General features: G+C 71.8%; 49 protein-coding genes (1 of these 49 running past the window's edge). 25 read left to right on the top strand and 24 right to left on the bottom strand.

Annotated elements, in window-relative coordinates:
* Positions 1-289, bottom strand: the beginning of a protein-coding gene (locus tag RT054_RS00245; RefSeq protein WP_313021459.1) for a DUF4184 family protein. Its footprint begins 533 nt before the window's first position; 289 of the gene's 822 nt are visible here — the first part of the coding sequence; the start codon lies at positions 287-289; its stop codon lies off the left edge, out of view.
* 440 nt (positions 290-729) lie between these two features.
* Between RT054_RS00245 and RT054_RS00240 the strand changes: the two genes are divergently transcribed.
* The 4 genes from RT054_RS00240 to RT054_RS00225 all read left to right on the top strand — a co-directional run bounded on the left by RT054_RS00240 (position 730) and on the right by RT054_RS00225 (position 5182).
* Positions 730-1515, top strand: a complete 786-nt coding sequence (locus RT054_RS00240; protein WP_312721128.1) for a MerR family transcriptional regulator — start codon at positions 730-732, stop codon at positions 1513-1515.
* 285 nt (positions 1516-1800) lie between these two features.
* Positions 1801-3336 (top strand): fatty acyl-CoA synthetase, encoded by a 1536-nt coding sequence (locus RT054_RS00235; protein WP_313021457.1) that lies wholly within the window; start codon positions 1801-1803, stop codon positions 3334-3336.
* A 211-nt stretch (positions 3337-3547) separates the two neighbouring features.
* On the top strand, positions 3548-4534 hold the full coding sequence (locus tag RT054_RS00230; protein ID WP_396837180.1) for a cation diffusion facilitator family transporter: 987 nt from the start codon (positions 3548-3550) through the stop codon (positions 4532-4534).
* A 108-nt stretch (positions 4535-4642) separates the two neighbouring features.
* Positions 4643-5182 (top strand): hypothetical protein, encoded by a 540-nt coding sequence (locus tag RT054_RS00225; RefSeq protein WP_313021454.1) that lies wholly within the window; start codon positions 4643-4645, stop codon positions 5180-5182.
* Positions 5183-5221: 39 nt separating this feature from the next.
* On the opposite strand, the gene RT054_RS00220 is transcribed toward RT054_RS00225, so the two are convergent.
* A complete protein-coding gene (locus tag RT054_RS00220; RefSeq protein WP_313021452.1) occupies positions 5222-6592 on the bottom strand; it encodes a D-arabinono-1,4-lactone oxidase in 1371 nt (456 codons plus the stop codon).
* Positions 6589-7824: an alanine racemase gene (locus RT054_RS00215; RefSeq protein ID WP_313021451.1), complete on the bottom strand. Its 1236-nt coding sequence runs from the start codon at positions 7822-7824 to the stop codon at positions 6589-6591. The genes RT054_RS00220 and RT054_RS00215 overlap by 4 nt, the downstream gene beginning before the upstream one ends.
* Positions 7825-8139: 315 nt before the next feature.
* On the opposite strand from RT054_RS00215, the gene RT054_RS00210 reads away from it, so the two are divergent.
* On the top strand, positions 8140-8952 hold the full coding sequence (locus RT054_RS00210) for a maleylpyruvate isomerase N-terminal domain-containing protein (protein ID WP_313021449.1): 813 nt from the start codon (positions 8140-8142) through the stop codon (positions 8950-8952).
* 128 nt (positions 8953-9080) lie between these two features.
* Here RT054_RS00210 and RT054_RS00205 read toward each other — a convergent pair whose 3' ends face one another.
* Positions 9081-10142 carry a putative sulfate exporter family transporter gene (locus RT054_RS00205; RefSeq protein ID WP_313021448.1) on the bottom strand — a complete coding sequence of 354 codons (1062 nt, stop codon included), beginning with the start codon at positions 10140-10142 and terminating at the stop codon, positions 9081-9083.
* A 70-nt stretch (positions 10143-10212) separates the two neighbouring features.
* Here RT054_RS00205 and RT054_RS00200 point away from each other — a divergent pair, with 70 nt between their 5' ends.
* Positions 10213-11109 carry a LysR family transcriptional regulator gene (locus RT054_RS00200; protein WP_313021447.1) on the top strand — a complete coding sequence of 299 codons (897 nt, stop codon included), beginning with the start codon at positions 10213-10215 and terminating at the stop codon, positions 11107-11109.
* A 236-nt stretch (positions 11110-11345) separates the two neighbouring features.
* On the opposite strand, the gene RT054_RS00195 is transcribed toward RT054_RS00200, so the two are convergent.
* From RT054_RS00195 to RT054_RS00175, 5 genes are all read right to left on the bottom strand, one after another.
* On the bottom strand, positions 11346-12257 hold the full coding sequence (locus RT054_RS00195) for a co-chaperone YbbN (RefSeq protein WP_312721144.1): 912 nt from the start codon (positions 12255-12257) through the stop codon (positions 11346-11348).
* Between the two features lie 165 nt (positions 12258-12422).
* The gene (locus tag RT054_RS00190) at positions 12423-14198 is read right to left on the bottom strand and encodes a methylmalonyl-CoA mutase family protein (protein ID WP_313021445.1); all 1776 of its coding nucleotides are present in this window, start codon (positions 14196-14198) and stop codon (positions 12423-12425) included.
* Between the two features lie 224 nt (positions 14199-14422).
* On the bottom strand, positions 14423-15217 hold the full coding sequence (locus RT054_RS00185; protein ID WP_313021442.1) for an ABC transporter permease subunit: 795 nt from the start codon (positions 15215-15217) through the stop codon (positions 14423-14425).
* A 169-nt stretch (positions 15218-15386) separates the two neighbouring features.
* A complete protein-coding gene (locus tag RT054_RS00180; RefSeq protein ID WP_313021441.1) occupies positions 15387-16418 on the bottom strand; it encodes an ABC transporter ATP-binding protein in 1032 nt (343 codons plus the stop codon).
* Positions 16415-17626, bottom strand: a complete 1212-nt coding sequence (locus tag RT054_RS00175) for a DUF2092 domain-containing protein (RefSeq protein ID WP_313021440.1) — start codon at positions 17624-17626, stop codon at positions 16415-16417. Before RT054_RS00175 ends, RT054_RS00180 begins: the two co-directional genes overlap by 4 nt.
* A gap of 115 nt (positions 17627-17741) precedes the next feature.
* On the opposite strand from RT054_RS00175, the gene RT054_RS00170 reads away from it, so the two are divergent.
* Positions 17742-18410 carry a response regulator transcription factor gene (locus RT054_RS00170; protein ID WP_312721152.1) on the top strand — a complete coding sequence of 223 codons (669 nt, stop codon included), beginning with the start codon at positions 17742-17744 and terminating at the stop codon, positions 18408-18410.
* A complete protein-coding gene (locus RT054_RS00165) occupies positions 18407-20059 on the top strand; it encodes an ATP-binding protein (protein WP_313021439.1) in 1653 nt (550 codons plus the stop codon). The genes RT054_RS00170 and RT054_RS00165 overlap by 4 nt, the downstream gene beginning before the upstream one ends.
* Before the next feature lie 44 nt (positions 20060-20103).
* On the opposite strand, the gene RT054_RS00160 is transcribed toward RT054_RS00165, so the two are convergent.
* From RT054_RS00160 to RT054_RS00145, 4 genes are all read right to left on the bottom strand, one after another.
* Positions 20104-20631: a MarR family transcriptional regulator gene (locus tag RT054_RS00160; RefSeq protein WP_312721156.1), complete on the bottom strand. Its 528-nt coding sequence runs from the start codon at positions 20629-20631 to the stop codon at positions 20104-20106.
* A gap of 78 nt (positions 20632-20709) precedes the next feature.
* Positions 20710-22041, bottom strand: a complete 1332-nt coding sequence (locus tag RT054_RS00155) for an acyltransferase (RefSeq protein WP_313021438.1) — start codon at positions 22039-22041, stop codon at positions 20710-20712.
* Between the two features lie 287 nt (positions 22042-22328).
* Positions 22329-23288: a methylmalonyl Co-A mutase-associated GTPase MeaB gene (gene meaB / locus RT054_RS00150; RefSeq protein WP_312721159.1), complete on the bottom strand. Its 960-nt coding sequence runs from the start codon at positions 23286-23288 to the stop codon at positions 22329-22331.
* Positions 23289-23420: 132 nt separating this feature from the next.
* Positions 23421-24629 (bottom strand): acetyl-CoA C-acetyltransferase, encoded by a 1209-nt coding sequence (locus RT054_RS00145; RefSeq protein WP_313021436.1) that lies wholly within the window; start codon positions 24627-24629, stop codon positions 23421-23423.
* 354 nt (positions 24630-24983) lie between these two features.
* On the opposite strand from RT054_RS00145, the gene mce reads away from it, so the two are divergent.
* Together mce and ccrA are read left to right on the top strand one after the other, a co-directional pair.
* Complete coding sequence (gene mce, locus RT054_RS00140) at positions 24984-25421, top strand: methylmalonyl-CoA epimerase (protein ID WP_312720181.1); 438 nt, start codon at positions 24984-24986, stop codon at positions 25419-25421.
* 321 nt (positions 25422-25742) lie between these two features.
* Positions 25743-27083: a crotonyl-CoA carboxylase/reductase gene (ccrA, locus tag RT054_RS00135; RefSeq protein ID WP_312720183.1), complete on the top strand. Its 1341-nt coding sequence runs from the start codon at positions 25743-25745 to the stop codon at positions 27081-27083.
* A gap of 474 nt (positions 27084-27557) precedes the next feature.
* Here ccrA and RT054_RS00130 read toward each other — a convergent pair whose 3' ends face one another.
* Positions 27558-27860 carry a hypothetical protein gene (locus RT054_RS00130; RefSeq protein WP_312720185.1) on the bottom strand — a complete coding sequence of 101 codons (303 nt, stop codon included), beginning with the start codon at positions 27858-27860 and terminating at the stop codon, positions 27558-27560.
* Between the two features lie 65 nt (positions 27861-27925).
* Between RT054_RS00130 and RT054_RS00125 the strand changes: the two genes are divergently transcribed.
* A complete protein-coding gene (locus RT054_RS00125) occupies positions 27926-30106 on the top strand; it encodes a hypothetical protein (RefSeq protein WP_313021435.1) in 2181 nt (726 codons plus the stop codon).
* A 166-nt stretch (positions 30107-30272) separates the two neighbouring features.
* On the opposite strand, the gene RT054_RS00120 is transcribed toward RT054_RS00125, so the two are convergent.
* The gene (locus tag RT054_RS00120) at positions 30273-32048 is read right to left on the bottom strand and encodes a 3-hydroxybutyryl-CoA dehydrogenase (protein WP_313021434.1); all 1776 of its coding nucleotides are present in this window, start codon (positions 32046-32048) and stop codon (positions 30273-30275) included.
* 173 nt (positions 32049-32221) lie between these two features.
* Between RT054_RS00120 and nucS the strand changes: the two genes are divergently transcribed.
* Positions 32222-32926, top strand: coding sequence for an endonuclease NucS (nucS, locus tag RT054_RS00115; RefSeq protein ID WP_313021433.1), 705 nt, complete (start codon positions 32222-32224; stop codon positions 32924-32926).
* Positions 32927-33121: 195 nt separating this feature from the next.
* Positions 33122-34675: a gamma-glutamyltransferase gene (locus tag RT054_RS00110; RefSeq protein ID WP_313021431.1), complete on the top strand. Its 1554-nt coding sequence runs from the start codon at positions 33122-33124 to the stop codon at positions 34673-34675.
* Positions 34676-34726: 51 nt separating this feature from the next.
* Here the strand turns inward: RT054_RS00110 and RT054_RS00105 are convergent, their stop codons facing one another.
* The 3 genes from RT054_RS00105 to RT054_RS00095 all read right to left on the bottom strand — a co-directional run bounded on the left by RT054_RS00105 (position 34727) and on the right by RT054_RS00095 (position 38627).
* Positions 34727-35548, bottom strand: coding sequence for a phospholipase D-like domain-containing protein (locus RT054_RS00105; RefSeq protein WP_313021429.1), 822 nt, complete (start codon positions 35546-35548; stop codon positions 34727-34729).
* Positions 35481-36320, bottom strand: a complete 840-nt coding sequence (locus tag RT054_RS00100; RefSeq protein WP_313021428.1) for a hypothetical protein — start codon at positions 36318-36320, stop codon at positions 35481-35483. The genes RT054_RS00105 and RT054_RS00100 overlap by 68 nt, the downstream gene beginning before the upstream one ends.
* Before the next feature lie 297 nt (positions 36321-36617).
* A complete protein-coding gene (locus tag RT054_RS00095) occupies positions 36618-38627 on the bottom strand; it encodes a protein meaA (protein ID WP_313021427.1) in 2010 nt (669 codons plus the stop codon).
* 164 nt (positions 38628-38791) lie between these two features.
* Here RT054_RS00095 and RT054_RS00090 point away from each other — a divergent pair, with 164 nt between their 5' ends.
* Positions 38792-39433 carry a cob(I)yrinic acid a,c-diamide adenosyltransferase gene (locus tag RT054_RS00090; RefSeq protein WP_313021425.1) on the top strand — a complete coding sequence of 214 codons (642 nt, stop codon included), beginning with the start codon at positions 38792-38794 and terminating at the stop codon, positions 39431-39433.
* A gap of 148 nt (positions 39434-39581) precedes the next feature.
* Here the strand turns inward: RT054_RS00090 and RT054_RS00085 are convergent, their stop codons facing one another.
* A complete protein-coding gene (locus RT054_RS00085; protein ID WP_313021424.1) occupies positions 39582-40043 on the bottom strand; it encodes a DUF2550 family protein in 462 nt (153 codons plus the stop codon).
* 8 nt (positions 40044-40051) lie between these two features.
* Complete coding sequence (locus RT054_RS00080; RefSeq protein ID WP_312720199.1) at positions 40052-40312, bottom strand: F0F1 ATP synthase subunit epsilon; 261 nt, start codon at positions 40310-40312, stop codon at positions 40052-40054.
* A gap of 174 nt (positions 40313-40486) precedes the next feature.
* Here RT054_RS00080 and RT054_RS00075 point away from each other — a divergent pair, with 174 nt between their 5' ends.
* On the top strand, positions 40487-41953 hold the full coding sequence (locus RT054_RS00075) for a uracil-xanthine permease family protein (RefSeq protein WP_396837162.1): 1467 nt from the start codon (positions 40487-40489) through the stop codon (positions 41951-41953).
* A 57-nt stretch (positions 41954-42010) separates the two neighbouring features.
* On the opposite strand, the gene RT054_RS00070 is transcribed toward RT054_RS00075, so the two are convergent.
* Positions 42011-42949, bottom strand: coding sequence for a glycosyltransferase (locus tag RT054_RS00070; RefSeq protein WP_313021421.1), 939 nt, complete (start codon positions 42947-42949; stop codon positions 42011-42013).
* 282 nt (positions 42950-43231) lie between these two features.
* Between RT054_RS00070 and RT054_RS00065 the strand changes: the two genes are divergently transcribed.
* The 3 genes from RT054_RS00065 to RT054_RS00055 are packed head-to-tail and all read left to right on the top strand — an operon-like array spanning position 43232 to position 46057.
* Positions 43232-44239: a polysaccharide pyruvyl transferase family protein gene (locus tag RT054_RS00065; protein WP_313021420.1), complete on the top strand. Its 1008-nt coding sequence runs from the start codon at positions 43232-43234 to the stop codon at positions 44237-44239.
* Positions 44236-45225, top strand: coding sequence for a beta-1,6-N-acetylglucosaminyltransferase (locus RT054_RS00060; protein WP_313021419.1), 990 nt, complete (start codon positions 44236-44238; stop codon positions 45223-45225). Before RT054_RS00065 ends, RT054_RS00060 begins: the two co-directional genes overlap by 4 nt.
* A 10-nt stretch (positions 45226-45235) precedes the next feature.
* A complete protein-coding gene (locus RT054_RS00055; RefSeq protein WP_313021418.1) occupies positions 45236-46057 on the top strand; it encodes an alpha/beta hydrolase-fold protein in 822 nt (273 codons plus the stop codon).
* A gap of 38 nt (positions 46058-46095) precedes the next feature.
* Here RT054_RS00055 and RT054_RS00050 read toward each other — a convergent pair whose 3' ends face one another.
* Positions 46096-47325, bottom strand: a complete 1230-nt coding sequence (locus RT054_RS00050) for a glycosyltransferase family 4 protein (protein ID WP_313021417.1) — start codon at positions 47323-47325, stop codon at positions 46096-46098.
* Between the two features lie 208 nt (positions 47326-47533).
* On the opposite strand from RT054_RS00050, the gene RT054_RS00045 reads away from it, so the two are divergent.
* Genes RT054_RS00045 through RT054_RS00035 form a run of 3 tightly spaced genes read left to right on the top strand, consistent with a single transcriptional unit; the run spans position 47534 to position 50438 of the window.
* Entirely contained in the window at positions 47534-48526 is a 993-nt protein-coding gene (locus RT054_RS00045) for a hypothetical protein (protein ID WP_313021416.1), read from the top strand.
* Complete coding sequence (locus RT054_RS00040; protein WP_313021415.1) at positions 48523-49902, top strand: O-antigen ligase family protein; 1380 nt, start codon at positions 48523-48525, stop codon at positions 49900-49902. Before RT054_RS00045 ends, RT054_RS00040 begins: the two co-directional genes overlap by 4 nt.
* Positions 49893-50438: an acyltransferase gene (locus RT054_RS00035; protein WP_313021414.1), complete on the top strand. Its 546-nt coding sequence runs from the start codon at positions 49893-49895 to the stop codon at positions 50436-50438. Before RT054_RS00040 ends, RT054_RS00035 begins: the two co-directional genes overlap by 10 nt.
* 53 nt (positions 50439-50491) lie before the next feature.
* Here the strand turns inward: RT054_RS00035 and RT054_RS00030 are convergent, their stop codons facing one another.
* Together RT054_RS00030 and RT054_RS00025 are read right to left on the bottom strand one after the other, a co-directional pair.
* Positions 50492-51541, bottom strand: coding sequence for a hypothetical protein (locus RT054_RS00030; RefSeq protein ID WP_313021412.1), 1050 nt, complete (start codon positions 51539-51541; stop codon positions 50492-50494).
* Positions 51538-53094 carry a hypothetical protein gene (locus RT054_RS00025; protein ID WP_313021410.1) on the bottom strand — a complete coding sequence of 519 codons (1557 nt, stop codon included), beginning with the start codon at positions 53092-53094 and terminating at the stop codon, positions 51538-51540. Before RT054_RS00025 ends, RT054_RS00030 begins: the two co-directional genes overlap by 4 nt.
* Before the next feature lie 121 nt (positions 53095-53215).
* Between RT054_RS00025 and RT054_RS00020 the strand changes: the two genes are divergently transcribed.
* From RT054_RS00020 to RT054_RS00005, 4 genes are all read left to right on the top strand, one after another.
* Complete coding sequence (locus RT054_RS00020) at positions 53216-54205, top strand: glycosyltransferase (RefSeq protein WP_313021408.1); 990 nt, start codon at positions 53216-53218, stop codon at positions 54203-54205.
* Positions 54202-55116 (top strand): glycosyltransferase family 2 protein, encoded by a 915-nt coding sequence (locus RT054_RS00015; RefSeq protein ID WP_313021406.1) that lies wholly within the window; start codon positions 54202-54204, stop codon positions 55114-55116. Before RT054_RS00020 ends, RT054_RS00015 begins: the two co-directional genes overlap by 4 nt.
* Before the next feature lie 46 nt (positions 55117-55162).
* Positions 55163-56443, top strand: a complete 1281-nt coding sequence (locus tag RT054_RS00010; protein ID WP_313021403.1) for a glycosyltransferase family 4 protein — start codon at positions 55163-55165, stop codon at positions 56441-56443.
* Between the two features lie 151 nt (positions 56444-56594).
* The gene (locus RT054_RS00005) at positions 56595-57617 is read left to right on the top strand and encodes a hypothetical protein (RefSeq protein ID WP_313021400.1); all 1023 of its coding nucleotides are present in this window, start codon (positions 56595-56597) and stop codon (positions 57615-57617) included.
* Positions 57618-57671 lie beyond the last annotated feature (54 nt).

Genomic DNA, 57671 nt, shown 5'->3' with positions numbered 1-57671 from the left:
CGTCGACCGGTCGCGGCAGACGGCGACGCATCGCCGTGGGCGTGGCGTCGATGAGGGGCGCGGCGACGACGTACCGCCACAGCGACCACAGCGCGACCCCGAGGGCGACGTCGATGGTGAGGACGCCGAGCAGGGTGTGGGTCCGCGCGTACCCGAGACCGACCGCCTCCACCGCCGGAACGAACAGCGGCAGATCCGGCGCCATCGACCCGGCCGCGAGCGCGGCGAAGGGCAGCCGCGTCCTCGCGAGCGGCAGCACCGCGGCCGGATGGGCGAACGTCACCGGCATGGATTCCCCTCTCGACACCTCGACCGTACTGGGAGGGTCTGGGCGTGACATGAGTGAGCGGCCTGCCGCGGGTCACAGCGTAGGACGCGACCGGGGAGACTCGGCGGTGATGACGACGGCCCACGAGGCGGCACGCCGGCCACCACCACGACGGTTCACTCGGCACCCTTGCGACCCCATGCCCCCTGCCTCCGCCGCCACAACGGTTCACTCGGCACCCTTGCGACCCCATGCCCCCTGCCTCCACCGCCACAACGGTTCACTCGGCACCGTTGCGACCCCATGCCCCCTGCCTCCACCGCCACAACGGTTCACTCGGCACCCTCCGGACTCCAGGTCCTCTAGGGCGGCGGAGGTCGGAGGGACGCGACGGGCCGCGCACCCGCGGATCCTTACGCCGGACTTGACCCTCACGCGACGTGACGCCTCACGCTCGTGTCATGACCGGAACGACGGAGGACGAGTTCGACGAACCGATGACCGTGGGCCAGGTGGCGCGGCGGGTGGGGATCACCCGGCGCACGCTGCACCACTACGACGAGATCCACCTCGTCGTCCCGAGCGTGCGCACGCACGCCGGCTACCGCCTCTACACCGACGAGGACCTCACGCGCCTGCAGCACGTCGTGGTGTATCGCCGGCTCGGGTTCGGACTCGAGGAGATCGCCGATCTCCTCGAGACCCCCGACGGGCTCGTCGGTCACCTCCGCCGTCAACGCGCAACGGTCATGACCCGCCTGGAGGAGCTTCGCGGGCTCGTCGAGGCACTCGACCACGCATTGGAGAACGCCATGAACGACACACCCATCACCGACGCGGACAAGCGCGAACTCTTCGGCGACGGCTTCGGCGAGGAGTACGTCGCCGAGGCGGAGCAGCGCTGGGGTGACACGCCCGCCTGGGCCCAGAGCCGGGAGCGCACGGCCGGCTACACGCGCGCCGACTGGGAGCGCATCAAGGCCGAGGGCGACGCCGTCAACGCCGAGTTCGCGCGTCTGCTCGACGCGGGCGTCCCCGCGGACTCGGAGGAGGCGGCGCGGGCCGCCGAGGCGCATCGCCGCAGCATCGAGTCCCACTTCGACTGCCCGCACGACCTCCACGTGAGGATCGCCTCGATGTACCCGAGCGACCCCCGGTTCACGCGGTACTACGACGAGATCCGCCCGGGGCTCGCGCAGTACGTCGACGACGCCGTCCGCGCCAACGCCGCCCGCCACGGCGTCTGAGGCGGGCCGACCTCGGCGGCCACGCGCCGGGGGGTAAGCGCCCCACGGCGGCAGGACGCCGGGAGGCACGGACGCCGGGATCCTCCCGCGCTCCGGGCGTCCGACCCGCCGGGGTCGGACGCCCGGGGGCGCGGGTGCGCTGCTCTGCGCGCCGGTCGCGAGAAGGCCGGCCGGTCGGGTGGTCTCATCAGCGTGGACGGGTGCTTCCCCGCCTCCCGTGCCCGCCGTTACTCTCCCGGGACCGGTGGCCTCGCCCCGCCACCCCCGCCTCGCCAAGGAGAGCCCATGACCGACGTCGTCCGTCGCAGCACCGTCGCCGACGTGCTCCACCGCAGCGCCCGCCGCGTCCCGACGCGCACCGCGCTCGTCTTCGCGGACCGCACGTGGACGTACGCCGAGCTCGACGACGCCGTCTCCCGGGCCGCGGCCCATCTCCTCGGCCTCGGGCTCGGCAAGGGCGAGCGGGTCGCGGCGTTCGGCAAGAACTCCGACGCCTACCTCGTCGGGTTCCTCGCGTGCTGCCGGGCGGGGCTCGTGCACGTACCGATGAACAACCAGTTCACCTCGCGCGAGGCGGGATACGTGCTGCGCCAGTCGGGCGCGAGCGCCGCGCTCGTCGACCCGGGGATGCGGGCGACGCTCGAGGGCGCCGAAGGGTGCCCCGACCTCGTCCTCTCCCTCCGCGACGAGGAGGGCAGCCTGCTCGACCTCGCGCGCGGCGCTGACGTGAACGCAGGCGAGGAGGCAGGCGTCCCCGAGGTCCACGTCGACCTCGACGACACCGACCTCGCCCAGCTCCTCTACACCTCCGGGACGACCTCCGCCCCCAAGGGCGCGATGATGTCGCACCGCGCGCTCGTCCACGAGTACGTCTCGTGCGTCGTCGCGCTCGACATGACCGAGCACGACGGGCCGTTGCACGTCATGCCGCTGTACCACTCCGCGCAGATGCATGTCTTCCTGCTGCCGTGGCTCGCGGTCGGCGCGACGAACACCCTGCTCGAGACCCCCGACCCCACCGAGATCCTCCGGCGCCTCGAGGCCGACCGGCACGGCGCGTTCTTCGCAGCGCCGACACTGTGGGTCGCCCTCGCCAACCACGCCGACTTCGAGACCCGCGACCTCTCCGCGCTGCGCAAGGCGTACTACGGCGCGGCGATCATGCCTGGACCCGTCCTCACCCGTCTGCAGGAGAAGCTGCCTGAGCTGGGGTTCTACAACTGTTTCGGACAGTCGGAGATCGCCCCCCTCGCCACCGTCCTGCGCCCCGAGGAGCACGCCGACCGACCGTCCTCGATCGGGCGTCCGGTGCTGTTCGTCGACCTGCGCGTCGTCGACGCCGAGGAGGCGGACATCGCCCCCGGCGAGCGGGGCGAGATCGTCTACCGGAGCCCGCAACTGTGCGACGGGTACTGGGACAAGCCCGAGGAGACCGAGACCGCGTTCCGCGGCGGCTGGTTCCACTCCGGTGACCTCGCGACGGTCGACGAGGAGGGCTACCTCACGATCGTCGACCGGGTGCGCGACGTCATCAACACCGGCGGCGTGCTCGTCGCGCCGCGGGAGATCGAGGACGTCCTCTACGCCCACCCGACCGTCGCCGAGGTCGCCGTCGTCGGCGTGCCCGACGAGAAGTGGGGCGAGGCGGTGCAGGCGTTCGTCGTCCCCCGGGCCGGCGCCGAGATCGACGTCAAGGCCCTGCGCGCCCACGCCCGTGCCGACCTCGCGAGCTTCAAGATCCCGAAGGACATCCGCGTCGTCGACGCCCTCCCCCGCAACGCCTCGGGCAAGATCCTCAAGCGCGAACTCCGGAACGCCTGAGGGACCCTCGGGCGGCGGGGCGTCCGCGACGTCGCACGGTCCCGGTCGGGGGAGGCGGAACGGCCCGGTCCGGGTGTCGTCGGAGCGCCGGAGACCCGGCACGCGAGTACCGTCGTGGTTCGTGACGAACGCAGACGAGCCCGTGCTCGGGGAGCGTCCCGAGGCGGCGGCAGGATCACCAGGGTCATCGAGCGCCGGCGGTGCCACGTCGGTGACGAGTGGCGACGGTCCACCCGGAGCGGACGAACCGGGCGCATCCACGGGCGGGGAGAGCATCCTCACCGTCGTCATCGCCCTCGTCGCCAACGCGCTCATCGCGACGGCGAAGACGGTGGCGGCGATGGTGTCGGGCTCGGCCTCGATGGTCGCGGAGGCGACCCACAGCTGGGCCGACACGGGCAACGAGGTGTTCCTCCTCGTCGCCGAACGGCGCTCGACGAAGGCGGCCGACGACACCCATCCGCTCGGCTACGGCCGCGCCGCGTACGTGTGGTCGATGATCGCGGCGTTCGGTCTGTTCGTCGCGGGTTCGATCCTGTCGATCACCCACGGCATCTCCGAACTCGGCGCGGAGGGCGAAGGCAGCGACTACCTCCTCAGCTACATCGTGCTCGCGATCGCGTTCGTGCTCGAGGGGGCGTCGTTCGTCCAGGCCCTGCGCCAGACGCGGGCCTCGGCGGCCAAGCTGCAGCTCCGGCCGATGCGCTACATCCTCGACACCTCGCAGACGACGCTGCGGGCGGTGTTCTTCGAGGACGCCGCCGCCCTCCTCGGCATCCTCCTCGCCGCGAGCGGCCTCGCGCTGCACGAGATCACCGGCAACGCCGTCTACGACGCGATCGGATCGATCCTCGTCGGCGTGTTGCTCGGCGTCGTCGCGCTCCTTCTCATCCAACGCAACATCGAGTTCCTCGTCGGGCAACAGGTGAGCGCCGACGTCCGCGGCCAGGTGCTCGCCGCGCTGTACGACAACCCCGAGATCGACAGCGTGACGTTCCTCCACCTTGAGTACGTCGGACCGTCGAAGCTGCTGCTCATCGCCGCTGTCGACCTCGCCTTCGACGATGTCGAGTCCGCCCTGCAGCCGCGCATCCAGGCGATCGAGGACCGCCTCGAGCAACGTCCGTTCATCGCCCGCGCGTTCCTCACGCTCTCGGCCCCGGGCGTGGCGCCCCTCTCCGATCCCGACCCACGCTGACGGACGCAGACCGCGCGGTGCCGGCCGGCGCACCTCAGCCCCGACACCCGGGCCCCACATGGCGCGAGAGCGCGAGAACGGCCCCGAGACGACACGACAGGACACGTGATGAGCGAGACCACCCCCACCGACCAGACGACGATGGACGCCGAGGGCCGCCTGTTCGTCCTCACCGGTCCGGGAGCCGACGACGTCGCCCGTGCCCTCACGGCCGCCCTCCCCCGCGCGGCGTCGGTCGACGGGGCGGTCGTCGAGGCGATGTTCACCGGCGAGGGCGGGGTCTCCCCTTCCGACGCCCGCACCGCCCTCGAGACCCGCTACCTGCGCTACACCGCGGGCATCGCCCTCGCCGACAGCTTCCGTCTCGCCGGATTCGACGCCGTCGTCGCCGAGGACGTCCCGGACGACCATCTCGAGGCCTACCTCGACTTCGCCGCGCCCACGCCTGTGCATCTCGTGCAGCTCTCGGTCGGTGAGGGCGGCGCGGGTGCCAGGGACGGCGAGGACGGTACGGCCGGCGACGTCGCCCCCGCGGCGACGCCGGTTCCCGGTCTCGTGCTCACCGGGCACGACCCGGTCACCCTCGCCGCCGAGATCGCCGCCCGCGCCGAGGAGGCCCGGGTCGACCCACCGGTCGAGGGAGAGTGACCGCTCCCCTCGGCCGGCGGGACACCGACCCGAGGGGGGTCAGCCCACCGGCCCGAGGACGCGATCGAGGTCGTCGTTGCGCAGGAGCCCCTCGGGGTCGACCTGCGCGCGGACGCGTCGCACGTCCTCGAAACGCGGGTACAGCTCGGCCAGCCGTTCGGCGCGCAGGCGGTGCATCTTGCCCCAGTGCGGACGCCCCTCGTGGGCGGCGAACACGTCCTCGACGAGCGCGAACAGCGCGCGGTGGTCGACGCGATGGTACTGGTGGACGGCGACGTAGACGGTGCGTCGTCGGTGGGCGGTGGAGAGCCAGACGTCGTCGGCGGCGGCGAAGCGGACCTCGACGGGGAAGGTCGCCGTGACCCGGCGACGGTCGAGCTCGCCGCGCAGCTCGCGCAACACGTCGCCCGCGGCCTCGACGGGCATCGCGTACTCCGTCTCCCGGAACCGCACCCGTCGCGGTGAGATGAACACGTCGGCCGAGGACGCCGTGTAGGTGCGCGTCGACAGTCCGCGCGCACTCGCCGTGTTGAGGATGGGCACGAGCCTCGGCACCCGGGCGCCGAGACGGTTGAGGCCCTCGAACACGCCGTTCGAGACGACTTCGTCCTCGAGGAGATGCCGCCACTGCGGCAGTGGCGCGCCGCTGCGGTCCTCGGGCGCGACGCGGGTGTTGAACTTCGCCGACACACGATCGGTGCCGGGGAACCAGAAGAACTCCACGTGGTCGGCCTCGTCGGGCAGCGTGTCGATGCGCCCGAGCACCGCGTCGAGAGGTTCGGGCCGCTCACAGGCGCGGAGCCGGAACGCGGGGACGCAGTCCAGGCGCAGCGCGACGACGACACCGAAGGCGCCCAGGCCGACGGTGGCGGCGGCGAACAGCTCCGGCTGCTGCTCACGTGAGCATTCGACGAGCTCACCACCGGGCAGGACGATCCGCAGCGCGGAGACGAACCCCGCCAGACCGGTGAGATGCGCCCCCGTGCCGTGGGTGCCGGTGGACACCGCGCCCGCGATCGTCTGGGCGTCGATGTCGCCGAGGTTGGGGACGGCGAGCCCGAGGTGGGCCAGCGTGGCGTTGAGCGCACGCAGCGTCGTCCCGGCCCGCACCCACACCCGCGCCACCGTGCCGGAGGACGGGTCTCCCCGCTCGGGTGTGTCGAGGCGCTCGACCCCGTCGAGGCCGCTCATCGCCCGGAGATCGACCATGACGTCGTCGGTGACGGCGATGGCGGTGAAGGAGTGACCCGAGCCGACGGGACGCACGGTGCGCCCCTCCTCCCGCGCCCGGGCCAGCACGTCGGCGACCTCGACAGCCGTCGTCGGGAACGCGATCCGCGCCGGTGCGCAGGTGTGGTTGCCGGCCCAGTTGGTCCATGATCCGCCGGTCCGGTCGGGCTGGGGACTCATCCGAAACACCGCTCTTCTCCTCGATAGGTGGGCACCACGTCGGCGACCGCGCCGCCGGTCACGAGGTGCAGACGATCGACGCGCTCACAGAGCTCACCGGCCTTGGCATGCCGGAACCACACGCGGTCACCGACCTCGAGGTGGACGCCGGCGGGGACACGCAGCGGCGTCTGGACCTCACCGGCTCCCTCGGTGCCCACGAGCCGCAACCCCCGCGGCCACCAGGGCCGTGGGAGACGCGAGGCTCCGGCCGCGCCGGAGGCGACGAGGCCCGCCCCGAACACCGTGACGTACCCCGGCGCCGGGCGTCGCACCACGGTCGTGACGAAGAACGCGGCGGGCTCGAGGTCGAAGGCGCGGTAGTCGTCGAAGAGGTGCGGCGCGAACAGGCCCGATCCGGCGGCGACCTCGGTCACCGACGGGTCGGGACCCATGAGGTGCAGGCTCCCCGTGCCGCCCGCATTGACGAGCAGGCCGATGCCCGCGATCTCGATGGCCGCCTCGACGATCCGGCGGCGGCGTCCGGCCAACTCGGCCGCCGATCGGCGCTGCACCTGCCGCACGAGGCGGGAGGAGTCGGCCACCCCGGCGATCTGCGCGTCGTAGAACATGAGGCCCGCCGGTTCGAGCACGTCACTGGCGACGAGGCGGTGCACCAGCGGCGCGACGTCCGCCTCGGTCCGCAGGGGGGAACGGCGGGCCCCCAGGTGGATCCGCCCGATCCGATAGGAGGCGTCGACGTCGAGGCACACCCGCAGCCGGTGCCCGTCGGGGACCGACCCTGCCCGCATGACGCTCTCCGCGAGGTCGAGGTGGGCGTCGCCGTCGGCCATGACGACGATGCGGCGACGGGCCTCGGCGTTCCCGGCGAGCCGTTCGAACGCGGCCCGATCGACGCTGGGATAGGCGACGAGGACGTCGTGGTCGGCGGGGAGGGTGTCGGTGCCCGTCACGAGCCAGAGGGCCTCCTCGAGGGAGAACGCGAGCACACCGGAGAACCCGGGCCGTCGCAGAACCCGGGCCGTGAGGAACCGGCACCGCACCGACTTGCTCGCGACCCGGATCGGGGACCCACCGGCGCGCTCGACGAGGGCGTCGGCGTTGCGGTCGAACGCGTCGAGATCGACGACCGCGAACGGGGGCTCCAGGTGCTGCGTCGTCGCGACGAGGGCGGAGGGGGCGTCCTCGTGCGCGGTCCCTCCAGTCGGACGCACCCGTCGGCCTGCGGACATCCACGGCTCCTCAGGTCGTCGGCGACATCTGCGGATCACACCCTCAGCGTGGCCCTCCGCCCTGTCAAGACCCACCGCATGTCGGAGCCGCGCAGCCTCCCGAGCCGGTCCGGGTCCCTCCCCCTCTGCTCGCTCGGAGCCGTCGGCAGCAGGTGGGGGCGTCGGGGGTTGGTGGGGGTTGGTGAGGGTCGGTCGGTGAGAGGCGACCCCGGCCGGTGGCACCTGACCGCTGGAACGTGGCCGGTGGGATGTGGCCGCCGGAACGTGGCCGGTGGGATGTGGCCGCCGGGATGTGGCCGGTGGCAGGGTGAGCACATGCAGACCGACGCCCCCACCCGACCGGGTCCCGAGCAGTACCTCGCGGCGATCGAGGCGGACTCCGCCCGTGTCGTTCAGGCACTGTCCGACGTCGAGGAGTCGGCGGCGGTGCCCACCTGCCCGGGGTGGACCGCGCTCGACCTCGCCCGACATCTCGCCGAGGTCCAACACGCGTGGGCCGGCAACGTGCGCGAGGGCGTGACGACGCCGACGCAGGCCGAAGACCTGCGGGTCGCCGATCCCCTCCCCGAGGCCGACGGTCTGGACGCGACCCTCGCGCTGCTCAGCGAGGCGACCGGCGAGCTGCTCGGCGCGCTGCGTGGTCGGTCCCCGGAGCAACCGGCCTGGTCGTGGGCGTCGGACCAGACGATCGGGTTCGTCCTGCGTCGTCAGGCGCACGAGGCGTGCGTCCACCGCCTCGACGCCGAACTCACCGCCGCGCCCGACGGCAGCGCTCGCACCCTCGTCGATGCGATGCTCGCCGCCGACGGGGTCGACGAACTCCTCCACCTCGTCGCGGAGTTCACGCCTGCGGCCTCCCACGAGGACCCCGCGGGGCGGCCCGTGCGGGTCGTCGCCTCCGACACGGGCACGACGTGGCTCGTCACCGTCGACGCGGGCGCGGGGGCGATCGAGGTCGCCACCGCCGATCCCGCCGACGGCACCGTGCGCCCCCAGGCGATCCTCACGGGCACCGGGGAGGATCTGCTCTGCGCCTTCTGGGGTCGTCCCCCGGTCAGCGACCTGCACCGGGTCGGTGATCCGCTCCTCATCGCCGAGCTGGAGAGCATCCTCACCCGAGCCCGGTGAAACCCAGACGGCAGATGGGATGGCAGCTGAGGTATCGCCCAGGCAGTACTCCAGCATCCATCCCATCCGCCGTCTCGGGTTCACGCCGGGCGGGGGCGCCGGCGTCGTGCACGCAGGGGTGGGGTCGTTCAGCCGACCAGCGTCACCCCGCCCCAGCCGATGAGCCCGACGGCGAGGGTGGTGAGGGTGGCGAGCACGACGGGCCGGCCTCCGACGGTCTTGAGGGTCGCGATGCGGACGCCGCAGCCGAGGGCGAACATCGCGGCGGCGAGCAGGACGGTCTGGACGACCTTGAGGGCGTCGAGCGTCGGGCTCGGGAGCACGCCGACGGTGCGCACGAGCACGGCGAGGAGGAACCCGACGACGAACAGCGGGACGATCGGGGGGAGCCGCTGCTCACGGGCTCCCCCGCCCGGCGCCGCCGCGCAGCCGGCCCGGCGCCGCATCTGCCATCCGAACCACACCGCCACCGGCGCGAGCATGAGCACACGCGCGAGCTTGACGACGACCGCCCCCTCGAGAGCGCCCCCGCCGATGATGCCGGCGGCGGCCACGACCTGCGCGACCTCGTGGATGGAGGCCCCTGCCCACAACCCGCCGACGTGCGCGCCGAGTCCGAGCAGTGCGACGAGCAGCGGGAGCAGCGGGATCATCAGCGTCCCGAAGAGCACGACGAGCGCGAGCGCGGTGACGACGTCCTCGTCCTGCTTGTCGTCGATGACCCCTTCGACGCCCGCGACCGCCGCCGCACCGCAGATGGAGAACCCGGCGCCGATGAGGCTTCGCTGGGCGGGGCGGATCCCGAGCATCCGGCCGCCGAACTCCGCGACGAGGAGTCCCCCGACGACGACGGCGAGGACCACCCCGATCATGCCGGCACCGAGACCGGCGATGTCCAGCAGCGACACCTGCAGGCCGAGCAGGACGATCCCTGCGCGCAGCAGGGTCTTCGCCGCGACGGCGAGGCCGGGTGCGGTGGCCTCGGGCATCCGGACGAGGTTCGTGAGCACGACGCCGACGAGGATCGCGACGAGCAGGGCGCTGAGGGTGGGGACGAGGGTGTTGAGGCCGAGCGCCGCGAGCGCGACGGTGAGCGCCAGGGCGAGGCCGGGGCCGACCCGTCGGAACGCGCCGGGATCGGCCGGGTCGTCGACGGAGAGGAGGGCGCGGTCGCCCGGTCGGGAAGTCACCTCGTCAGCGTCTCGTGGGGTCGGCGGCCGCGCTAGCGCCCTCCTGCGAATGGGGTCATATCATCGAGGCATGACCTCACGGGCACCGGACGTCGAGGGCCTCACCCTGCTCAGCGTCGTGGCGCGCACCGGGAGCCTCGGCGCCGCCGCGCGGACGATGGGCCTCGCCCAGCCCAACGCCAGCCGGATGCTCGCCCGGCTCGAACGCGACCTCGGGCTCTCGCTGGTCGACCGCAGTCCCTCGGGGTCACGCCTCACCCCCCACGGGCGTCTCGTCGTCGACTGGGCCGAACCCGTCCTCACCGCCCTCGACCGGCTCGCCGCGGGCGCGGAGTCCCTGCGCGAGGACCGCGCCTCCCATCTCGTCGTCGGTGCGAGCCTCACCGTCGGGGAGCACCTCGTGCCGCGGTGGCTCACGCGGTTCCGCAGCGAGCATCCCGAGGTCCAGGTGCGGATCCGGGTGATGAACTCCGCCGACGTCGTCGCGGCCGTCGAGTCCCGCACCATCGACGTCGGCTTCGTCGAGTCCCCCACCGTCCCGTCGTCGCTGCAGAGCCTCGTCGTCGGACACGACGAACTCGTCGTCGTCGTCGCGCCGGACCATCCGTGGACCCACCGCACCCAGGTGAGCGTCGACGACCTCGCCGCGACCCCACTCGTTGTCCGCGAGCCGGGCTCGGGCACGCGCGACACCGTCGACGAACTCCTCGCGGGGCGGGAGGCCGCGACGCCGGTGATGGAGCTGTCGAGCATCACGGCGATCGTCAGCAGCGTCGCGGCCGGAATCGGGCCGGCGGTCGTCTCGGCGCACGCCGTCACCGATGCGGTCCGCGATCACCGGGTGCGCATCGTCCCGCTCGCCGGGCAACCGCTGCGGCGCGACCTGCGGGCGGTCTGGCGCCCGAGCCGCCGCCTCGGCGTGTCCTGGGACTTCGTCCTCACCGCCTGCCACACACCGCCGAGCTGACCGGGCTTCCGCCGGCCGGCGATGACCGCCGCCGACGGCACGCACGACGTGACTCCGAGGTGGGCGACGAGACCCCGCTCGTCGCGCTCGTCGTGACGAATGACGGGGTGGTCGAAGGCGTCGAGGACATGCGTCGCCGCCGACGAGGTCCGCCATCGGCAGCAGGTCGGCGAGCGACGTCGTGTGACGCGGTGGCGGGCTCCCCCTCGCCGGCGACGGGAAGACCGCACCACCCCTCAGAACAGGGCGCTCATGAGCGCGCGGCGCGCCTTGACGACCCGCTCGTCCTGGGCACCGACGACCTCAAAGAGCTCGACGAGGCGGGTGCGGACCTTCTCCCGGTCCTCGTCGGCCAGTCGCCGCACGAGGTCGACGAGGCGCGAGAACGCGTCCTCGACGTGGCCACCGAGGAGGTCGAGGTCGGCGATGACGAGCTGGGCGTCGACGTCGTCGGGCGAGTCGGCGGCGGCGGCGCGGGCGGCGGCGAGGTCGACGCCCTGCGTGCGCTCCATGAGCGAGACCTGGGCCAGCCCGGCCGCGGCGTCGGCGTCCTTGGGGTTCTTCTTGAGCGCCGCGCGGTAGGCCTCGACGGCGGCGGCGTAGTCGCCCGCCTCGATGGCGTCGTAGGCAGCCTGGTGCTCGGGCGAGAGGGGCTCCGGCTCGGGCTCGGCGCCGCCGACGGCGACGCGTCCGGTCACGCCGTTCTCCTGCGCGACCTGGAGGAGCTGCTCGAGGGCCGGAAGGAGCTGGTCGACGGGGATGACGCCCGGGGACAGCGGCACCGGCTGCGCGGCGATGATCCCGAGCGTGAAGGGAAGCTGCTGCACCTGGAACGCCTGCGCGATGCGCGGCTGCGCGTCGGCGTCGACCGCGATGACCCGCAACCGGCCACCGAGCCGCTCGGCGGCCGTGACCGCGTTGGTCACCGCGGCCTCGGTCTCGGGGTGGGAGGCGGACCAGACGACGGCGAGCGCCGCGACGTCCTGCGTCCCCAGCATGAGCTCCTGGAACGACGCCTCGTCGGCGTCGACACGGATGCCGCCGGGCGCGACGGCTCCCGGCTGCTCGCTCTTGGGCCCCTGCCCGAGGGAGGACAGGTCGACGGCACCACGCAGGGCGGAGGAACGGATCGGAGGCTGTTCGGTCATGACGGCATTCTTGCCGACGTGGGCGCGCGGGTGACAACCGGCGGCCCGGCCGACGCGACGGGCCCGCCGCACCGGGTGTCGGCGCAGCGGGCCCGAGCGGGACTCCCCCATGCGAGCGGACCGATCAGGATCGACCGCGATCCTCCCGGCCCCGGGTGGGAGGCCTCAGAAGCGGGCGGGCTCCCGGTAGATGCCCCACTCGTCGCGCAGGGCGTTGCAGATCTCCCCGAGGGTGCACTCGGCGCGGACGGCGTCGAGCATCGCGGGGATCATGTTCTCGCCGGTGCGGGAGACCTCGACCATGCGGGAGAGCGCGTCGGCGGCGATGTCCTCGTTGCGGGCGGCGCGGCGCTCGCCCAGCTCACGCACCTGCTCGCGCTCGACCTCGTGGCTGACCCGGAGGATCTCGAGTTCGCTCGCGACGGAGTCGGTGTGGCAGTTGACCCCGACGACGCGCTTGTCGCCCTTCTCGAGCGAGATCTGGTGCTGGAAGGCCGCGTCGGCGATCTCGGCGGAGAACCAGCCCTCCTCGATGCCGCGCAGGATTCCGGCCGTCATCGGCCAGGTCGCGTCGGCGCCCTTGTGGCCGGTGTTGGCGCGGACGATCTCGGCGAGGCCGGCCATGTCGTCGACACCGACGCTGCTGCCGCCGAGGCGCAGGATCTGGTCGAAGATCCGCATGGCCTCGGCCTCGATCTTGTCGGTGAGGGCCTCGACGTACCAGGAGCCGCCGAGCGGGTCGGCGACGTTGGTGACGCCGGTCTCCTCCATGATGACCTGCTGGGTACGCAGGGCGACCTCGGCCGACTGCTCGGTGGGGAGGGCGAGGGTCTCGTCGAGGGCGTTCGTGTGGAGGGAGTTCGTGCCGCCGAGGACGGCCGCGAGCGCCTCGGTCGCGGTGCGGACGACGTTGTTGAGCGGCTGCTGCGCGGTGAGGGAGACACCGGCGGTCTGGGTGTGGAACCGCAGCCACTGCGCCTTCTCGCTCGTCGCGCCGTAGACGTCGCGCATCCACGTGGCCCAGATCCGACGCGCCGCGCGGAACTTCGCGATCTCCTCGAAGAAGTCGACGTGGGAGTCGAAGAAGAAGCTCAGCCCGGGCGCGAAGGAGTTGACGTCGAGGCCGCGGGAGAGACCGAGTTCGACGTACCCGAAACCGTCGGCAAGGGTGAACGCGAGCTCCTGCGCGGCCGTCGACCCGGCCTCGCGGATGTGGTAACCCGACACCGAGAGCGGCTTGTACGCGGGGATGTTCGCGTCGCAGTACTCCATGAGGTCGCCGATGAGGCGCAGGTGGGGCTCGGGGGAGAACAGCCACTCCTTCTGGGCGATGTACTCCTTGAAGATGTCGGTCTGCAGGGTGCCGTTGAGCTTGCCGACGTCGCAGCCCTGCCGCTCGGCGGCGACGAGGTACATGCAGAAGACGGGGACGGCCGGCCCCGAGATCGTCATGGACGTCGTCACGTCCTCGAGGGTGATGTCGGAGAAGAGGATGTCCATGTCGCTCGCGGAGTCGACGGCGACACCGCAGTGACCGACCTCGCCCAGGCTCATCGCGTCGTCGGAGTCGCGGCCCATGAGGGTCGGCATGTCGAAGGCGACGGAGAGCCCGCCGCCGCCACGGCCGAGGATCATCTTGTAGCGCTCGTTGGTCTGCTGGGCGTTGCCGAAACCGGCGAACTGGCGGATGGTCCACGTGCGGCCGCGGTAGCCGGTCGGGTACAGGCCGCGGGTGAAGGGGAACTCCCCCGGCCACCCGATGCGGTCGAAGTCGGGATCGGCGCGCTCCTGCTCGGGCGTCGGGCCGTAGGCGGGCTCGACCTGCATGCCGGAGAGCGTCGTGAAGTCCGCCTCGCGGATCTTCGAGGCGGCGTAGCGCTGCTCCCAGCGCTCGCGACCGGAGAGCGTGGTCTGGGTCTCGTTCGGCGACGTCATCGTCATGCCTGCCAAGATACTAGGACTTCCTAGTAAATAGCCAGGGGTGCGCTCGACGGTGCGGTGAACGGTCCGACGACGCTCCAGATCGGCCGCCACGACACCGCCGAGGTCGCCGCCGCACCGCGTGTTCCGCCCGCCCACCCCCTCCCGGAGGTGCGTCCGGCGAACGTACGGTGCAAGGTCGATCTCGCGGTGCACGGTCGAGGGCGGCGTCGCTCTCCGACGCCTCAGCTCGTGACGTCGCGGGTGCGGAATCGCCACAGCGCCGCCGCGAGGCCGAGGGCGATGTAGACCGCGAAGACCCTCAACCCCGCGAGCATGGGCTCGGTGAACACCGGCTCCCGGAACAGGTCGGCGAAGGCCATCCAGTGGGTGGGGATGAGGAAGGGGTGCACGGCCTCCATCTGCGGCAGGGCGCCGATGATCTGCATCGTCATCGTCACGATGACGACGGCGATCATCGCGGCGATCGGCTGCTCGGTGAGGCTCGAGACGAGCATGCCGATCGCGAGGACGGCCGCGAGCGCGGCCGTCGCGTATCCGACCGCGAGCACGACGCGCCACAGTCCTTGGGCGTAGGTGAGCTCGAACCCCGAGAGCGTCGGCACGGGGCCGGCGCCGAAGAGCAGGAGCCCGACGAGCACCCCGGTCCCCGCGACGACGAGCACGGCGAAGAGCACCCCGGCGAGCGCCGCGAGGTACTTGGCGAGCAGCAGGCGGGTCCGTCCGACGGGCACCGTGAGCACGTACCGCAAGGTCCCGCTGCCGGCCTCCCCCGCGAGGGCGTCCCCGCTGACGGCGGCGACGGCGAGGGGGAGGAACAGCGGCATCTGCACCGTGAGGGCGGTGAGGGCGACGAACATCCCGTTGGTCGTGATGTCGGCGAGGAAGGCCGGACCCACGCCCGGTTCGGGCGCGGCCTGGCGGACGGCGAAGGCGATGACGATCGGCACCGCGGCGAGGATGAGGATGCCGATCTGGTTGCGGCGCCGGCTCGCGATGAGGCCCATCTCGGAGCGCACGAGGCGCCAGAAGGCGCCCGGCCGTGGGCGGCGACCTCCGACGTGGGCCGACCCGGTCGCCGCCGGCGTCCGGGACGGGGTCGGGGACGGGGTCGACGACCTCAGGGTGCCGTCCTCACCGGGCGTGCTCGGGGGCGTGACGCCGGACGGGGCGGCGAGCGGGCGTGAACTAGCGGGAGACATCGAAGCCCTCTCCGGTGAGCGAGACGAACAGGTCCTCCAGCCGCGGCGGCCGCAACTCGAACCCGCGGACACCGACGCCGGCGTCGACCAGGGCGGCGACGAGGTGTTCGGGCTCGAGGTCGGGGCAGGTCGCGGTGACGACCGGCCCGTCCGTCGTGTCGACGACGGCGACGTCGGTGAGCCCGAGGCCGCCGAGCACCTCGACGGCCCGGACGGGTTCGGCGGTGGTGACCCGGACCTGGGTGGGTGCGAGGGCGCGGATCTCCCCGACGGTGCCCTGGGCGACGACCGCGCCCTGCCGCATGACGCCGAGGTGGGTGCACACCTGCTCGATCTCCGAGAGCAGATGGCTCGAGACGAGGACGGTGACGCCCTCGGCGTTGAGTTCGCCGAGCAGGTGACGGATCTCGCGGGTGCCCTGCGGATCGAGACCGTTCGTCGGCTCGTCGAGGACGAGGAGGTCGCGCTCGGCGAGGAGGGCGGCGGCGATCGCGAGCCGCTGCCGCATGCCGAGGGAGTAGGCCCGGTACCGCTTGTCGGCGGCGTTGAGCAGACCGACGCGTCGCAGCGCCGTCTCGATGCGTCCGGCGGAGGTCGCGGGGTCGGCGAGGGCGTCGACGGCGTCGAGGCGACGCAGGTTGGCCCGTCCCGTGAGGTGGTGGTGGAAGGCCGGCCCCTCGACGAGCGACCCCACCCGCGTGAGCACGCTCGAGGCGCGGTGCGGCACGGGTTCGCCGAGGATCTCGATGGAGCCCGAGGTGGGTCGGATGAGGCCGAGGAGCATCCGGATCGTCGTCGTCTTGCCCGAGCCGTTGGGGCCGAGGAACCCGTAGATCGATCCCCGGGGCACCTCGAGGTCGATGCCGTCGACGGCGCGATGGGAGCCGAACGCCTTGACCAGCGCCGAGGTGCGCACGGCCGGGGCCGGACCCTGATCGTCCCCACCCGGGCCGACGCCCGCCCCCTCGTGTCGGGGGCGGGCGGGCGGGCCGGTGCGTTCGCGGGGCAGCGCCGTCATCGGCGGGTCGCGAGCGCGGCGGTGAGCTGCGTGGAGGGGACGGCGCCGACGGCGACCCGGCCGTCGTCGGTGAGGACGGCGGAGAACAGCGTGCCGTCGAGGACCCGGCCGCTGCCCCACGCCCCGGAGGTCTGCGGCAGGGAGTCGAGGACCCCGGCGAGGTCGGGCGCGGCGTCGCCGTGCGGGCCGGTCGACTCGCCGTCACCGCTGGTCATCTCGGCGAGCGCGTCCTTGCCGAGGTTCGCGACGTAGACACGGCTCCACCCCTGTCCCACGACCTGCAGGTCGTCCTTCGCGTCGCGCTTCGCCTCGGCCTTGGCCTTGGCGTCGCCCGTGGTCTTCCCGTCGCCCTTCGCCCGGTGCGGCTTGGTCGCGTCGTGTGAGGCACCCGCGGCGGACAGGTCCTGCTTCTCCAGGGTCGTCCCGGCGGGCGGGGTGAAGGTGAACATGCGGTCCTCGACGTCACCCATGTCGATGCTGCTGAACCCGACCTCGTAGGCGGGCGAGCTCAGACGCGTCGAGAACACCTGCACGCGCAGCGGGATCATCGTCTCGCCGTCGACGGCGAGACGGACGTCCTTGACGAGGGTGTCCTTCTGCTTGGGGGTGAGCACGAGTTCGTAGGCGTCACGACCGGCGACGCGGGAGACCGACGTCGTCGACACGGTGGAGTCCTCACCGAGCCGCGCGAGGATCTGCTGCGAGGCCTCCTGCGGGGTGGCGGGCATCGTCGCGCCGTCGCTTCGGTGCGTCTGCCCGCTCGGCGTGTCGGCGGGCAGGGTGTACTGCACGGCCTTCTTCTCGGTGCTCGACCAGACCCAGGCCTGCGACCCGTTGCGGACGATGTCGGTCTCGCCCGCGTCGCCGAGCTTGGCGAGGCGCACCTTCTCCGGTCCGTCGTACCAGACCCGCATCGTGTGCGACCCGCTCACCAGCGACGTGAGTTCGGCGGAGTCGCTCATGCCCGGCATGTCGGGCAACCCGAGGTCGGCCTTGGCGACGACGGTGCCCGACAGCGCGGGCACGCTCGCCTGCTGCAGGCCGGTGAGGATCTCCTCGGCGCTCTTGTCCGGGAGGCCGTCGGCCGCGCCCGCTCCGATCGTGCCGTAGCCGATACCGCCGGCGACGACGAGGGCGGCGACCGTGGGCACCGCCCACCGTGCCCGGTGTGAGGTCGTGGTTCGTGCCGTGGGCTGGTGCTCGCTCATGACTCCATGCTCCCCCGTCCTCCTGACGGCGTCCTGAAACGACGAGGCCGCCCCGCGGTCCCGGACGTGGTGGCGCGCTCGCCGGACCCACGGCGACCGTGGGAACCTGGAGGACATGCGGGTGCTCGTGGTCGACGACGAACCGGGCATGACCCGCGCCCTGCGTCGGGGTCTCACCGCGGAGGGGTTCGTCGTCGAGATCGCCCACGACGGCCCGACCGGGCTCCAGGCCGCGCGCTTCGGCGAATTCGACGCCGTCCTGCTCGACATCATGCTGCCGGGCATGTCGGGGTACGACGTCGTCCGCACCCTGCGCGCGGAGGACAACTGGGTGCCCGTCCTCATGGTCTCGGCCAAGGACGGGGAGTACGACCAGGCCGACGGACTCGACTGCGGCGCCGACGACTACCTCGTCAAGCCCGTCTCGTTCGTCGTCCTCGTGGCCCGTCTGCGCGCCCTGCTGCGCCGCGCGCCCGCGCCCCGGCCGGTCCTCCTCGAGGCCGCCGGGGTCAGCCTCGACCCGGCGAGCCGGGACGTCACCGTCGACGGCGACGACATCGCCCTCTCCACCCGTGAGGCCGCCCTCCTCGAACACCTGCTCCGCGCCCACCCACGGCCCGTCTCCAAGGAACGACTCCTCGACGACATCTGGGCCGGGGCGAGTGCGGACCCCAACGTCGTCGAGGCCTACGTCGGTCACCTCCGCCGCAAGATCGGTCGCGCCCGCATCACGACGGTCCGCGGTCTCGGTTATCGCCTCACCGCCTCCGACGACGGCGCATGAGCGCCGGCATCCGCACCCGCATCGTCGGGACGACGACCGCCGTCCTCTGCCTCGCCCTCCTGCTCGGCGCCGCCGTGCTCGCGGCGGGGACGTGGTGGGCGGAGCGTGCCGCGGTCGACGCCGGGCTGCGCTCGGTGGCCGCGGACGTCGCGACGCTCGTCGAGGAGAACCGCCTGCCCGTCGTCCTCCCGGTCTCGGGGGCGCGATACGTGCAGGTCGTCGACGGTGAGGGCGCCGTCGTCTCGGCCTCGGCGTCGGCCGACCGGCTCACCGCACTGGTGTCGCGCGAGGAGATCGTCGAGGCGCGCGAGGCGCCGATCGAGGTCCCGGCCTCCCGGATCGCGGAATCGGGACGCCTTCGCGTGCTCGCGCTCGCGGCCGGTCCGGAGTCCCGGCAGCGCACGGTCGTCGTCGCCGTGCCCGTCGAGCCCGCCTCGCAGACCCAGCGCGGCCTGTGGCTCGGGTTGGCGATCGGGGTGCCCCTTCTGCTCCTCGTCTCGGGATGGCTCCTCGCCCGCGCCGTCGGGGCGGCCCTCGCCCCCGTCGAGCGCCTCCGCGCCGGCGCCGACCGCATCGGCGCCGCGCGCCTCGAACCGGATCGCGAGGGTACCCCGAGCCCGGACGACGCACGCGAGCGCGACTCGCGGCGCCTCCCCGTCCCGGAGCCGAGGGACGAGATCAGGGCGCTCGCGCTCACCCTCAACCGCATGCTCGACCGCCTCGACGCCGCGGACGCGACGCGGCGACGTTTCGTCGCCGACGCCGCGCACGAGTTGCGCAGCCCCGTCGCGAGCCTGCGGATGCAGGTCGAGGTCGCCGCCCGCCTCGGCGAGGACGGCGACCTGCCCGCCGACCTGCTTCCCGACGTCGAGAGACTCACCCGCCTCGTCGACGACCTGCTCCTGCTCGCGCGGGCCGACTCCGACGACGCCCCCCGACACCCGACGACGGTCGACTGCGGCGACCTGGTCGGCCGCGTCGTCGAGCGCTACGACGGGGCGCGCGTCCCGGTCTCCCCCGGGGCCGAGACCGATGGGGTGTTCCTCGTGCACGTCGACGCCCTCAGCCTCGACCGCGCCCTCGTCAACCTCCTCGACAACGCCGTCCGCCACGCGAGGACACGGGTGTCGGTGAGTGTGCGTCACGCCGACGCCGACGACCGCGCCGACGCCGACCACCGCGCCGCCGTCGACCACCGCGCCGCCGTCGAGGACCGCGCCGCCGTCGAGGACCGCGCCGCCGTCGAGGACCGCGCCGCCGACGAGGCCGGAGGTGCCTCAGTCGCGGGCTCGACCGTGCCGACCCGGCGCGCCGTCCTCATCGAGATCGTCGACGACGGCGCCGGCATCCCCGCGGCCGACCGGGTGCGCGTGTTCGACCGCTTCACCCGCCTCGACGAGGCGAGGGATCGCGATGCGGGTGGCAGCGGGCTCGGGTTGCCGATCGTCGCGGAGATCCTCCGCCGGGAGGGCGGGTCGGTCTCGCTCCACGACCGCCCCGACGGCGGGCCCGGACTCCTCGTCCGGGTGTGGCTCCCCCGCGCCGACGACCCGGCCGGCGCACCCGACTCCCCACCTGCGACCTCGCCACTCCCCCTCCCTCGAACCGGAGGCGGCCTCTCGCACCGGAAGGGGGGGCCTCCGCTGTGAGAGCCCGCCTCCGGTTCGAGGGAGGGACGTCGACGTGAGCGGACTCAGGCGTCCTGGGGCGAGGCGACGTCGCCGTGGCCGACGCGGATCTTCTCGAGAAGCCGGAAGAGCTCGACCCGTTCGGCGCCGGTGAGTGCGGAGACACCGAACCCCGCGTCGACGAGGCGCTGCATCCCCTTCTCGACTGCCGCGCGGCCGGCGGGGGTGATGACCGCGAGGGTGCCGCGGCCGTCGTCGGGGTTGGGGATGCGCTCGACGTACCCCTGCGCCTCCAACCGGCGGACGAGACTCGTCGCACTCGTCGGATGCACCATGAGGCGCTCCCCCACGATGCTCATCGGTTGACGTCCCTCACGGCTGAACGTGAGGAGCACGAGGGCCTCGAACCGCGCGAACGTGAGGTCGACCTCCGCGAGGAGCCCGTCGAAATCGGCGAGGAGGAGTTGCTGCACGCGCATCACCGAGGTCGCCGTGGCCATCGACTGCGGCGCCGACGCCCTCCCCCAGGTGCGCTCCCACAACACCGCCGCCCGGCGGATCGGGTCGAACGCCAGAGTGCGGGGAGTCTTCATGCAGGTCAGCCTACGGTTCTCAGGCGATGCGACCGAACCACCACCGGCGCTCCGCCGCCGCCCATCGGCTGGCACGCCTCATCGCCGGCGAGGCCTCGCCGTGGCACGACCCGAGGAGCGGGTCCGGAGCACTCCGGCGCCGTGCGCCGCCTGTCGCACGGTCGCCGGCGACCCCTCGGGCCTCCCCGTCGGCACGGTGGGACGCGGCGTCTGACCGCCGGACGCGGCGGAGGCCTCGGGCTGCGAGGACGTCTCCGGCGTCGGCTCCACGTCGTCGACCTGCAGCGGCGGTGCGTAGTCGCCGCGATGCAGGTGGCGCCACCGACCGAGGCCGAGCGGCGGGCGGGGCGGAACGGTGAGACTCACCGGCTTCTCGACGACGAGGAACAGCACCGTGGCGACCACCCACGTCGGGACGAGCGTGACGACGGACATGACCCAGAACGCCGCGTCCCCGTGGAATCGTTCGGGCAGGAGCCTGCTGGCCATGAGGAACACGAACTGGATCGTGAGGCTGTGGATGAGGTAGTAGGAGTAGCTCATGTTGCCCCACCACCGCAGGGGGCGCGCTGACAGCAGCACGTTGAGGGGGCCTCGACCGGCCGCGCGCAGGGCGATGGAGACGAAGATCCCGAACGTCACGGCGAGCGTGAGCACGTGCAGAGCGTTGCCGACCGGTCCGCCCAACTGCGGCAGGATGGCGGGTTTGAGGTACCCCGGATCGAACACGAAGGCCAGCGCGAGACCGGAGACGAGCACCGCCAGAGCCCCCCACTCGGCACTCACCCGAGCCGGCGCACGCGACTCACGACGATGGAGCACCTCGTACACGACGATGCCGGAGACGAACATGATGAGCCGGGTGCGGAGGGACTCGCGGTCGAGACAGTGGACGAACCACATCGTTCCGAGTGCGACGAAGAAGGTGACGCGCCACGGACTCGCCCACCGACGCATCGCCAGCACGCCCACGACCAGCGGGATCGTGAGGTAGTAGAACACCTCGAAGCTGAGCGACCAGGTGACGACGTTGAGCGGTGGGATCTCGAAGATTCCCGGGAGGAGAAGGAGGTTGGCTCCGAGGTAGAGGGCGGCCGGAACGGCGCCGTCGGGGATCTTGCTCTCCGACGGCACGAGCATCGACAGGACCACGTACAGACAGAACACGGCGAAGAACGTCGGGTAGATGCGCCGCAGTCGGCGGCGCATGTACAGGGGGTAGTGCAGCGCGCGGCGGATCACGCCGCCGTAGATGAGATACCCGGACAGGACGAAGAACAGGTCGACGCCGCTGTGCCCGATGCCGTACACCACGTCGGCGAGGCCCTGCGTGAGCGGACCGCGACTCCAGGCGTCGTAGATCGCCGTGAAGTGGACGCCGAAGACGAGCAGGACGGCGAATCCGCGCATCCCCTCCATCGTGTAGCTGCGCGAGGGGTCGTGGGGGGCCAGTTCGTAGACGCCGGCGAGGCGTTCGTCAGATGCGAGGACACCGCTGCTCCTGAGGGGCCGGGCTCGTGTCCACGCAGTCGCGCGTGACTCCCGAGCGGGGCGAGTGCACGTCGAGGGAAGGGTCGTGATCTCTCGACATGGCGGCACGCCGCCTGTGCATCTTAGTCCCCCAACGGAATCCAGGTGCGCAGGGCGAGGGCCGACCGCTCGCTCCACCGCCGACGACGCGGTCGTCGGCGGTGTGCTCAGGTGAGGGCGGCGAGGATCTCGTCGGACGCGCGGAAGGGGTCGGTCTCGCCCGCGACGACGGCGGCGGAGAGGTCGTCGATGGCGTTCCCGCCGCGCAGATCACCCATCCGTGCGCGCAACTGGCCGAGCACGATCGCCTCGATCTCGTCGGCGGCACGGGCGCGGCGGCGGCGCTCGAGCTCACCGTGTTCGGTCATCCACGCGAAGTGCTTCTCGATGCCCTCGAGGACCTCGTCGATGCCCTCCATGCGGTCGGCGATCGTCTTGAGGACCGGCGGACGCCAGAGGTGCGGCTCGGTGCGGTCGCCGAGGCTGATCATGTGCCGGATGTCGCGGACCGTGGCGTCGGCACCCTCACGGTCGGCCTTGTTGACGACGAACACGTCGCCGATCTCGAGGATGCCGGCCTTGGCGGCCTGGATGCCGTCGCCCATCCCCGGGGCGAGGAGGACGAGCGTCGTGTCGGCCATGCCGACGATCTCGACCTCGCTCTGCCCCACGCCGACCGTCTCGACGAGGATGACGTCACAGCCCGCCGCATCGAGGACCCGTAGGGCCTGGGGCGTCGCCGACGAGAGGCCACCGAGGTGCCCGCGGCTCGCGAGGGAACGGATGTAGACCTCGGGATCGAGGGCGTGATCCTGCATCCGGACGCGGTCGCCGAGGAGGGCCCCGCCGGAGAACGGCGAACTCGGGTCCACCGCGAGCACACCGACCCGCTTGCCCTGCTTGCGCAGCGCCGTGACGAGGGCATTCGTCGAGGTCGACTTGCCGACCCCGGGGCTGCCGGTGATGCCGAGGACGTGTGCGTTGCCGGTGTGGGGGGCGAGCGCCGCCATGATCTCGCGCAGCGCCGGGTGGGCGTCCTCGACGAGGGAGATGAGCCGCGCGACCGCGCGGGGTGCTCCCTTGCGTGCGGATTCCACGAGTGCCGGGACGTCGACCTGACGGGCCATCGGTGCGCTACCTCTTCGGGGTCGGGGGCGAAGAGAACGGCGGGGTGCGGCGCGGGGCCGCGGCGCCGTCCTGCGGGACGGGGATCCCTGGGACCGGTGGGCGAACCCACCGGTCCCAGCTTGCCCCAGGGATCAGGCCTTCGGGACCCGGACGATCAACGCGTCGCCCTGACCGCCACCGCCGCACAGCCCCGCGGCGCCGACACCGCCGCCGCGACGACGCAGTTCCTTGGCGAGGTGGAGGGTGATGCGGGCGCCGGACATGCCGATCGGGTGCCCCATGGCGATCGCCCCGCCGTTGACGTTGACCGCGTCGTCGGAGACGCCCAGGGACCGCGCGGAGGCCACACCCACCGCGGCGAACGCCTCGTTGATCTCGACGAGGTCGAGGTCGGAGGGCTCGATGCCCTCCTTGCGGCAGGCGGCGACGATCGCGTCGGACGGCTGGTTCTGCAGGCTCGAGTCCGGCCCGGCGACGTTGCCGTGGGCGCCGATCTCGGCGAGCCACTCCAGGCCGAGCTCCTCGGCCTTGGCCTTGCTCATGACGACGACCGCACACGCGCCGTCGGAGATCTGCGAGGCCGACCCGGCGGTGACCGTGCCCTCCTTGCCGAACGCCGGGCGCAGCTTGCCGAGGGTCTCGACGGTGGTCTCGGGGCGGATGCCCTCGTCCTTGGTGAACTGGACCGGGTCGCCCTTGCGCTGCGGGATCGACACCGGGACGATCTCGTCGTCGAAGAGCCCCTTCTCGGCCGCGGCCGCCGCGCGCTGGTGGCTCGCGGCGGAGAACGCGTCCTGCTCCTCGCGGCTCACCTCCTGCTCACCCGTGTTGGCGGCCTCGGTGAGGTGACCCATGCCCTGGTCGGTGAAGGCGTCCCACAGACCGTCGAAGTCCATGTGGTCCTTCATCGTGACGTTGCCGTACTTGTACCCGCTGCGGCTGCCGCGGAGCAGATGCGGCGCCTGCGACATCGACTCCTGGCCGCCGGCGACGACGACGTCGAACTCGCCCGCGCGGATGAGCTGGTCGGCGAGCGCGATGGCGTCGATGCCCGAGAGGCACACCTTGTTGATGGTGAGGGCCGGGACCCCCATCGGGATGCCGGCCTTGACCGCGGCCTGGCGGGCGGGGATCTGGCCGGCGCCGGCGGTGAGGACCTGGCCCATGATCACGTACTCGACCTGCTCGGGCGAGACGCCCGCCTTCTCGAGCGCGCCCTTGATGGCGATCCCGCCGAGGTCGGCACCGGAGAAGCCGGAGAGGGATCCCATGAGGCGGCCGATGGGCGTGCGGGCGCCGTCGACGATGACGCTGGTGGGGCGGGGGGAGGAGTCACTCATGGACAAGCCTTCCGGATCGGCGGCCGCACCGAAGAGGTCTCGGGACGGCCGTGTCGAGTTCGAGGTGTGGTGACGCGCCGCCGGCCTGCACAGGGTCATGACCGGCGGCTGGGCCCCACTGTAGGACCCACCCACGACAACGCTTCCGCGTGCAGGGCGTGACGCCCGTCGCGTCTCGCGAGCCCGCTCACCTGCTGCTGGGGGGCACCGTGAGCGCGTGTGAGCAGCGTCTCGGGGGCCGCCGAGCCACCGGGCCGTCGTCGCCCGCGGCGTGGTGGGACGTCACGGGCCGTTCGTCCTCCGCAGCGCACCGCCCCGTTCCCCTCGGCGCCGGAGCCTCCTAGGCTGGGGGGCATGAGCGCACAGGGACTCTTCACGCACATCGACCACGTCGGCATCGCCGTCCGTGACCTCGACGAGGCCATCGCCTTCTACGAGGAGAAGTACGGCATGACGATGGCCCACCGCGAGGTCAACGAGGAGCAGGGCGTTGCGGAGGCGATGATGGAGGTCGGCGACTCGACCTCCTGCATCCAGCTGCTCGCCCCGCTCAACGAGAAGTCGACGATCGCCAAGTTCCTCGACAAGAGCGGCCCGGGCATCCAGCAGATGGCCTACCGGGTCGAGAACATCGACGAGGTCTGCGCGACGCTGTCCGAGCGCGGCCTGCGCCTGCTCTACCCCGAGCCCAAGCGCGGCACCGCCGGATCGCGCATCAACTTCATCCACCCCAAGGACGCGGGCGGCGTGCTCGTCGAGCTCGTCGAGCCCAACCCCGAGGGCATGCACTGACCCCTCCACTCCCCCGTCACGGCTCCCGCGTCCTGCGATGCGGGAGCCGTTCTCGTTCCGCGTCGGCCCCCTCACCCCCTCATCACGAGCACAGGAGAGCACTCCCGAGCGCGGCCTCCGACCGCCCCCGAGCACCGGGGATGCCTGATTGTGAGACCAGGCTCACCGACCCGGCAGCTTCTCTCCGGGGCCCCGGCGGGGGAAGCTGACAAAAGCGCCGACGTGGGCGACGGCCTCGCGCCAGACCCGCGAGGCGCCGAACAGTGGACGCCGCCCCCCACCTTTGTCCAAGGCGTCCCGACCGACCCACGGAGGACGAGGATGCACGAGATTCGCGAGGCCATTCTGTCGGGCGATCGAACCCAGGAGACGTACGCGGGGTTGGCCCTCCCCGAGTCGTTCGAGGCCGTCGTCGTGCGCAAGGACGAGGTCGACATGTTCGAGGGCCGCGCGAGCCGGGACAAGGACCCCCGCGAGAGCCTTCACGTCGACGAGGTGGCCCTGCCGGAGCTCGCCCCCGGTGAGGCCCTCGTGGCCGTCATGGCCAGCGCCGTCAACTACAACACCGTGTGGACCTCGATCTTCGAGCCGGTCTCGACGTTCGGGTTCCTCGAGCGCTACGGCCGCACCTCCGAGGCCGCCAAGCGTCACGACCTGCCCTACCACATCGTCGGGTCCGACCTCTCCGGCGTCGTCCTGCGCACCGGCCCCGGCGTGCACCTGTGGAAGCCGGGCCAGGAGTGCGTCGCGCACTGTCTCTCGGTCGAGCTCGAGCACCACGACGGCCACAACGACACGATGCTCGACCCCGAGCAGCGCATCTGGGGCTTCGAGACCAACTTCGGTGGTCTCGCTCAGCTCGCGATCGTCAAGGCCAACCAGCTCATGCCCAAGCCCGAGCACCTCACGTGGGAGGAGGCGGCCTGCCCCGGTCTCGTCAACTCGACGGCGTACCGCCAGCTCATCAGCAAGAACGGCGCGGCGATGAAGCTCGGCGACCGCGTCCTCATCTGGGGTGCGAGCGGTGGCCTCGGGTCCTACGCCACCCAGATGGCACTGGCCGGTGGCGCCACCCCGGTCTGCGTCGTGTCCTCCCCCGAGAAGGCCGAGATCTGCCGCTCCATGGGAGCCGAGCTCGTCCTCGACCGTCGTGAGAAGGACTACAAGTTCTGGAACGACGACTACACCGAGCAGAACCCCAAGGAGTGGAAGCGGTTCGGCAAGGACATCCGCGAACTCACGAACGGCCACGACGTCGACCTCGTCTTCGAGCACCCCGGACGTGAGACCTTCGGTGCCTCGGTCTACGTGACCCGCAAGGGCGGCACTATCACGACGTGTGCGTCGACCTCGGGTTACATGCACGAGTACGACAACCGCTACCTGTGGATGAACCTCAAGCGCATCGTCTCCAGCCACTTCGCCAACTACCGCGAGGCCTGGGAGGCCAACAGCCTCATCCGCCGCGGCCTCATCCAGCCCACCCTGAGCAAGACCTACGCGATGACGGACGTGGGCCAGGCCGCCTACGACGTGCACAAGAACGCCCACCAGGGCAAGGTCGGCGTCCTCTGCCTGGCCCCCGAGGAGGGGCTCGGCGTGAGCAACCCGGAGCGTCGCGACCAGCTCATCGACAAGATCAACCGGTTCCGCAACGTCTGAGCGTCTGAGCGTCTGAGCGTCTGAGCGTCTGAGTGTCTGAGCGTCTGAGCGTCTGAGCGTCTGAGGACGGTCGCAGGCCCGTCACCCCGACTCGGGGTGACGGGCCTCGCCATGTCCGAAGGACGGCTCCCTCCCCGCGCCGGTGCTCCTCCCCTCGGAGGAGCACCGCGTGGGTCCCGGACGCGCGGCGTGGGTCTCGGACTGGCGGCCGTATCTCGCGAGCGCGACGTCGGCGACCGGCTCCACAGCGCACCCCCTCCGCACCCGGCGCAGATCAGCACACGGCGCCTCCACACGCGGCGCCGTAGTAGGCTCACGGGAGCCGCCGGGCACGGACGCACCTCGCGACCCGTCCCGTCCGGGCCGCCTCCACATCCGTCGTCTCGCGCGCCGGGTGCGGTCGAGACGCCTCCCGCGGCCACCGTCGAAGTCGGCTCACTGCAACCCTGGGGGGATCAGGTGCGTTCTCGCGCGTCAGCGGAGGGTCCCCCTCGGGGGCCGCTGGTGTCGGGCCCGCCAACACGACGTGTGCCAGTGGCGCCGCTCCTCCACGCCGCTCAGCAACCCCGTCTCGGGCCAGGCGACGACGTGGGACACCCCACCCGAGAACGTCTGTGCGCACCCGGGGCACACGTACCGCCGCGAGGGGTCGCGACCGGTCACCTCCCGCACCGTCCACGGTCGGCCGTCGAAATCCTCCCGGTACTCGCGCAGATCACGCAGGAAGAGTCCGGGAGGGGGGCGGCGTTCTTCGCGGCGGCGGTTGGCTCGGGGCACGGCCCCATTCTCGCAACGGCGGCGCGGGCCCGCGTGGTCGCCCGTCCCCCTACCAGGAGCGCTCGATGAGTCCTGCCCCGCGCCCGTCCAGGCGGCAATTCCTCACGACCGGTCTCCTGGCCGCCGGGTCGGCCGCCGCGCTCTCCGCCTGCTCCGCACCCGCCGACTCCGCGACTCCGGTGCCGACGATCACCCCGGTGCCGCCCACCGATGTCGGGATACCCACGACGGGACCGGCCGGTGACTCCTGGGCTCCGCAGCCCCTCGACGCCGGCGCACTGTCGGTCCTCGCCGCTCAACGCGGCGACAGGCTGCTGCTGCACACCGTCGGCGGCGACCGCGACTTCTGGGCCGGGGTCGGCCTGTCCGCCGCCCTCCCGGGTCACCTGCGCACCGACCACGCGCCCGGCGTCGGCGACTACCGCCGATGGTTCGGTCTCATGGCCGAACTCGGCGTGCGCCTGGTCCGCCTCGACACCCTGGAGGCCCCGGCGTTGTACGAGGCCCTCGCCTCCCACAACGACGCGACGCCCGAATCACCCCTCTACCTGCTCCAGGGGGTGAGCGTCCCCGCGCTCGCCGCCACCACCGGCCGGGCCCGGTCCTTCGCCGAACACACGAAGGAGATGAGCGCCGCGATCGCCGACGCGAGCGCCGCGATCCACGGCGACCTTCGCCGCAGGGACACCTCCGTCACGCCGCGCGGTTCGTGGTCGGCCGACGTCTCGCCCTGGGTGGCGGCCTGGCTCGTCGGCGCGTCGTGGAACCCCGACGCCGTCCTCGTCACCGACCGGGGGGCGAGCAGCTCCGCACCGTTCTCGGGGCGGTACTTCATGACGATGCCCGGCGCGACCGCCACCGAGCGGTGGATCGCCGCGCGCATGGAGGAGCTCGCCGCGCACGAGGCGAAGCGAGGCTGCTGTGTGCCCATCGGCGCCGCCAACCACCCGGCGACCGACCCGCTGACCCACCCCGAGGAACCGAACGCCGACGAGGACCGGGTCGGCGTCGACGTCAACCACATCGGTGTCCTCACCGCCTGGCCCGCGGGCACCTTCGCGGCCTACACGGCGATGCCGTACGACCCCACGTTCCTGCGTCACCAGGCGTCGTACGCCGAGAGCGACGACCCCTACCGGGCCTACCTGCAGGACCTGCGCACGCACCACTCGAGCCTGCCGTTGCTCATCACCGAGACGGGCGTCCCGTCCTCGCTCGGGCAGAGCAACCTCGGCGCCAACGACCGCAACGAGGGGTTCCTCTCCGAACAGCAGATGATGAAGGTCGACGCCGACCTGCTCACGATGCTGCGCGATCTCGGCTGTACCGGCGGCCTCCTCTCCGCGTGGAACGACGACTGGTCGGCGAGTTCACGACCGACGGCGCCGCGCGTCGAGAAGATCCCGCCTGCACGGCGGGCGTTGTGGCACGACCCCCTCACGAGCGGTCAGTGGTTCGGCCTCCTCGCCCACGACGTCGCGCGCGGGGGGCAGAAGGTCGTCCACGACGCACCCACGGACGAGATGACGCGGGTCGTCACCGACCATGACGCCGCGTACCTCTATCTCACGTTCTACTTCACCCGCCGCGTCACCTCCCCCGTCGACGTCGGCTTCGACCTCTACGGCTCCGACGGTCTGCGGCTGCCCGGCGGTTCGGGAGACCCCAAGTACGACGTCGCGCTCCAGCTCGTCCCCACGATGAGCACGGTGACGATGTACGTGCGGCGGACGCTCGACCCCACCCGCCTCGACGGACTCCCCTCCCTGTTCCTCCCGCGAGCCACGCTGCGCGGGTGGGTGGATCAGCAGCTCACCCTGTCGGGCCCCGTGGAGTCCCCCGGTGGCGACGACGTCGTCCCGGCCGAGATGCAGCGCGTCGGCGAGCTCGTCATGGGGTCGTGGGATCCCACCGACCAGGGGTTCGACTCCCGCGCGACGTGGCAGCTCGTGCGCCCCGACCCCATGGCGCCGATGGAATGGCGGGTGCGGCTGCCCTGGTCGATGCTCACGTTCGCCGACCCCACCCGCCGCCTGGGCCTCATCCCCAACCTCGGCGAGCCCACGCTCCTCACCGTGCGAGGCATGGACGTGACGATCGAGTCGAGCACGCCCGGCAGCCCTGCGTCCTTCACCCTGCCGGTCCCCACGTGGGACGACCCCCCGGCGACGACCGAACGCCTCAAGGCCGGGTCCGAGGTCCTCCGGGCGGCGTTCGCCGACACCGCGTCCCACACCGCGGGCTGAGACTCGTCCCGCCGTCCTCCGGGCGGTGGGTCGCCACCGCGGCGCATGCCCCCGTGCGGGGACGAGGCCCTCGGTCGACCACGTCGGCACCACGCCGAGCGCCCCGCCACCTCCCGGGGAGGGAGGTGGCGGGGCGCTCGGTGTGCGGTCCCGGGTGCCGGCGCCCTCAGGCGTAGGTGCGGAACCCGCGGCGGGTCTTGCGCCCGAGGTACCCGGCCTTGACGAGGTGCTCGAGCAGGGGGGCGGGAGCGAAGCCGCGCTCGCGGAATTCGAGGTAGAGCTCCTTCTCGATGGCGAGGGACACGTCGAGGCCGACGGTGTCGAGGAGCTCGAACGGCCCCATCGGGTACCCACACCCGGCCTTCATCGCGAGGTCGATGTCGTCGGTGGTCGCGTAGTGCGCCTCGAGCATCTTGATCGCGTCGTTGAGGTAGGGGAACAGCAGCGAGTTGACGATGAAGCCCGAGCGGTCGGCGCAGTTGACGGCGCGCTTGCCGATCTTGCCGCAGAGGTCGGTGACCGTGTCGACGACGTCGGCCGAGGTCGAGACGGTGGTGACGACCTCGACGAGCTTCATCACCTGGGCGGGGTTGAAGAAGTGCATCCCGATGACGTCGCCGGGCCGGTTCGTCGCCATCGCGACCTGGATGACCGGGAGCGAGGACGTCGTCGTCGCGAGGATGGCACCGGGCTTGCAGATCTCGTCGAGGTTCTCGAACATCGCCTGCTTGATGTCGAGTTCCTCGGCGATGGCCTCGACGACGATGTCGACGTCGGAGAGGTCGTCGAGGGAGTGGCTCGCGATGACGTGGCCGAGGGCCTCGTCCCGGGCCTCCTGGCTGAGCTTGCCGCGCTGGACGCCCTTGTCGAGGCTCTTGGCGAGTTTGGCGAGGGCCGCCTCGGCCTTGGCCTCGCTGCGGGCGACGAACGTCGTGTCGTACCCGGCCTTGGCGAACACCTCGACGATGCCCATCGCCATCGTGCCGCTGCCCGCGACACCGACCTTGCCGATCGGGCGCAGGGACGCGCCGTCGAGGGAGGCCTTCGGAGTGCTCGCGTCGTCGACGACCTTGCCGGAGCCCTTGCCCTCGTAGGTGTAGAAACCGCGCCCGGTCTTTCGGCCGAGCAGACCCGCGGAGATCATGTGCTTGAGCATCGGGGCCGGCGCGTGCAGCTTGTCGCGGCCCTCCTTGTAGATCGTGTCGAGCACCGCGTAGACGACGTCGAGGCCGATGAGGTCGAGGAGCGCGAGCGGACCCATGGGCAGGCCACAGCCGAGGACCATCGCCGCGTCGATGTCCTCACGACTCGCGTACTTGTTCTCGTACATCGCGACGGCGCGGTTGAGGTAGGCGAGGAGCAGCCGGTTGGCGATGAAGCCGGCCTGGTCGCCGACGACGACGGGCTCCTTGCCGAGGCGCCCCGCGAGCGCGCGGACGTCCTCGAGCACGTCGGGGGCCGTGATGACGGTGGCGATGATCTCGACGAGCTTCTGGACCGGGGCCGGGTTGAAGAAGTGCAGGCCGATGACGCGGCTGGGGTGCCGGGTGGCCGTCGCGATGTCGGTGACGGACAGGCTGGAGGTGTTGGTGGCGAGGATCGCGTCCTCGGCGACGATGTCGTCGAGCTTGCCGAACACCTCTCGCTTGAGTTCGATCTGCTCGGGCACGGCCTCGACGACGAGCCCGCACTCGGCGAGCGCCGCGAGGTCGTCGCTGGTCGTGACCCGGTCCAGCAGGGCCTTCTGATCCTCCTCCGTCATCTTTCCGCGCGACACCGCACGGGACGTGGAGGTCTCGAGGTGTTCCCGTCCGCGCTCGACGGCCTCGGCATCCATCTCGATGCCGACGACCTCGAACCCGCTGCGGGCACAGACCTCGACGATGCCGGCACCCATGGTGCCGAGTCCGATCACACCGATCTTCGTGATTTCGCGAGCCATGGGCGGAGTCTCGCAGAACACCGCGGGTCCGTCTGCCCGGTCGCGTTGTGGCGCGGAGCACGTCGGCGACGCCGCCTTGCCTCCCGGCTCCTCGCCGCCGGGGATCCGCCCCCGTCCCACGCTGCTGACCTGGGATCTTCTCCGGTCGGGCCGGCCTGGCCTAGGGTGTGGCGGTGCGTCTGGTCATTGCGAAGTGCAGCGTCGACTACGAGGGTCGTCTCGCGGCCCACCTCCCCCTCGCGACGAGGTTGTTGCTCGTCAAGGCCGACGGCTCGGTGCTCGTGCACAGCGACGGCGGCTCCTACAAGCCGCTGAACTGGATGTCGCCGCCGTGCGCGATGGCCGAGGTCGCCCCGGACGACCTCGAGGCAGACGAGGGCGTCACCTCCGTGTGGGTCGTCCGGCACGCGAAGAGCGACGACCGGTTGCGGATCCGTCTGCACGAGATCCTCCACGACAGCAGCCACGAACTGGGCGTGGATCCCGGTCTCGTCAAGGACGGCGTCGAGGCGCACCTGCAGTCCCTGCTCGCCGAACACATCACGACGCTCGGCGAGGGCTACCGCCTCGTGCGCCGGGAGTACATGACGGCCATCGGCCCGGTCGACATCCTGTGCCGGGACGCCGCGGGCGCCCACGTCGCGGTCGAGATCAAGCGACGCGGCGAGATCGACGGGGTCGAGCAGCTCACCCGCTACCTCGACCTCATGAATCGCGACCCGCACCTGCTCACGGCGGGTCCGGTGCGGGGGGTGTTCGCCGCCCAGGAGATCAAACCGCAGGCCCGCACCCTCGCGGCCGACCGGGGCATCCGGTGCGTCACCCTCGATTACGACGCCCTGCGCGGCCTCGACGACGTCACCGGGCGGCTCTTCTGACCCGGACCCCTCCGGTGTGCGCCGATCGTGTGAGCGGGTCGTCCGAGCCGGCCGGCCACCCCAGGGCCACGCGGGCGCGCCCGGGTGCGAAACTGAACGCCCGACCGTGGTCCGCGCGCCGCCCCCTCGACCCGACGACGCATCGAGGGATCTCTCCGCGGCCACCGGACCCACCACCTCGAGGAGCACGAGCACATGACCCGTCGCCGCGTGGCCGTCGCCGGACCCGCCCAGGAGGCCGTCGAGGCCGCCCGTGACGTCGTCGAGGCCGGGGGGAACGCCGTCGATGCCGCCGTCGCCGCCGTCGTCGTGGCCTCGATCACCGAGGTCGGCATCGTCAGCCCGATGGGCGGGGCGTACATCAACGTGTGGGCGCCGGGCGAGGAGCCCGTCGTCCTCGACGGCAACGTCGAGATGCCCGGCCGCGGCCGCCCGCAGTCCTGGTTCGGCGGCGGCGTCCGCAAGATCTGGATGGACTACTACGGCGGCCTCACCGTCTACGGCGGCCACGCCTCCGTCGCGACCCCCGGCATGTTCGCCGCCCTCGACGAGGCGTCGGTGCGCTGGGGCACGCTGCCGTGGGCCGAACTCCTCGCCCCCGCGATCGACCTCGCCGCCCGCGGCTGGCCGCTCGGGCGGGCCGCCGAATACTACCTGCGCTACAGCGGCGACAACCTCTTCGCCTGGGACCCCCAGACGCACGCGTTCATGACGCAGGGCGGGCACGACGGGCCTCCGCGCCTCGGGGAGATCATGCGCTCGCCGGATCTCGCCGCCTCCCTCACCGCGCTCGCGCGCGACGGCGTCCAGACCCTCTACGGTGGCGAGCTCGGCCGGGTCGTCGCCGACGACATGACCGCGAACGGCGGGTTGCTCTCGATCGAGGACCTCGCGGCGTACCGCACCGCGGTGCGGCCCGTCCTGCGCACCGACCTCGGGCACTGGGACATCGGGGTCAACCCGCCGCCGTCCATCGGCGGTCCGGTGCTCACCGCGATGCTGCGGCTGCTCGCCGATCGCCGTCGACGCAACGGCCACACCGACGCCGCGGACGTCATCGACATCCAGCACACCGTGCTCGCCTACCGCAGTCGCGCCATCGACGCCGCCGAGGATCTCGAGACCGCGGGGCGCGAACTCATCGCCGCCCTCGAGGAGCTCGGCCCCGAGGGTCTCTCCGCCCTGTGCACCTCCCCCGAGACGATCCACGTCTCCGCCGTCGACGAGACCGGCCTCGCCTGCTCGATCACGACGTCGGCGGGCTATGGTTCCGGCCTCACCACCCCCGGCACGGGCCTCATGATGAACAACGCCCTCGGCGAGCCCGAACTCAACCGGCGCGGGCTCCACGCCCTGCGTCCCGGCACCCGACTCGCCTCGAACATGGCGCCCTCGACCGCCCGCCGCTCCGACGGCGCCGTCATGGCCATCGGCAGCCCCGGCGCAGATCGCATCACCACCGCGCTCATGCAGGTCATCGGGGGAATCTGCCTCGACGAGCACCCGTTGCAGGAGGCCATCGACGCTCCCCGCCTGCACGTCGCGTTCGATGAGGCCGGATCCCCGCGCGTCGAACACGAGAGCGGACCCGGCCTCACCGAGGCGCTCGGCGAATGCCCCTACCCCACCGTGGCCCACGACGGCATCGCGATGTACTTCGGCGGTGTCGGCGCGGCGCTCGCCCACGAGGACGGACATCTCGAGGCCGCGGGCGACCCTCGCCGCGTCGCCGGGACCGCCGTCATCTGAGGCCCGATCGGGCACCCCTCGGCGGGTCACCGTGCTCGACGACCGCCGTTCTCAGAACTCCGAGGTGCCGCGGAGACTGCGGGGCCGGCCGTCCGGGTCGTCGGCGAGGCGGTAGGCGAGGCGACCGAGCACCCGCCGCGGACCGGTGATGCTCGGGAGCACGTAGGAACGCAGGCGACCGGGTGGGCGCGGACCGACGCCTCCGCCGTCGTGCCATCGGTCCAGATCGCGTGCCGTCGTGCGGAACGCCTCGAACGCCGACGCCGGATCGATGAGGTCCGCGTCGTCGCCGTCGGCCCGGTCGAGATGCTCCCGAGCCAGGGTGAGCCGCGCCTCGCGGGGGAACACCCGTGCCTCGTCGGCACCGATCGTGCGCGGCTCACGCTCGTCGCGGCGCTCGTCGAGCACGGCGCAGGTGAGTTCGGAGTCGTAGGTCCAGGAGCGGCGGTTGACGTTGTCCGACCCCACCGTCATCCACACGTCGTCGACCACGCAGACCTTCGAGTGGACGTACACCGGTGTTCCGTGAGGGTTCTCGATGCCGTAGACCCCCACGCGGTCACCGCCCGCACGGTAGAGGTCCTGCAACGCCTGCACGCGCGCGGGCAGGCAACTCGCGTTCGCCATCGGGCTGTCGCTGGTCGTGTACGTCGACAGGACGAGGATCATCCGGAGCTCCGGTCGCGCGGCCAGCGCCTTCGCGAAGCAGGAGACGACCACGCCGCTCCAGAAGTACTGGTCCTCGACGTAGATGAGCCGCTGCGCCCGCCCCGCGGCCTTGCCGTACCCCCGAGCGATGCTGCGCTCACCGCGGGGGGCGAACGGGAACCGCGGCAGCTTCGCCGGGAACGTCCGCAGCACCTGCACGCTCATCTCTCCCCTGGGTGCGGGGTCGGGCAGCTGCGGCGGAAGCGGGTCGGCGTGCTCGTCGTCGCGGTGCGCCCACGCCTCCACCCGCGAGATGGGGTCCAGCGCGAGCGGCGTCGGGTCCTCCCACCGCTCCCGGAAGGTGGCCTCGACATCCCCGACGGCCGGGCCGCGCACCTCGATCATCGCGTCGTGCCAGGCGGGCGTCGGACCCCCAGACGTCGCCCATCTTCACCGTCTGCGGGTCGCCGAGGTGCGCGCGGTCGTCGCGGCGGGTGTGGCACAGGTCGATGCCGCCGACGAAGGCGACGTCCTTCTCCGGACGATCGGGATGCCGCAGGACGACGAACTTCTGGTGGTGCGATCCCAGCGGCAGCACGCGCATGTCGAGCAGCACCTCGCCGCCGGCCTCGCGGATGTCGTCGGCCATCGACCGGTTCTCCTCCTCGGAGTACGCGATCGTGTCGAGGTGCGAGCGCCAGAACAGGCCCTTGACGACGACGCCGCGCCGGGCGGCACCGGCGAACAGTTCGGCCACGGTGAGCCCGTCCTCGCCCACCCTCTCGTCGGGGTCGCCCCGCCAGTCGGTGAACAGGAGCAGGTCGCCGGGCCCCTGCGCCTCGACCACCTCCCGCAGCCGCGCGAAGTACCCGACGCCGTGGACGTGGAGGCGCGCGTCGTTGCCGCTCGTCCACGACCGCCCACCGTGTCGGTGAGACAGCCGCGTCCACGGGTTGCCGCGCTCGTCCGTGCTGAGGAACCAGTCGTCGATCGCCATCCGCCCATGGAACCGCACGACTCTCCCCAGCGCAGCAGAACCGCCTGCAGCGGGTTGGGTCTCACCGCCCGCGGGTGACCGCTGGAGTGCTCCGCGCATCGCCCGGGCGGGGCGAATGCGGACGGGTCGCGCACGAGGTCTGACGCGACACCGCCGAGTCGAGGACGCACCCCAGGTCTTGCGGACGCTCCACCGGTAGGAGGTGCGTCGGCGGGGGTGGCGGTGCGTCCTCGACGTGCCTTGAGCAGGGTCCGGGGTCGCGGCGGCCGTGTCGGTGCTCGGCGGCAGTGTCGGTGCTCAATGAAGCGGCGCGAGTCCGTGGCGTTCGCGGATGACGTCGACGATGTGACCGATCGAGGTCGTGAGGTCGTGGTGCTTGGGCGTGAAGACCTCGCTCACACCCGCCGCGCGCAGCTTGGCGGCGTCGGACTCGGGGATGATGCCCCCGACGATGACCGGCACGTCGCCCGCCCCGGCCTCGGCCAGCCCGGAGAGGATCTCGGGCACGAGTTCCATGTGGGATCCCGAGAGGATCGAGACGCCGACGGCGTGCACGTCCTCGTCCACCGCGGCGCGCACGATCTGCGCCGGGGTGAGGCGGATGCCCTGGTAGACGACCTCGAAGCCGGCGTCGCGGGCGCGGACGGCGACCTGCTCGGCACCGTTGGAATGCCCGTCGAGACCGGGCTTGCCGACGAGGAACCGCAGGTGGGTGCCCATCTCTTCGCCCGTCTGCTTGACGGCCTCACGGACCGCCGCCAGCGTGCTGCCCGCCGGTGCCTCGCCGACGCCGACGTTGTCGGAGACGCCGGTCGCGGCGCGGTACTCGCCGAACACCTCGCGCAGCGCGTGGGCCCACTCCCCCGTCGTCACACCCGCACGGGCGCAGCGCAGCGAGGCCTCCATGAGGTTGACCTGCTCGTTCGCCGCGTCCTCCTTGAGCTGAGCGAGGGCGGCGTCGACCTCGGCCTTCTTGTCCGGGTCGGCGTCGCGTCGGTCGCGCCACTCGCGCACCGCCTCGGCGGCGGCCTTCTCGACGGCGGGGTCGACGGTCTGGATCGCGGTGTCGAGGTCGGCCGTGAGCGGACTCGGCTCGGTGGAGGTGAACTTGTTGATCCCGACGACGATGTCCTCACCGGACTCGATGCGCTGTCGACGCCGGGCGTGGGAGGCGACGAGCGCCTGCTTCATGTACCCGGACTCGACGGCCGCGACGGCCCCGCCCATGTCGGCGATGCGCGCCATCTCGGCCCTGGCACCCTCGACGATCTCGGCGACCTTGGCCTCGACCACCGGCGACCCGTCGAACAGGTCGTCGTACTCGAGCAGGTCGGACTCGTACGCGAGCACCTGCTGCAGACGCAGGCTCCACTGCTGGTCCCAGGGGCGCGGCAGGCCGAGGGCCTCGTTCCACGCGGGCAGCTGGACCGCACGGGCGCGGGCGTTCTTGCTCAGGGTGACGGCGAGCATCTCGAGGACGATGCGCTGGACGTTGTTCTCGGGCTGGGTCTCGGTGAGGCCGAGGCTGTTGACCTGGACGCCGTACCGGAACCGGCGGTGCTTGGGGTCCTGCACGCCGTAGCGTTCGAGCGTGAGCTCGTCCCAGAGCTGCACGAACGCGCGCATCTTGCACATCTCCTCGACGAAACGCACGCCGGCGTTGACGAAGAAGCTGATGCGGGCGACGACCTCACCGAACTTCTCCTGCGGCACCTCGCCGCGCTCCCGCACGGTGTCGAGGACCTCGATGGCCGTCGCCATCGCGAACGCGACCTCCTGCACGGGGGTCGCCCCGGCCTCCTGGAGGTGGTAGCTGCAGATGTTGACCGGGTTCCACTTGGGCATCCGCGCGACCGTGTAGGCGATCGTGTCGGCGGTGAGCCGGAGCGAGGGTCCGGGCGGGAACACGTGCGTCCCGCGCGAGAGGTACTCCTTGATGATGTCGTTCTGCGTCGTTCCGGAGAGCTTGGCGACGTCACCCGCGGGGTCGCGGCCCTCGGCCTGCGCCTGCTGCTCGGCGACGACCTCGTACATCGACAGCAACCACATCGCCGTCGCGTTGATCGTCATCGACGTGTTCATCTCCGCGAGCGGGATGCCCTCGAAGAGGGCCGCCATGTCGCCGATGTGGGAGATCGGCACCCCGACCTTGCCCACCTCACCGCGGGAGAGTTCGTGGTCGGGGTCGTAACCCGTCTGCGTCGGCAGGTCGAAGGCCACCGAGAGGCCCGTCTGCCCCTTCTCGAGATTGCGCCGGTAGAGCGCATTGCTCGCGGCGGCGCTGCTGTGCCCTGCGTAGGTGCGCATGACCCACGGTCGATCACGTTCTCCGTTTGCTGCCATGGTAGTGAAGGTAGCCGGGGGCACGAGGGGGGCGGCACCCCGCGGTGCGGTGACGCGCCTCACGTCGCCGAGCGGCCGGTGACGAGGCTCCCGCACGCTCGGGCGGGCCCGTCTGAGACGATCGCGGCATGGTCAACATCACGCGGGTCTACACACGGACGGGCGACGACGGGACGACGCACCTCGGGAACTTCAGTAGGACGTCCAAGACCGACCCCCGCCTCTGCGCGTACGCCGACGCCAACGAGGCCAACGCCGCCATCGGGATCGCGGTGGCCTGCGGAGATCTGCCCGAGGAGGTCGACGCCACCCTCCGTCGCATCCAGAACGACCTCTTCGACGTGGGCGCCGACCTCTGCAACCCGCTCGTCGCCGGCGAGGAGAGCGCGGAGTACCCACCGCTGCGGATGCGCGCCGAGTGGATCGAGGAGTTGGAGACGGACTGCGACCGTTACAACGAGCAGGTCGAGAAGCTCCGCTCCTTCATCCTCCCCGGGGGCAGCACCGGCTCCGCCTACCTTCACCTCGCCTGCACGATCACCCGCCGCGCCGAGCGCTCGACGTGGTCCGCGATCCAGGCCTACGGCACCGAGCCCGCGGCCCAGGCGAAGGACCCGGACCACCCCGGCGGCGTCAACCCCTTCACCGCGAAGTACCTCAACCGACTCTCCGACCTCCTGTTCATCCTCGCTCGGGTGGCCAACGTCGGCCGCGGCGGCGACGTGCTCTGGCAGCCCGGCGGCGGGCGGGAGTCGCAGGAGCGCGACTGAGCCACCCCCCGAGGGGCGTACCGACGCCGCACGGTGACAACCGAGACGGCGGATGGGATGGCAGCTCCGATGGCGCTGGAGCGCGACGAACGCTGCCATCCCATCTGCCGTCTCGGGTTGTCGAGGGCTCCGTGGGGCCGGACTGGGCTCAGGCGTGCCAGGTGGTCGCGGGGGGTGCCGACTCCACCCAGTAGCGCAAGGCGGTGTAGGACAGGAGACCGAGGGCGAGGTCGAACTGCATGGGATCGCCCGATTCCACGGCCGCCGTGGCGGCGACCTTGCGGCCCCGCCCTTGGACGTCGAAGGCGTTCGCCATCGCCTCGTCCTCGAGCGTGGTGACGACCCCGAGGTCGACCGATCGCCGCGTCCACGAGAAGGAGGGACGCACACTCCACCCGAAGAGCGGGAACACCTGCAGCGACGTGGCGCTCATGCGCAGGAGTGAGGGCCGCCAGCGGCCCGTACGGCCGGGACGGAAACCGCAGGACACGACGTCGCTGTCGTGCGAGATGAGCCGCCGGCGCACGTAGACGGAGAGGACCGCCGCAGCGGCGAGCAGGACGAGCCCGACCAGGACGACCTCGACGATCGTCAGGGCCGAGGTGTCCATTCGGGTCGTCAGTGCTGAGAGACCGACTCGGAGACGATCGTGACGACGTCGCTGTCGACGGAGAGGAACCCGCCGTCGACCGTGTACGTCTGCGCCCCCGCGCCGCCACCGTCGATCCGGATCTCGCCCGGGGCGAGGGCCGCCATCAGCGGGGCGTGCTGGGGCAGGATTCCGATGTCGCCCTCGACCGTGCGCGCGATGACGCGTGAGGCGTCGCCCTCCCAGACCTTGCCGTCTGCGGCGACGAATTCGACGTGCAGCTGACCCACGTGGCGGCCCCTTCGTTCCTCGGTGTTGCCGTCACTCTACCGTCCGCCGCCCCCGATCAGCGACGGAGGGCGGGGGCCTCGGCGCCGCCGACGGATCTCCCGCGCACCCGCGCGATCTCTCGTCGGCACCGACCGCGGGGGCCGGGCCCGTGCCGGCGCGGGGCCGACGCGACGATGCGGGAGGCGTCGTCGCGCGGTGGTAGCTTCCCGCACGTGAAGCTGTGGACCCTGCACTCCGGCGGCGCCCTCGACGGGCCCGACGACGTCGTCGCCCCCTCCGAACGACTGTCCTGGGGGCGCACCGTCGGCCTCGGCATGCAGCACGTCGTCGCGATGTTCGGGGCGACCTTCGTGTTCCCGCTGCTCATGGGACTCTCGCCCCAGCTCGCGATCATGATGTCGGGCCTCGCGACGCTGCTGTTCCTCGTCCTCACGGCGGGCCGGGTGCCGAGCTACCTGGGCTCGTCGGCGTCCTTCGTCGGGGTGACCGGCATCATCGCGGCGCACGGCGGCTCCGCCTCCGACAAGACCGGTGCCTTGTTCTTCATCGGTGTCGCGCTCCTGATCGTCGGCATCGCGATCCACGCCCTCGGCGCCTCGTTCATGCACCGGGTCATGCCCCCCGCCGTCACCGGTGCGGTCATCATGCTGATCGGGTTCAACCTCGCCCCCGTCGTCGCCTCGGTCTATTGGCCGCAGGACCAGTGGATCGCCATCCTCGTCATGCTCTTCGTCATCACGGTGAGCGTCGCCTCGCGCGGATTCCTCTCCCGCATCTCGATCTTCGCCGCCGTCATCGTCGGCTACGCGCTCTCGTGGCTCGCCGACGTCGGGCTCGGCCCCATCACCGCACCGAACGCCGCGGGCGAGGTGACGACGCACCTGCGGGTCGACTGGAGCGCCGTCGCCGCCGCGCCGTGGATCGGCCTGCCGCAGGCGACGACGGCCACGACCCCCGGCTGGCACCTGCCCACCTTCCAGCTCGGTTTCATCCTCACGGTGCTGCCGATCGTCGTCGCGCTCGTCGCCGAGAACATCGGGCACGTCAAGGCCGTGGGCGAGATGACCGGGGAGGACCTCGACCCCTACGTCGGTCGAGCCGTCGGCGCCGACGGCCTCGCCACGATGATCGCGACCTCGGTCGGTGGCGCCCCCACGACGACGTACGCCGAGAACATCGGGGTCATGGCCGCCACGCGCGTGTACTCGACCGCGGCCTACGTCGTCGCCGCGCTCACCGCGATCCTCTTCGGGTTCTCGCCCAAGTTCGGCGCGGTCGTCTCCGCGATCCCCGGCGGTGTGCTCGGCGGCATCACGGTCGTGCTGTACGGCATGATCGGCCTGCTCGGCGCCAAGATCTGGGTCGAGCACGACGTCCACTTCGGCCACCCCGCCACCCTCGTGCCGCTCGCCGCGGGCATCATCATGGGGGTCGGCAACGTGAGCGTGCACATCACCGAGGGCTTCGAACTCTCCGGTATCGCGCTCGGCACCATCACGGTCATCGTCGGGTACCACCTCGCCCACGCCCTCGCCCGCCGCGCCCGCCCGGAGCCGGGTGTTCCCGACTTCTCCGGCACCGACCTCGGCTCCTCCGCCGAACCCGACGTCGTCGAGGGCTGGAGCCGGCACCGGGACTGACCGGCGGCGAGCCGCGCCGGACCGGACGCGGGACGCACCCCGGCCGTGCCTGTTCGCCTACCTCGCCATGGCCTCGAGACGACGTCGCTCGGCGCGCCGGTAGTACCGGCCCGTCACGGGCACGCGGCGCAGGAGTTCGGCCTTGAGCCGCAGCCGGCGATCGCTGGGTGACACGTCGGCGGCACGGGACAACAGCTCGGCGGCCCGGGCCGTGTCCCCGGCCGCGAGCGCGTCGGCCGCCACCCCGATGGTGTACCCGGCCCAGTCCCCCTCCAACGTCTTCTGCAGGAACGCCTGCTCCTCCTCGTCCAGGGGGATCCCCGACTCGGCAAGACGCCGGCGGACGTCGTGATTGGCACGGTTCATCCGTTCGGCACCGCTGGACATCGACCCCGGCGTGAGGCGGTACAACGCCGTGGGCTCCTCGACGAAGCGCAACTGCCACCCGCTGAGCACGGCCCGGAGCCACAGGTCGTAGTCCTCCATCGCGTTCAGCGCGGTCGAGAACCCGCCGAGCTCCTCCCACATGCGACGGGGGAAGGTCGAGAAGATCGTCGCGATGTTGCCCTCGAGCATCGCCATGCGTTGGCGAGCCGGGTCCGCCCGCGGGCGGTCGAAGACCCGTCGACCGGTGACGCCCTCCCGGCCGAGGAACAAGCCGTTCGCCGAGACGAACGAGCGCGGCGATCCCCGCAGCCACACGTCCACCGATGCCTCCACGTGCCGCGGCAACAGGATGTCGTCGGCGTCACACAGCGTGATCAGCTCGCCACCGGCCGCCTCGATGGCCGCGTTTCGCGCCGCGGACAGGCCGGCGTTCTCCTGGCGCACCACGACGACCTCGTCGCCGTAGGCGTCCACGATGGCCTCGCTGCGATCGGTCGGCCCGTCGAGGCACACGACGACCTCGACGTCGGGGTAGGTCTGAGTCAGGGCGCCCGAGAGGGTCGCCCCCAGTGTCTTCTCCGACTGATAGACGGGAACGACGATGCTCACCGTCGGAGCCGATGCCCGACCGTGCTCGCCCCGCGCGTCGGCCAGCACTTCTGACGCCGTCATCCGCTCGCCCTCTCCGTTCCCCTGCGCCTCCTCGGAGACGCCTGTCGACTTCCGCGATCCTACGGGAGGCCACTCCCGGCACACCCGTCCACCGGTGGCGAGCCGGGCCTCGGGCAACCAGGCGGTCAAGGGAAGCCCGGACTCCCAGCTATCCTTGGGTCAGCTTGCAGGACCGAAGGAATCAGCAGCTGGCGCAACAGAACCCGAGGGAGCCCTGCCATGACCACCGTCGTCGACGCCCTGACCGAGGCCCGCGAGTCGGGCCGCCGAATCCACTACCGCCCCGAGGTCGGCAACGGCGGCGACGCTCTCATCAACGTCGGCTTCTACCACCTCGCCGACCGGCTCGGCCTCACCTACACCGAGATCACCGGGGGCCGTCTCGACCTCGATGGCGTCGACGCCGGTGACCTCGTCATCCTCGCCGGTGGAGGGGCGCTCTCCTCGGTGTGGGACATCGGCGCCCGCACGCTGGCCGCCCTCACCCAGGGTGAACACGACCTTCTTCTCCTCCCCCAGACGATCGAAGGCCAGGAGGAGGCCCTGTCGCTGTTGCGCCCACGAGACCTCCTGTTCGTCCGGGAGCGGCGCAGCGCTGCCCACGCGGCGGCCATCGGGGTGAAGGCCCGCACCGCGCTCGACCACGACATGGCCTTCCACCTCGACCCGGCCCTCGCCATGAAGGGCGTGCTGGTGCGACCGCCTGCACGCGTCGACGACGTGCGTCGCGCGGTGGCGTTCGCCCGCCATCGCGCTCGTGGCCTCGCCGGCGCCACCCTCGAGGCCTGGCGGACCGACGACGAGCGCAGCGACGCCGAACGGACGCGCCGGCGCCGGGACGATCTCTCCCTGCTCGCCGACCGCGGCACCCTCGACCGGGCGTCGAACGAGCGCTCGGCCGCGCTGCTCCTGTCGGTGGTCTCGTGGTACTCCCGGGTGCGGACCGACCGCCTCCACATCGGCATCGCCGCCGCCCTGCTGGGAAAGCCCGTCACGCTCAGCCCCGGCTCCTACCACAAGATCCGGAGCGTCTATCAGTTCTCGATGGCGAACGACCCACGCTTCGCCCACGTGACCTACGAGGACGACCCGGCGACGCTCGCTGCGACCTCCGCACAGGCGGCCGCCGCTGCCGCGGCTGCCGCAGCCGCCGCCCGAACCGCCGCTGCGAGAGCCGAGCGCGACGACGAGGCCGAGGGCCGTGACGCCTCCGGGCAGCGCCGATGAGCGCCTGTTACGTCGTTCTCGCCCACACCGACCCCGACGGGCTGGTGCGTCTCGTGCGCCGCATCCGGGCCCTGAGCCCGGAGGCCGACGTCGTCGTCCGGTTCGACGCACGCGATCTCGTCTCCCCCGAGGCGTTGCGCGCCGAAGGGGCGATCCCCCTGCAGAGTCGGCTCCCCGTTCGCTGGGGCGACTGGTCACTCGTCGACGCCGCCCGCGAGGCGCTGAGCTTCGCGCTCCGGGAGAGCGACGCGGACTGGTTCTCCGTCATCTCCGGCCAGGACTATCCCGTGCGTGACCTCGCCGCCTGGGAGGAGGGCCTGCAGGCGGGCCATGCCGACGTGGTCCTGGATCCCATGCCCGCCAAGCCGCAGACGTGGGAGTACACGTGGAGTTCGTTCGTGGTGCGGGTCCCCGGCCCTCCCCTTCTCGAACGCCTGGCGAGCGGTGTCGTGAGTCGAGGTTCGCGACTGCTCTCGCCCTGGGTCGACATCTACCGCCTCGACCGGACCGGGCCGCGCCACTACTGGGTGCGGAGACCGCGACGGGACGCCGCGCGTCCGCCCTTCCTCGTCAAGGCCAGTCAGTGGATGACGGTGCGTCGCCCGACGCTCACGGCCGCGCTCGACGAACTCGCCACGGGCTCGGAGCGGGTCGACTTCCTCCGCACGGTGCTCGTCCCCGACGAGATCGCCCTCCAGAGTCTGTGCACGGCCCACGCCGACACCGTGCGGGAGGCGCCGACGACGGCCGCGCACTTCGCACCCGAGGCCCCGAGCCCGGATTGGCTCACCCCCGCACTCGTGCGGGAGCTCGCCGCGACGGGCGCCCCCTTCGTGCGCAAGATGCCGGCAGGCGCAGACCCGCAGATCCTCGAGGTGGCCGATGCCCTCGCCGAGGCTCCCACGCGGACGATGGTCGACCCGGTGGCCGAACACGGCACGGGCCGAACGGAGGTCGAGGGAGGCCACGCGCGCGGGCTGCCCTAGGCTCGACGGCATGCAGCCCCTCTCCCGCCGAGACTTCGTCCGATGCGCGGCGGGCGTGGGTGCGCTGGCCCTGGCAGGATGTGCGGCCGGCCGCCCGACGCCGCCCGCCCCCACCCCGACGGCGACCCCCTCCCTGCCCACGACGCAGCCCGATCTGCGGCACGGGACGCTGGACACCCGGCTCGGGGCCACCGAGAAACCCACGTGGCGCCTCGCGCTCCCCACGACGCGCCCGGCGACCGGCACGATCCTCGCCCTGCACGCGCTCGGCGGGTCGGTCTCCGACTGGTTCGACGGTCTCAAGGTCGGGCCGTACGCCGACGAGCTGGGCCTCGCCATCGCCGCCGTCGACGGCGGCAAGAGCTGGTGGCACCCACGCAAGGACGGCTCCGACACCGGGCGAATGGTGCTCGAGGATCTCCTCCCGGTGATCGAGAAGGAGGGCGCCCCCACCGAGCGGCTCGGACTCACCGGCATCTCGATGGGGGGGTTCGGCGCGCTCCACCTGGCGCTGCAGATCCCCGCGGCGCGTCTCATGGGCGTGTCCACCATCTCCGCCGCCCTCGCCACCGACGCCGCCTACGTGGACGAGGTCGCGTTCGACGGCAAGGAGGACTTCGACCGCCACTCACCCCTGCACCACACCGAGCGCTATCTCCCACTCGCCATCTGGATGGCCTGTGGCAGGCAGGATCCCTTCTTCGCCGCCAACAAGAAGTTCGCCGACGCACTCCCGCGCGCGCTCACCACCTTCGATCAGGGGGGCCACGGCACGGAGTACTGGTTCGCCCACATCGACGGCGCGATGCGCTTCTTCGACGGAAAGGCCTGACCGCGAGGGTGGTGGCGGGTCACGCCCCCTCGTGAGGATCAGCCCCGCCGACGGGCCGCCGGGCCTTCCGCCGCCGCGTCCGTGAGGATGGACTCCATCCGCTCGATCCTCCGGTCCCACGTACCGATCGCCTCCGCGCGTGCCCGAGCACCGATCGACAGGCGTCGCCGCAGCGGGGGGTCCTCCACCATCGGGCGCACGGCCGCGGCGATCTGCTGGGCGTAGTCCTCCGGTGAGGTCGGCGTGACGCGTACCCCGCACGTGTCGTCGACGGCGAAGGCGGGGCCTCCGCGGTCGGCGACGATCATCGGGAGCCCATGGCCCAACGCCTCGAACGTCACCGTCCCCCCGGCCTCGCGGTAGCTGGGGAAGACGAACACATCGGCGCGCCGGTAGAAGCGGTCGACCTCCGTGCGGCTCTGCATGCCGTGGAAGACGACGCGACCCTCGAGCCCGAGCTCACGCGCCACCTCCTCGCAGTGCTCGCGGTCGTGCCCGTCACCGACGACATCGAGCACGACGGGCAGGTCACGAAGATGGGCCATGGCGCGCACCGCGTCGCGCACCCCCTTCGTGCGGACCACCCGGCCGACGAACAGCAACCGGACCGGGGCGTCGGCCTCGTGGTCGGCGGGCCGCGGCTCCGGGACGGGTAGCGCGTCGAGGGCCGTGTCGGGCATGGACTCGTACCGCCGCAGCGGCACCGGGCCGAGGAGATCACCGACGTAATCGGCGATCCCGATGACGCAGGCCGCCTGTGAGAAGCTGCGGCGCAGGACGGGGTCGTGCCGCAGACGGAGATCGTCGAGCCGCCGCAGCCCCACGAACCAGGGCGACGTGTCCTCACTGCCGAAGCCGCCCGGGTCGTCGAGGCTTCCTCCGAGCGGCCCGAGGACGTACGGCACGCCGGTGCCGGTGAGCGGCGAGGGATACCGCAACGCCACCGGCACCGGTTGCAACCCCACGTCGAAGCGTTCGCCGCGGGCCACGGCCCGGTCGATCCAGGCACGGGCTCGCACGAGGAACCAGGGGTAGCTCGGCCGGGCCATCGTGTTGAAGCGCTCGACCCGCTCGAGTCCCGGCGGCTCGACCCACTCCACCACCCGGGTGCCCGGCAGGTGCGGGGCGACCGGGGACTCCGCACGACGGCGGTAGTTGAGCAGGGTGACCTCGTGCCTCTCCGAGAGTCGACTCACCCAGCGGTAGCCGACCAACGTCTCACTGAAGCCATGCCGGTCACACCCGGCCGTGACGATGATGATGCGCACGGAGCCTCGTTCCTTGCGTGTCGACGCTGCCGGTAGTGGGTGACGCGCCGCCACCGGGCGAACGACCCGACCGTAGCGCACACCCACGATGACTCTCCGCGCATGCGTCCCCCCTGTCACCGCAGCGGTGCGGAGGCCGACCCGGTCGGCCGTTAGGATCGAAACCCGCTAGGCTCGTTCGCTTTCCACCTGAAGCTCAAGGAGATCCGTGACGACTTCGCAGGAACGGCCCGATCGCCTCGACGCTCCCGGCCCCCTCACCTCCGCCCTGCACCGTTGGCGCCTCACGGTGTCGCTGGCCCTCGTCGGCCTCCTGCTCGGCCTCGGAGCCGCGTGGCTGGCCCCCGTCGGCTACCGGGCGGAGGCCCGTCTGGCCGTGGCGCCCGACAGCGACAACGCTTACGCCATCGCCGGCTTCCCGCTCGCGTCGCGGGATCTGGCCGCCAACTACGCGCGGTGGGTGCAGAACAACGCGACGTCCGGGGAGTGGGCGACCCCCGGTGTCACCTCGCTGGAGGCGACGCCCGTCCCGGAGACGGCCGTGATCCGCATCGAGACGCAGAGCCCCGACCAGGCCGCGGCAGTCGCCGGGGCGCAGAAGGTGGCCGACCACCTGGTCGCCGTGGCCAAGGAGACCCAGGGCCAGCGCGACCCGCAGAAGGCCTACGCCTCCTTCCAGGAGCTCGCCCCCAAGGTCGCCGCTGCTCAGGCGGCGGTCTCCGAGGCCGAGTCCGCCTACGGCCGGGTGCGGGGAAGCGGCAGCGACGCCACCGTCGCGAAGGCGACGCGGGAGCTGAACGACGCCCGGACGAAGCTCGCTGAGCTGCAGCTCATCCAGGAGGGCAACGGCGAGCTCTACAAGCGGCTCTACGCCGACACCATGGGGATCTCACAGCTCAAGGTCATCTCGCCGGCGGCCGCGACGGGTGACGGCGTCACCTCCCGCCTGCAGCGGTGGGGGCTTCTCGGGCTCGGCGCCGGTCTAGCGCTGGGGGTCGCGCTCGCCTCCCTCCGGGACCGACGGGCCAGGCGTCGTGACGAGACGCCGGGATCGGGCCGCGTGAGCTCGTCCCCGGAGTCCCGCGAGACACCGTCGGGGTCGCCCGACTCGGAGTCGTCCGCCGACCTCTGGGACCAGCCCCCGGCCGACGGCCACGGTCGGGTGGGCGGTCAACGACGCGCGGGGCTGCGCCGCCGGTGAGGCCGCTGAGCGGGTCGACCGTCCTCGGGCAGGAGCGGCCCGAGGACGACGCGCGTGCCCGGGCGCGGCGACCGGGTGCCTCGACGGAGCGCCTGCCCGTCGCCGTCTGGTGTCTCCTCATCGGTCTGGCCTTCAACATCTTCTCGGGCTTCTCCTCACGCATGGGGTTGCCCGTCGGGCCCGACCGGCTGCTCCTCGCCGCCGCCGTCCTCCTCGTCGTGCTCAGCCCGGGCCCACCGCGGCTGCGCATGCACGCTCCGCACTGGGCGATGGCACTCCTCGCGCTGATCGGCATCCTCTCCGCGTGGACCCACGGGAACCTGCTGGAGACGAACGCGATGTTCGCGCTCCTGGATCGGCTGATCGTCCCCTTCGTCCTGTTCGCCACCGCACCGGCGCTCCTGGCGACGCCCCTCCGACGCCGGCGTCTCCTGCAGACCCTCACGCTCGTCGGGGCCTACCTGTCGGTCGTCACCTTCCTCGAGGCGGCCCGCCTGTATTCGCTGATCCTGCCTCGGTACATCCCGGCGGTGAAGATCGAGAGACTCACCGAGTACCCCCAGGAGATCCAGCGTGCGGGCGGCCCCTTCGTGTCCGGTGAACCCAACGGGATGGCGCTCGCGATGTGCGGATTCGCCGCCTTCGCCCTCGCTCGTCTCGTCCAGGGTCGGTGGCGCACGATCGCCGCGATCGTGGCACCCCTGTGCCTCGTGGCGACCGTGCTCTCGATGACCCGGTCCGTGTGGCTCGGGGTGGCGATCGGCGTCGTCGGCGTCGTCGCCTCCACCCGCAGCCTCTGGCGATGGGTGCCTGCGATGATCGGGGGCTGCGTGGTGCTCGCGACGGCGGCCGCGTTGGCCTTTCCCACGGTGGTCGCCGACATCACCGAGCGCGGCGGGACGTCCCGCTCGCTGTGGGACCGGCAGAACACGAATGCGGCGGCGGTCGCCATCATGGAGGACCACCCCCTCACCGGGATCGGGTGGCAGCAGTTCGCCAAGGAGGGCCGTTACTGGGTGAGCCAGGACGAGGATCGACCCCTTACGAACGTCGACATCGAGGTGCACAACGTGTTCCTCTCCCGAGGCGCCGAGCTCGGCGTGCCTGCGCTGGTGCTCTTCTGCCTGGCCCTCCTCACCGGACCGGTGGCCGTGCTGGGACATCGTCGGCGCGGGGAGCCGGAGGTGTGGCGCATGCTCGTCCTCGCGTGCTTCTCCGTATGGCTGGTCGTCTGTCTGACCAGCCCCAACTCCTATCCCTTCCCCGCCCTCGTGCTGTGGACGATCACCGGTTACGCACACGCCCGACTCGTCTCAGGCACACCTGGCCTGCAGGACGCCCCCGTCCTCTCCCCGCAGGAGTCCCCATGTCGTTGAAGGACCTCGCCCGGTCGCTCCGGGACGGTGCCCTCGCCCGTGAGCGACTACGCCGCGCCTTCCCACAGGCGACGATCGGCTCCGACGTCAAGTTCGGCGGCGAGCTCGGCCGCACCCGGCTCGGCCGGGACGTGACGATCGCCGGGCCCACGGTCGTCTACGTGGGCGACGGCGGCGGCCTGTCGGGTGGCCGACTCGAGGTCGGGGACCGCACGTACATCGGCGAGTTCAACAACATCCGGTGCGCGGGTGCGCCCATCACGATCGGCCGCGCCTGCCTCATCAGCCAGCACGTGACGATCGTCGGGTCCAATCACCGCATCGCCCCCGGAGTCCCGATCGTCGACCAGGAGTGGGTCGGCGACGGAGTCGTCATCGGGGACGATGTGTGGCTGGGCGCAGGGGTCGTGGTGCTGCCCGGCGCTCGCATCGGCGACGGCTGCGTGGTCGCCGCGAACTCCGTGGTCCGGGGCGAGGTGGAGGCGAACAGCGTCGTCGCCGGCTCGCCCGCGCGCGTCGTCGGTCGTCGCGGCTGACACCCTCCGTCACGACGCCCCGCGTCACGATCCCGGCCGTCGCCGGTCGCGACTCATCCGCTCTCGGCGACGACCTCCACCCGGTCCCAGGGGAAGTTGCGCAGCTGCTGGTAGTCGGGCACGTCACCGAGGACGGATGCCCACGGATCCTTGCCGGTCTCCCGCTTCTCGCGCTCCCCGCTCTCCGCGCCGACCGCGACCACCCCCGAGGTCTCGCTCACGATGAAGCCGTACTGCTGGGCCGCCCGCGCGACGGCCTTGCCGAGTGGGGTGAGGTCCAGGCCCTCGACGTCGACATGGGGGTCGAGGCGGAGCCGGGTTCCCATCGGGACCGCACTCTGCCCGGTGTCCTTGCCGTCGCTGCGGTTCGCGGGCGGGACGAAGGTCTGCTCCTGCGCCACGGCCTTGAGGCCGATCGTCATCGCGTGGTCGATGCGGCCCCGTCGGGCGTCGTCGAGCGTGATCATCGACCCGACCGTGGCGAGGCCGGAGGCCGACGCGCCGTAGGGCGCGGGGAACGTGCCCTGTGAGGTCGAGACGTGGTCGATGCGGCCACCCCAGCAGGCCTCCCACCCGCCGTCCGCAGCGCGTCGCATGATCCAGAACTCCCAGAACTGGTCGCGCGACGGCGACCAGATGGAGAGGTTCCCGTCGGTGCCCTTGGCCGGTCGGGCCTCGGCGGGCACAGGCACGTCGACGAAGTGCCGGGGGCCGTCGTACAGCCCGGGTGGGGTCCCCTCCTTGTCCTGGCAGTTGTGGTAGCCCACCCGGACGGTGGGAGTCGCGGCATCGGCGACGTAGAAGCTGGGGTTGAAGTGCCCGGTGTTGATCGGCACGGCACCGGCGTTGGCGGCGATCTGGCCGGTGATGTTCTTCATCCAGTAGTCGGAGAACCGGTGCCGCGGACGGTGCTCCACGTCGACGAGGAACGGGTTCTCCGGGGCGTCTCCGAAGATCCGCGAGGGAGGCGTGTCCTCGACGGGCGGGGTCGTCGGGCCAGGTGTGGGGGCCGGGCCGCCGCAGGAGGCCAGGGCGAGGAGGACGGCGGAGGCGACGAGGAGACGCGCCCTGCTCGCGCGCCGGGCCGGGGTCACGCCGTTCATGCGAGCCTTCCCCTTCGCTTGACGAGGTCCTTCGTGGTCTGGACACCGAGGACGGAGACGAGATAGATGAACAGGGCGGGCCCGGCCGCCAGACCACAGGCGAGGAGGCCGAGCGCTCCGTTGGGGATCACGGGGCCGACGAGGAGACTCATCCCCCAGGTCGAGACACCCGAGATCAGGGCACAGACGAGCGCGTGCCCGACGGGGATCTGACGCCAGTAGCTGCTCACCGTCGTGTCGAGACGCGTGCGCACGAGCCAGGAGAGGCACAGCGCGGCTCCGAGCTGCGACACGCAGGTCCCCACGGCCACACCGATCGCGCCGAAGGGGATGGCGAGACCGATCGTGAGGATGATCTTGAGAACGAGGAAGACGAGCCCCTGGGTGACGTCGAGCCCGGGGCGTCGCAACGCGAGGCACCAGAGGATGGGGGCACGCATGAGCAGGGCGAAGAGGTGCCCGAAGAGCAGGATGGAGGCGACCCGGCCGGGGAGATCGGTCCCCAGGTGCAGCCACGCGACGACGCCGAAGTACGCGGCGGGTGCGCCGGTGGCCACCCATCCGGTGACCGCGATGGTCCAGAGCCGTTGCAACCGTTCGTAGTCCGCGACGGCGCCCTTCTCGCCCTTCTCCCCCACCGAGCGCCCGACGAGCACGAGCATGGGCCCGATGGCGTTCATCGGGAGCATCCGCAGCTGTTGGGCGAAGGTCTGACCGGGGCCGAAGATGCCGGCCTCGGCACCCCGCAGCTTGGACACGATGAGCAGGTCGGCCTGCTGGGTGAGCACGTCGAGCCAGCTGGAGATCTGCACCTTCCACGCGTACCCACCGAACTCCATGAGCAGCGCCCGGTCGATGAAGCCGAGCCCGGAGCGGCTGAGGTACCGGAACGCCGGCGGGACGATGATGACCGTGCCGACGACCTGTTGGGCGATGAAGATCCAGGCGATGCCTCGGAGCCCTGCCCCGGTCTCGACGGTGACGATGATCCCGACCGTGTAGATCGCGTGGGCGACGAGGATCGCGATGCTGACGAACGCGAACTTCTGGCGGGCGAAGATCACCGACTGGAAGAGCCCTCGAACCTGCATGAGGCCGATGAGGGCGATCTGGGTGAAGAGGAGGAACACCGAGCCCGAGGCATCGGCCGCGAAGACGGGGAAGAAGCCGATGATCACGGGGACCAGCAGGAAGAAGGCCGTGAGGACGACGGCCACGATGCCCAGGACGATCACCGACATGGTGGTGACGAGTCGGGTCGTGGCTTCTCGGTCGTCGCGGCCGGCGTAAATCGTGAGGTAGCGCTGGACGCTCGGCCCGATGCCGCCGTTGAAGGTGCTCATCATCGCCTGGATGGAGTTGACGAGCAGGAAGACCGTATAGACGTCCAGGCCGAGGCCGTGGATGGTGTACGGGGTGAGCACCAGGTTGATGATGAGCGGCGCGACCTGCGCCAGCGCCTGCCATGAGGTGCCGCTGACGAGGGTGCGGACCATCCCGCGGGACGGTTGGGGCGACGGTTGGGGGTCCGTCGTCGACAGCCCTTCGGTCATGCGTTCGTGATCCCTCTCATCGACGGTGTCGGTCCCCTCGGGGAGGGCCTGGGGCTCGGAGCCGTTCGCAGTCTACGGGGCGGGCGTGTTCCTGCCCGACAGGCGGGGCAAGATGGGGCACATGGGAATTCAACGCCCCTCACGTCCCCGGGTGAGCATCGTCATCCCCGCCTACGCTGCGGCGGCCACCCTCGGAGGCGCTGTCACCGGCGCCCTGACCCAGACCCATCCCGACATCGAGGTCGTCGTCGTCGACGACGGTTCCCCCGACGACACCGCAGCGGTCGCCCGGGCGTACGGCGACCGTATCCGACTCGTCGAGAAGAGCAACGGGGGGTGCGCCTCGGCGCGCAACGCCGGGGCCGCCGCCGCGACGGGCGAGTTCCTCGCCTTCTGCGACTCCGACGACGAGCTCCTGCCCCCGGCCATCGAGACGATGCTGGCGGCCTACCACGCCGCCGGAGCGGGCCGCCGGGCCGTGACGGGCAACGCCTATCCCCTCACCTCCGAGGGAATCAACCCTCGCCGCACCACGGTCATGTCCGAGTACCCGCCGGCCCACCGGCAGAGGCTGGAGATCCTGCAGCGCAACTTCGCGTCGGTGTTCTCCCTCCTGCCCCGATCGCTCTTCGACGAGATCGGCGGGTTCGACGACTCGTTGCGTGTGATCGAGGACTGGGACCTGTGGATGCGTCTCGCCCACGCCGACGTCGAGATCGTCTACGTCAAGCAGCCCGTCGCGCTCTACCGGTGGAGCGCCGGATCGATGTCCTCGAACTCCGAGCGGATGATCGAGGCCGAGAACGCCCTCCTCGTCCGTTTCGAGGAGAACCACCGGGACCGCCTGCGCCCGGAGGAGCGTGAGTACCTCGCCCGGCGCCTCGCCGCCGGATCGCCGTGGACCCTGCGTGGTCGGGCCGACGCCGCCTTGCGCACAGGGAACGACGCCGAGGCCGGACGGCTGTACCGCAGCGCGTCGGCCCTCATGCCGGGAGACCGCCGACTCCGTCTCCGCGCGGCGAGCGTCGGGCGGGTGCCCGCCGCGGCTCGCCTGTGGCGCTCACGAGACGCGAAGATCCAGGCCACGGTCGGGCGGAAGGGCGACTCATGACCGACGTCCCACCCTCGGCGCAGCGGCCGGACAGCACTCCGCTCGAACCCCGACCCGTCGCCTCCGTCGTCATCCCGGCCTACGACGAGGGTCGCGTGATCGCCCGGTGCCTCACCGCCCTCACCGCGCCGGGCGCACCGCCGCTCGAGATCGTCGTCGCCGCGAACGGCTGCACGGACGACACGGTCGCCGTGGCCCGGACCTTCCCCGGGGTGCGGGTGCTCGACATCGCGACCCCCTCGAAGGCGAACGCCCTCACCGAGGGCGACGCCGCGGCTCACGTGTTCCCCCGCATCTTCCTCGACGCCGACATCGAGCTCGGGCCGGGCTCGCTCGAGGGGATGATCGCGGCACTCACGACCGACGAGGCGCTGGTCGCGGCACCCTCGGTGCGGTTCGCGACCGACGACTGTTCCTGGGGGGTGCGCCGGTTCTACGAGGTCTACCGCGAGACGCCGTACGTGCGGTCGGGCCTCATCGGTCTCGGCGTGTACGCACTCTCGGCCGCGGGCCGCGCACGCTTCGCCGAGTTCCCGCGCCTGCAGGCCGACGACCTGTTCATCCAACGACTGTTCTCGCCACGGGAACGGGTGACCACTCCCGGGCACTTCGTCGTCCGGGCGCCTCGGGATCTGCGCAACCTGCTCAAGGTGCGCACCCGCATCGCCCGCGGCAACGCCGAACTCGCCGCGACCACCGTCGACGAGGTGGCGCGGAACGGCGACGCCGACTTCTCGAGCACCACCGGCTCCACGTCGCGGGCGCTGCTCGACATCGTCCGCCGCCGACCGCTGATGGCCCCGGGTGTCGCGATCTACGCCGGCGTCGTCGGCCTCGCCCGCCGACGCGCCGCATCGGACGCGGGCCGGACGACCGGCACCGTCTGGCACCGCGACGACTCGACCCGCTGACGGCGATCCCCCAGGACACCAGGACACCCAGGACCAGGAGTTCGAGATGACCACCCCCCCTGCCCCCGCGCCCGCCGTCCGCGTCGCCTACCTCGTGAGCAAGTACCCGGCGATCTCGCACACGTTCATCGAGCGCGAGATCCAGGCCCTGCGCGAGCGCGGCGTCGAGGTCCACACGTTCAGCGTGCGTCCGTGCCCGGAGTCCGAACAGCGGTCGGAGCTCATGCGCCGCGAGGCGGCCCGCACACCCGTCCTCATCGACGACGTGCGACGGGACTACCCCCGCGCCCACGCCGAGCTGCTGCGCCTGGCGCCCAAGGCCTGGTTCGCGACGCTCGGACGGGCGGCACGCAGCGGCGACACGACTGCGCGGGCCCGCCTCTGGCAGGGCTTCTACTTCGCCGAGTCGGTGCTGCTCTGGCACCACATGCGCGCCCGCGGGCTGCGTCACGTCCACGTGCACTTCGCCAACGTCTCCGCCGACGTGGCCCGCCTCGCCGTCCACATCGGTCGGCTCGTCGACGGTCCGGACGCCGGGTGGCGCTGGTCGCTCACCATGCACGGGCCCACGGAGTTCGAGCGCGTGGCGGAGGTCGACCTCGCCGCCAAGGTCGAGAGCGCCGACGCCATCGCCTGCATCAGCGACTTCTGCCGCAGCCAGCTCATGCGGCTCGTCGGCCCCGAGCACTGGGACAAGATGCGGCTGGTGCGGATGTCGGTCGACCCCGACGTCTACGTCCCACCGGCGGACGGGCGACAGGGACGCGACTCCGGCCCTCTGCGCATCCTCGACGTCGGTCGTCTCGTCCCCGAGAAGGGCGGCCCGGTGCTGCTGGAGGCGGTCTCCCTGCTCCGCGGGCGCGGGATCGACGTCGAGGTCCGCTTCGTCGGTGGCGGCGAGCTCGAGACGGTGTTGCGCCGGCGCATCGACGAACTCGGCCTCACCGACCTCGTCACTCTCGTCGGCCCGGTGGGGCAGGACGACATGCTCGCGCAGTACCACTGGTGCGACGTGTTCTGCCTGCCCAGCTTCCAGGAGGGCCTGCCCGTCGTCCTCATGGAGGCCCTCGCCACGCAGGCTCCGGTCGTCACCACCCGCATCACGGGGATCGAGGAACTCGTCGTCGACGGGGTGCACGGGCACGTCGTCGCCCCCGGGCGAGCCGATCTGTTGGCCGATGCCCTCGCCGCGCTCGCGGCCGACCCCGACCGACGTCGCGCCCTCGGGGAGGCGGGACGGGCCGCCGTCGTGGCCGAGTTCACCCCCTCCGCCGCCTCCCACGCCATGCTCGATCTGCTGACGTCCGTGCAGGATTCGCCCGCATAGGGTGGGGTGCGACGCGCACGTGTCCGCGGCCCGGCCGCGCGACCGTCGCCCCTCGGACGAGCACGAGCTCGCGACGAGCACGACCCGCAGAAGCCCCGGAACCGACCACGGAGACGACCATCGACGCCCCCACCGGGCGCAGGAGGACACCATGTCACTCGGCTCGACCTACTGGACCGCCCGCTTCGCCCACTGGCCGCCCGCCGCGCCGGCGGTCGACGGCTACAGCCTGCTCATGCCGGTCCCCGGCGACCTGCCGGTGTTCCTCGAACTGGCGCTCTCCACGTGCGCGACGCAGGAGAGCGCGCACCGCGTCGAGACGATCGTCGTCCCCGACCGCCCCACCAAGGAGATCACGGCGGTCGTCGAACGCGCCCGTCCGACGTGGGAGGGCGACCTGTCGACACGGCTGTTCCCGCGTCCCGAGCGTCATGCGCTGCCCGCGCTCAAGAATCCGTTCCACAACTACGGCATCCAGCTCATCACGGGCGTCAGCGCCGCCCGGGGGTCGCACATCGTGCTCCATGACGCCGACCTCTTCCTCTGCCGCCCCGGCGCCCTCGACGACCGGTACCGCAGGACGCGTGACGACGACCTCTACGTCTCAGGTGTCAGCCCGGTGTGGGACGAGTGGTACCGCGAGAAGGGCCTGTCCATCGTCGCCACCTGGGAGCAGTGCGCCCGCCGCGACTGGATCCGATCGTTCCCGCCGCACATGCACATGGGTCACGAGTCCGAGCTCATGGGCGAGAGCCACGTCTTCGACATCACGCTGCATCCTCAGGCGGTCACCGACCAGCGACGCATCGGGCTGCAGGAGGACGAGGAGGGCATCGTCCACTTCAACTACGTCATCGCGACCTACCGGCACTTCCAGAAGGCCAAGGGCAGCTTCGCCGACGAACGCTTCCGCCTTCTGCTCATCCGGCTCTTCGTCGACCTGTTCGCCACCCTGCCGTACGACTACCACCTGCCGAGCATGGCCGAGCTGGCGACGGGACTGCACGATGCCGACGCCCCCGTCACCTACCCCGCCCCGACCGAGGAGACTGTCGCCGCCTACCGCGACTACCGCACCAAGCTCGAGAAGATCCTCACCGGCGCGTGGGTGCCCACAGAGCGAGGGGGGCAGGCCACCGAGGCGCTGCGCCCGTTCGACGCCCACTACGCCTGAGCCTTGATCCACCGTCGCGATTCTGTGGTCTGTTTCGGTGGTGAATCTTGCGGG

The organism is Mobilicoccus sp. (assembly GCF_032060985.1).
GTDB lineage: Bacteria > Actinomycetota > Actinomycetes > Actinomycetales > Dermatophilaceae > Mobilicoccus.
This window is presented reverse-complemented; position numbering and strand designations above follow the sequence as displayed.

Excerpts from the sequence above, each read along its gene's own strand:
- RT054_RS00055 (WP_313021418.1), top strand. The coding sequence starts at position 45,236 with ATGCAGCCCCTCTCCCGCCGAGACTTCGTCCGATGCGCGGCGGGCGTG.
- RT054_RS00090 (WP_313021425.1), top strand. The coding sequence starts at position 38,792 with ATGGTCAACATCACGCGGGTCTACACACGGACGGGCGACGACGGGACG.
- RT054_RS00225 (WP_313021454.1), top strand. The coding sequence starts at position 4,643 with ATGAGCGAGACCACCCCCACCGACCAGACGACGATGGACGCCGAGGGC.
- RT054_RS00215 (WP_313021451.1), bottom strand. The coding sequence starts at position 7,824 with ATGTCCGCAGGCCGACGGGTGCGTCCGACTGGAGGGACCGCGCACGAG.
- RT054_RS00085 (WP_313021424.1), bottom strand. The coding sequence starts at position 40,043 with ATGGACACCTCGGCCCTGACGATCGTCGAGGTCGTCCTGGTCGGGCTC.
- meaB (WP_312721159.1), bottom strand. The coding sequence starts at position 23,288 with ATGGCCCGTCAGGTCGACGTCCCGGCACTCGTGGAATCCGCACGCAAG.
- RT054_RS00120 (WP_313021434.1), bottom strand. The coding sequence starts at position 32,048 with ATGGCTCGCGAAATCACGAAGATCGGTGTGATCGGACTCGGCACCATG.
- RT054_RS00035 (WP_313021414.1), top strand. The coding sequence starts at position 49,893 with ATGTCGTTGAAGGACCTCGCCCGGTCGCTCCGGGACGGTGCCCTCGCC.
- RT054_RS00110 (WP_313021431.1), top strand. The coding sequence starts at position 33,122 with ATGACCCGTCGCCGCGTGGCCGTCGCCGGACCCGCCCAGGAGGCCGTC.
- RT054_RS00005 (WP_313021400.1), top strand. The coding sequence starts at position 56,595 with ATGTCACTCGGCTCGACCTACTGGACCGCCCGCTTCGCCCACTGGCCG.
- RT054_RS00075 (WP_396837162.1), top strand. The coding sequence starts at position 40,487 with ATGCGGGAGGCGTCGTCGCGCGGTGGTAGCTTCCCGCACGTGAAGCTG.
- mce (WP_312720181.1), top strand. The coding sequence starts at position 24,984 with ATGAGCGCACAGGGACTCTTCACGCACATCGACCACGTCGGCATCGCC.
- RT054_RS00165 (WP_313021439.1), top strand. The coding sequence starts at position 18,407 with ATGAGCGCCGGCATCCGCACCCGCATCGTCGGGACGACGACCGCCGTC.
- RT054_RS00105 (WP_313021429.1), bottom strand. The coding sequence starts at position 35,548 with ATGAGCGTGCAGGTGCTGCGGACGTTCCCGGCGAAGCTGCCGCGGTTC.
- RT054_RS00190 (WP_313021445.1), bottom strand. The coding sequence starts at position 14,198 with ATGACGATGACGTCGCCGAACGAGACCCAGACCACGCTCTCCGGTCGC.
- RT054_RS00155 (WP_313021438.1), bottom strand. The coding sequence starts at position 22,041 with ATGCGCGGATTCGCCGTCCTGCTCGTCTTCGGCGTCCACTTCACGGCG.
- RT054_RS00175 (WP_313021440.1), bottom strand. The coding sequence starts at position 17,626 with ATGAGCGAGCACCAGCCCACGGCACGAACCACGACCTCACACCGGGCA.
- RT054_RS00020 (WP_313021408.1), top strand. The coding sequence starts at position 53,216 with ATGGGAATTCAACGCCCCTCACGTCCCCGGGTGAGCATCGTCATCCCC.
- RT054_RS00145 (WP_313021436.1), bottom strand. The coding sequence starts at position 24,629 with ATGAGTGACTCCTCCCCCCGCCCCACCAGCGTCATCGTCGACGGCGCC.
- RT054_RS00220 (WP_313021452.1), bottom strand. The coding sequence starts at position 6,592 with ATGAGTCCCCAGCCCGACCGGACCGGCGGATCATGGACCAACTGGGCC.
- RT054_RS00015 (WP_313021406.1), top strand. The coding sequence starts at position 54,202 with ATGACCGACGTCCCACCCTCGGCGCAGCGGCCGGACAGCACTCCGCTC.
- RT054_RS00060 (WP_313021419.1), top strand. The coding sequence starts at position 44,236 with ATGAGCGCCTGTTACGTCGTTCTCGCCCACACCGACCCCGACGGGCTG.
- RT054_RS00025 (WP_313021410.1), bottom strand. The coding sequence starts at position 53,094 with ATGACCGAAGGGCTGTCGACGACGGACCCCCAACCGTCGCCCCAACCG.
- RT054_RS00170 (WP_312721152.1), top strand. The coding sequence starts at position 17,742 with ATGCGGGTGCTCGTGGTCGACGACGAACCGGGCATGACCCGCGCCCTG.
- RT054_RS00210 (WP_313021449.1), top strand. The coding sequence starts at position 8,140 with ATGCAGACCGACGCCCCCACCCGACCGGGTCCCGAGCAGTACCTCGCG.
- RT054_RS00235 (WP_313021457.1), top strand. The coding sequence starts at position 1,801 with ATGACCGACGTCGTCCGTCGCAGCACCGTCGCCGACGTGCTCCACCGC.
- RT054_RS00125 (WP_313021435.1), top strand. The coding sequence starts at position 27,926 with ATGAGTCCTGCCCCGCGCCCGTCCAGGCGGCAATTCCTCACGACCGGT.
- RT054_RS00095 (WP_313021427.1), bottom strand. The coding sequence starts at position 38,627 with ATGCGCACCTACGCAGGGCACAGCAGCGCCGCCGCGAGCAATGCGCTC.
- RT054_RS00160 (WP_312721156.1), bottom strand. The coding sequence starts at position 20,631 with ATGAAGACTCCCCGCACTCTGGCGTTCGACCCGATCCGCCGGGCGGCG.
- RT054_RS00030 (WP_313021412.1), bottom strand. The coding sequence starts at position 51,541 with ATGAACGGCGTGACCCCGGCCCGGCGCGCGAGCAGGGCGCGTCTCCTC.
- RT054_RS00240 (WP_312721128.1), top strand. The coding sequence starts at position 730 with ATGACCGGAACGACGGAGGACGAGTTCGACGAACCGATGACCGTGGGC.
- RT054_RS00010 (WP_313021403.1), top strand. The coding sequence starts at position 55,163 with ATGACCACCCCCCCTGCCCCCGCGCCCGCCGTCCGCGTCGCCTACCTC.
- RT054_RS00195 (WP_312721144.1), bottom strand. The coding sequence starts at position 12,257 with ATGACCGAACAGCCTCCGATCCGTTCCTCCGCCCTGCGTGGTGCCGTC.
- RT054_RS00065 (WP_313021420.1), top strand. The coding sequence starts at position 43,232 with ATGACCACCGTCGTCGACGCCCTGACCGAGGCCCGCGAGTCGGGCCGC.
- RT054_RS00100 (WP_313021428.1), bottom strand. The coding sequence starts at position 36,320 with ATGGCGATCGACGACTGGTTCCTCAGCACGGACGAGCGCGGCAACCCG.
- RT054_RS00200 (WP_313021447.1), top strand. The coding sequence starts at position 10,213 with ATGACCTCACGGGCACCGGACGTCGAGGGCCTCACCCTGCTCAGCGTC.
- RT054_RS00180 (WP_313021441.1), bottom strand. The coding sequence starts at position 16,418 with ATGACGGCGCTGCCCCGCGAACGCACCGGCCCGCCCGCCCGCCCCCGA.
- ccrA (WP_312720183.1), top strand. The coding sequence starts at position 25,743 with ATGCACGAGATTCGCGAGGCCATTCTGTCGGGCGATCGAACCCAGGAG.